This is a genomic window from Ruegeria sp. BHSB064, from assembly GCF_059613205.1.
In genome coordinates, this window is record NZ_JBXWSB010000031.1 from 1 (window position 1) to 44,104 (window position 44,104).

Sequence of the window (44,104 nt, forward strand, 5' to 3'; positions counted from 1 at the left end):
CATTTCGTCCAGCAGGTCGCAGAAGCGCGTGACGTTGGCGTCGTCCAGCGGCGCGTCGACCTCGTCCAACACACAGATCGGTGCGGGATTGGCCAGGAACACACCAAAGATCAACGCGGTCGCGGTAAGGGTCTGTTCGCCGCCAGATAACAGGCTGAGGGTCGACAGTTTCTTGCCCGGCGGCTGGCACATGATCTCAAGACCGGCATCCAGCGGATCGTCGCTTTCGACCATGACAAGATTGGCCTCTCCACCCCCAAACAGGTGCTTGAACAACATAGCGAAGTTCGAGTTCACCTGTTCAAAAGCGGTCAACAACCGTTCGCGTCCTTCGCGGTTAAGGCTGGCGATGCCGCTGCGCAGGGCCTTGATCGCCTCTTCCAGATCAGCTTTTTCGCTGCTGAGCGTATCGAATTCTTCCTGAACTTCTTTGCTGTCTTCTTCCGCCCGCAGGTTCACTGCACCCATGGCATCACGCTGGCGCTTGTGGCGGTTCACCTCGGATTCCAGAACATCCGCAGCAGGTATCTGGTCGGGGTTCATGTCCAGCTGATTCAACAACTGGTTCGGGGTCAGCTGCTGATCCTCGGCGATCCGTTCTGCCGCAGCGACCACACTTTCCTTTGCCGCGTCACAGCGCGCTTCAGCCGCCGCGCGGCTTTCGCGCGCTTCCGAAGCCAGGCGCTCAGCCTCACGTTCAGCCAGAACAATCTCACGCTGCTGGGTTTCAGCCTCGGCCAGCTTGTCCGCAGCCTCTGCCCGGCGCGCTTCGGCGGCTTCGATCAATTCGTTCAGCTCTTCCCGCGCTTCGGCGATCTCACCGGGGGCGGCCATGGCCTCGGTCAGCTCCTCTTCCGAACTTTCCTTGCGCTCGGCCAGTTCCGAGATCCGTTTTTCTGCGGTCTCCAATCTATGCCGCCACCCGCTGAGGTCCTTTGTGACCTCCTGCGAGCGGCGGGTGCGCGCGTCCCCCTCACGACGCAGCTCATCATGGGTCGAACGGTGGGTCAGCATCGTGATCCGCGCCGCCTCGACAGTTTGTTTGATGTCCTCGACCTCAGCACGCGCATTATCGAGATCGCCCAAGCCATTCAGTGCGCCTTCGGCTTCGCGCAGTTGCGCGCGGGCCGCCATAGCGTCTTCTTTGTGGCGATCTACGGCAAGGGTCAAAGTCTCCAGCTTGCCCTGCGCCAGATTGCGGTCCGCTTCTGCCCGGCTGAGCAGTCGCGCGGTTTCCGCCATGCGCTGATCCGCGGCACGGCGAGCTTCTCGTGCGCGGCGGTCAGCCTCGGTCACATCCGCCAATTGCCGCGACAGAGCCTCATGCGCGGCACGGGCACCATCTGCTTGCGCTTCGGTGCGTGTCAGTTCCTGCTTCAACGCTTCCAGCTTGTTGAGCTGCTCTAACCGCAGTGCAGCTGCGCTTGGCGCATCTTCGGCCCATGCGCGGAAGCCGTCCCAGCGCCACAAATCACCGGAACGTGACACCAACCGTTGACCCGGTTTCAGCGCTGTTTGCAAACGCGCGCCCTGATCGGCATCCACAAGACCGATCTGCGCAATTCGACGGCTGAGACGATCCGGACCCGAGACGTGCAGCGCCAGCGGTTCGACCCCATCCGGCAAGGGCTGATCGCTGTCATAACCCGCAACCTGCACCCAGCCAGAGGGGCCGTCGCCTTCGACCAGCGGTGCGCGCAGATCATCGGCCAAGGCCGCGCCCAGAGCCTTTTCAAAGCCCGGCGCGACACGCAACAGATCCAGAACTTGGCCACCTTCGGCGGTGTCGCGTTCTACCAGCTTGGCCAACGCCGTGGTTTCGGCCCGGATTGCACCCAGTTCACCTTCGGCCTCGGAACGCTGCGCGCGTGCTTCGGCCTCGCGGGCTTGCGTTTCATTGCGCAGCTCATCCGCAGCTGCCAGAGCATCTTCGGCGGCTTCAGCGGCTTCGCGGGCTTCTTCCTCACCTTCCTGGGCGGCTTCAAACGCCTCGCTGGCGCGGGTCACGGCGGTTTTTGCCTCATCAACTGCCAGCCGCGCCTTTTCCTCTTCACCCTCAGACCGGGTCAATGTCTTGCGGCTGTCTTCGACCAAACGCTGGGCCGACTGGTGTCGTGCGACAAGGCGGGCCATATCTTCGGTCTGTTGTGACAGATGGTCTTCGCGGTTTTGCAGGATCGAGGCTGCCTCACGCGCGATTTCTGCCGCCTCGGCCACTTTCTCGTCATGACCTTCAGCTGCTTTTGCCAGCTCGCGCGCTTCCCATTCCAGACGCTCGATCATCTGCCCTGCATCGCGGTTCAGACCGGTTTCACGCTCAATGTCGTGGCCAAGCTGCTGAATACGGTTTGTCAGCGTCTCAATGGTTTGCCGTGCGCGGGTTTCCTGATCGGAAAGTTGATCGCGCTGCACCTGCTGACGTTGCAGAATCGCAGCTGCGATTGCCTCTTCTTCACGAAGTGGCGGCAAAGTTTCTTCGATTTCAGCCCGTTTTGTAGCGGCGGCACGCGCCTCGGCCTCGGCACGGGAAGCTTCGGTAATACGTTCGCGCAGCTTGTCTTCAGCCTGCTGGCGGGCCATATCAGCCTCTTTCCAGCGCCGATAAAGCAGCATCCCTTCGGCCTGACGCAGTTGTTCGCCAATCTCGCGGTATCGCGCGGCCTGACGGGCCTGACGCGCCAACTGAGCCAATTGCCCACCAAGTTGTTCCAGAACGTCATCGACGCGGGTCAGGTTCGCCTCGGTGCCTTTCAGCTTCAGCTCGGCTTCGTGCCGACGCTGATACAGGCCCGAGATCCCGGCAGCTTCTTCCAGAATGCGGCGGCGCGCGCGCGGTTTGGCGTTGATCAGTTCGGCAATGCGGTTCTGCCCGACCAGAGCAGGCGAATGCGCGCCGGTCGAGGCGTCCGCGAACAGCATCTGCACATCACGCGCGCGCACATCTTTGCCATTGGTCTTGTAGGCGCTGCCGACATCGCGGGTGATGCGACGCACGATTTCCAACTGATCACTGTCGTTGAACCCCGATGGCGCAAGACGTTCCGAGTTGTCCATGGTCAGGACAACCTCGGCAAAATTGCGTGCAGGTCGCGTGGCCGCACCGGCAAAAATAACATCCTCCATCGCGCCACCGCGCATGGATTTCGGGCGGTTTTCACCCATCACCCAACGCAATGCCTCCAGAAGATTGGACTTGCCACAGCCATTTGGCCCCACCACACCGGTCAGCCCGTCCGCGATGATCAGATCGGTCGGATCAACAAAGCTTTTGAAGCCGGTCAGTTTGAGCTTGCTGAAACGCAATGGCAGCGTGTCCCGTGATTCCTATGAGTTGAAAGTCTGCGCAAGGGATAGGGTCCGAGTCAACGGAGTTGCGCAGGATATGGGATATCATTTTGAGTTATCCACAATATCTTGCCGAAATACCCAAGAACACGCGTATATCAATAAGGGGTGCACTCAAAGACCTGATAGCCGTAGTCATCCCCAACGTTTTCGTAGATGCCATAGTCGATGCATTCATAGTTGGGCGTTGAAACAGCAGTCAGCAGCAAACGCTCGCCCGCGTCTCGATCGCAGCCCAAAACACCAACAGTTACCGCCGCATCGCCCAGCACATCCAGAATTGGACAACCTGACACCTGAGCCATCGCAAGGGCGGCCCGGTCCCGGACCGGACCCAGCCGGGGCGCGTACTGCGCGTTGACCCGAACCGCTTCGGCCAGCTCACCGCGCACGCGCACGTCGAACACGCTGCCATTCACCGCCACGCGCGTGGCAGGCACGTCGCGGAAATGAGGGGTTCCGGCCGCACAGGCAGCCAACAACAAAGGAGCAAGACACCGGATCATGCCGCAGATTTGCAGGATTTTGGTTAACACAACCTTTCCGCGCCTCAGGCCCGCAATACTTCACCCAACCGACGAACACCCTCGCGGATTGCGGCCTCGTCAGAATTTGAAAAACTCAGGCGAATGGTATTGACACCGCTGCCATCCGGAAAGAATGCCTGACCCGGCACAAAGGCCACTTTCACGGTGTCCAAAGCACGCGCCAGCAATTCAGACCCACTGACCCCCGCAGGCAGCGTGACCCAGATGAACATGCCGCCTTCGGGTCGGGTCCATTCGACCCCTTCGGGCATATGCTGTTCCAACGCGTTCAGCATCACATCGCGACGGCTTTGATACACAGCACGCACTTTGGGAATATGGCTGTCAAAACACGCTTGCGCCACGACATGCACGGCCATCTGGTTGATAGTCGCCGAATGCAGGTCCGCCGCCTGCTTCAACAGAACCAGTTGAGAGATGATCGGTTTGGGTGCCACGACCCAGCCCATGCGCAGTCCCGGCGACAGGGTTTTTGAAAAGCTGCCGCAATAGATCGTCCGGCAGTCTTCAACACATCCTTTGCGAGCCAGTTCCAAAGACAGGATCGGTGGAATCGGATCCCCGTCATAGCGCAACGCCTGATAGGCACCGTCTTCGATTATGGCGCAATCCAACTCTTCTGCCAGGTCCAACAAAGCTTCCCTGCCTTGCCGATCCAGAGTTTCGCCGGTTGGGTTGGCAAAATCCGCCGAAAGATACGCGAATTTCACAGCCCCGTCCCCTGCTGCTGCCTTGTATTCTGCGGCCCCTTTGTTGCCGTTCAGCCGATCAAACCGGGGTTCATACGCGTTGAACGCAGCAAGCGCGCCCAGATAGGTGGGCCATCCGACCAAAGCCGTGTCGCCGGGCGACAGAAACAGCTTGCCCAGATAGTCCAGCGCCTGCTGTGACCCAGACGTGATCAGGATGTTGTCGATGTCACACGCCACTCCGATTTCATGCATATGCTGCACCAGCCATTCGCGCAGCGGGACATAACCTTCGCTGACCGAGTATTGCAGCGCTTGCGCCTGTGTCTCTGGTCCCAGCGCTGCTTGAAAGGCTTGTGCAAACGCATCGGCGGGAAACAAAGCAGGGTCGGGAATGCCGCCAGCAAAGGAAATGATCCCTGGTTGGTCGAGCAGTTTCAGCAGCTCTCGGATTTCTGATGCCTTCATCCGGGAAGCCCGGGTAGCAAACAAGGTATGTTGGGACATGAGGCTCCTCCGATCTCAGTTTCGGGCAGCCTATTGCCAGAAGATTTAAAGTCAATAATACTGACCTATTATTTCAACCGATGTGAACAGGTGTTCTTGAACGTGCCCCATGTCCGTGGTCAAATGACTTGACCAATTGCGGAACAAACATGCCCTTTCACAAAGTTGAAACCGAAAAACTGTCGCTTGCTGTTGTTCGCCAGATCGAACTTCTGATCCTGCGCGGCATCCTGCGTCCCGGCGAACGTCTCCCTTCGGAACGTGAACTGGCCGAACGGATGGGTGTGTCGCGCCCGTCCTTACGCGACGCAATATCCGAACTTCAGATGCAAGGGTTGCTGACCGCCAAGGCAGGATCTGGGATCTACGTCGCCGAGGTTCTGGGATCAGCCTTTTCCCCAGCACTGATCCGTTTGTTTGGCAGCCATGATGAAGCGGTCTTTGATTACCTGTCTTTTCGCCGCGACATGGAAGGGTTGGCAGCGGAAAGGGCTGCGCGCCAAGGATCCGAAAGCGATCTGAAAGTGGTTCAGGCAATCTTTGACAAGATGCAGGCGGCCCACGACCGGAATGCAGCGGATGACGAGGCACAACTGGATGCCGAATTCCACATGGCCATCATCGAAGCCAGTCATAACGTCATCATGTTGCATATGATGCGCTCGATGTATGATCTTTTGGTGCAGGGTGTGTTCTACAACCGTCAGACGATGTTCCAACAGCGCGCCACGCGCGAAGCGATTCTGGACCAGCATCGGGCGATCAATGACGCGTTACAGGCGCGCAATCCTTTGGCCGCACGCACCGCAATTGAACAACACCTTGATTTTGTCGAACGCTGCATGGCCGATCAAAGGAAGACGGATCGCAACGAAGCCATTGCGCAGCAACGATTGCAACATGAAACCGGGCGGGCCTGAGCGCCGCCTTCATTTGCCAGTCGAATGTGGAAAACGCCGCGACTAAGCGGCCCCTGTTGCAGCGGGGATCAGGTGGCGCGGAAAAGGTTTTCCACTGCCTTCTCCCAAATGACGATCAAGGGCCACTGTTGTCAGGGCCGGGTCAATGAACAGCCTTGCGCCGCGGTCCCGAAGCCGTTTGTGAAACATCACATGTTCACAGACCCGCTGCCCCTTTTCGTCGCGGCACGAATAGCGCAAGCCACGCAGCGCGCGGGTCTTGTACAACCCAGCGCCCCCAAAGGCACTGTCGACCGGAATAAGCGGGGTTTCGGCCGGTATATGAAACTGGCGGTCATAAACCGCTGACTTCAGCAACGCCCGGCGCCATTTGCGACGCCCGAAAAATGGCCTGCGCGTGCTCTGAATACGCTGCCAGACGTCTTCATCACACCAGCCGGGGCAACGCAGAGCATAAATGTCGTAATATGCAGGTTTGGAATTGGCAAAGACACCTTCCCACAAAGGGGCAACCCTTTTTGCGGCTGTCAGAACCGCCTGAACGTCTAAGCGCGTATTTGGACCATTCAGATCCAGCACCAGGGTCAATTCGTGGTCATCGTCTTTTTCTTCCAGCCTGTTGAGCACGGCGTTTCTGGCTGCTGTGATGCGCTCAATCCGGTCAGGAAATCTTGAAACAAGCGCGTCCAGCTGAATGATATCGACATGCTGGTTTCGCGCAGCGTAATCGACCAGCACACGGTCTGTATCGTCGGCATTGTCATTGGTCGCGATGGTGACCGAGTACCGGTGCAACTGGGCGGACAGGGCTTCAATCCCGCTGATCGTATCGATCAGCGCCACGCCACCATTTCTGACCACGCCAACAATATTCATCGAAACTGCGTCGCCCGACACCGTCTGTCTTTCCCTGTATTATCACGCTAGCTGCAAAGCTTTCCTGTCGACCAGTTCCCCAACGGGTCGCAGGATTCGGAGTGTGCTTCAAAACAAGCAGAACTCACCAGAAAACAAAAGACCCGAAAGCGAAACGCTCTCGGGTCAACTGTAACATTTGTCTGGCGGGTCAACCGTCAGTGCAACTTGGTGCCTACATCGGCAATCGACGCGTCGATCAGTTTGTTGGCCTGAGCTGCGGTCATTTGCTTGGCCAGAACCGAACCCGCCGCAGCAACTGCAACCGAAACGGCTTGGTCGCGCACTTCTTTCACAGCAGACGCTTCAGCCGAAGCAATCTGGTCCTGAGCGGCAGCCAGACGGCGCTCAATCGACTTTTCCAGATCAACCTTCGCCTGTTCAGCGGCCAGAGCCGCGTCTTCCTTGGCCGCTGCAACGATGGCATCAGCCTGCCCCTGAACTTCGCGCTGCTTGCGCTCGTACGAGGCCAGCAAGCTGCGTGCTTCTTCATGCAGGGCGCGCGCTTCGTCGAGTTCGGACTTGATGCCTTCTGCACGGTTGTCCAACGCGCCACCGATCATGCCGGGGACCTTGAAGTAGAACAGGACCGCAATGAAGACGATGAAGCCCAGAAGGACGACAAAGTCTGTGTTGCCAAGCGAGAAGAACGGGCCTTTGGCCGCAAAGGCCGGGCTGGCCGCACCAAATGTCAGGATAAGAGCAAGAGTGTTCCGCATGTCACTTATCCTTTCGTCTGTGCATCTACGGCACCGGCAATGGCATCCGCATCCGCTTCGCCGCCAAGTGCTGTGACCAGTTCGGCAGCCGTGTCCTTGGCAACCACTTGAATGCTTTCCAGCGCACCGGCACGGATTTCGGCAATTGCCTTTTCCGATTCAGCCGCTTTTGCAGCGATTTCCGCGTCTGCTTTTGCAATCGCGTCATCCAGACCAGCCTGAATTTCGGCGCGGGCTTCCGCTGCGATACGCTGTGCCTCAGAACGGGCATCGGCCAGCGCCTTGTTGTAGGCCTCTTCAGCCTCGACCGCCTTGGCCTTCAGATCTTCGGCCGCAGCCAGGTCGTTGGTAATGGTCCCCTGACGTTCAGCCAGGATTGCCGCGATGCGGGGCAGAGCCACGCGGGACAGGACCAGAAAGATGACGACCAGCGTAATGACCAGCCAGAAAATCTGGTTGGGGAACCAATCGAAGCAGAGCTGCGGCATACCAATGGCAGAGCCATAAGCATCGACGCACGAGCCAGCTACTTCTTTCGTAATGGGTTCAGTCGCCATGATGTCCTCCGTCGGAACGTTGTCTTTACAACAGGTGGGCCGCTATGGCTTGGGCCCACCTGCGCGTAAGGATCAGGTTCCGCAGATTAGACGGCGAACATCAGCAGCAGCGAGACCAGGAATGCGAAGATCCCCAGGGCTTCTGCAAATGCGATACCGATGAACAGGGTTGCGGTCTGCGAAGCAGCCGCCGAAGGGTTGCGCAGGGCGCCGGCCAGGAAGTTGCCTGCAACGTTGCCCACCCCGATTGCGGCTGCGCCGGAACCGATTGCTGCCAGGCCTGCGCCGATGTGTGCGAGATCGCCTTCCATGATGTATCTCCTTACGAATTGGAAGTTTCGATGTTGGGTATCGGACCTTAGTGCGAAGGATGCAGCGCATCTTTCAGGTAAACACAGGTCAGAATGGTGAAAACGTAGGCCTGAATGAAGGACACAAGGACCTCAAGACCATACATTGCGGTGATCGCCAGAACGGACACGGGCGAGATGACGGCAATCGCGGCAAAGCCTGCAAAAACCTTGATAACCGCGTGGCCTGCCATGACGTTACCGGCAAGACGAATAGAGTGGCTGACAGGGCGTACGAAGTACGAGATCAGCTCGATGATCGCCAGGATCGGGCGCAGCGCCAGCGGTGCGCTGGACACCCAGAACAAGCCCAGAAAGCCCGCGCCATTCTTGACGAAGCCCAGAATGGTCACTGCCAGGAACACAGCCAGCGCCAGCGGGATGGTCACGGCAAAATGCGATGTGGTGGTGAACGACGTCGGGATCAGGCCCAGGAAGTTTGCGCAAACGATAAACATGAACAGGGTCATGACATACGGGAAGAACTTAACGCCTTCCTTGCCGCAGATGTCTTCCAGCATCTTGTAGATGAAGCCGTAGGTCAGTTCCGCGACGGACTGCATCCGGGTGGGGACAATCGCGCGCTTGGACGTGGGCAGCACCAGCAGGGCAATTACCGCAAGGATCGCAAAGAACAGCCACAGGGTCACGTTGGTGACTGTGAACATACCGACAGCACCGTCGCCGAACAGCGGCTTGACGATGAACTGATCCATCGGGTGGAATACCAGGCTGCTGCCTTCTGCTGCGGTGGTCTCAGTTGCCACGGTCAGTCCCTCTCGTCCTTCTCGGCAGCTGTTGCCGCCGTTTGTTTCTCTTGAACCTCTTTCGCGCTGCGGAGCATAACCTTCACGCCCGCGACAAGGCCCAGCAATGTGAACAGCACCAGAAAAATCGGGATCGTCCCGAGCAGGCTGTCCAGCCCGTATCCGATGCCAAACCCGATCCCCAGACCGGATACCATTTCGATGACCATCCTCCAGGCAAGCTCGCCCCCGGACACGTCAGCATCTGCACGGGGCTTTGGCGCTTTGGCCTTTTTTGCCGCTTCGATCTTGGCCTCCAGCTGCGCCATACGCTGCTTTTGGTCATCATCGGTCACGGGCGTTTCCCTCGTACAGTCTTGGGCATGGTGCTAAGGCTCAGCGGGCGCAGAGTCAACGTCCTTGAATGCCCGAATTGACGCACGTTAACATATTGTCTTTAATAAACTTTATCGACGCGGACACGATGTCGGAGAGTCACCAGAACCTTCCGAAGCCTCAAAATGCATTGAATCTGCATATTCAACCAAACAGTTGATTATTCCCGCTGGATGGGTTGGCCACGCAGGTTTGCGCTTTCGTCCAGCAACCACGCGCGGAAGGTCTGCACCGATCTGCGACGCACCGCACCAGCGCCCAATACCAAGCGGAAACTGCCCTCGCGGAACCCAATAGGAAAACACCGGATCAAGCGACCAGCTTGCAGATCACTCAGGACGCAGTCTTCTGACCCCAGAAAAACGCCCAGCCCACTAACGGCTGCCGTCAGCGAAAGATCCGTCTCCATCCGCCAACCGTTTATGCGGGACTCTGGTATTTCAAACCCCGCCAATTCTGCCCAACGCGGCCAGACTTCGCCGATCCGGTCGCGATACAAACGATAATTCAGCACCTGTTCGGGGCTGTCCCAGCCCTCGGGTCTCAGATCCGGCGTGGCGTAGGTGTAAAGTGGCTCATCACTGATCAGGTCGGACGGAATATCCAGCACACCCCGATGCGCAAACCGGATCGCCAGATCTGCGTCATGTCGTTCGACATCCGCCAGCGCTCGCGAGGCTTCCAGCCTGAGTTCGACCCCTGGGAAGGCTGAATAAAACCCCGACAGCCGGGGGATAAGGTATTTCATGGCGAACAGCGGCTCACAACTGATGGTGAGTGTGCCTTCGGGCCTTTGACGAACGATCTCAGTGGCCTCGGCGATCTCATCAAGCGCACTCATCACCCGCAACAGCAAGCCGCGCCCTTCCAGGGTCAGTTCGACTCCGCGGGGCAAATCCCGAAACAACGAGACGCCAAGCCGGTCCTCCAACCCACGCACATGGCGGCTGATGGCAGAATGGCTGACGTTCAACTCTTCCGCTGCACGGCTGAAGCTCTCGTGCCGTCCGGCCGCTTCAAAGGCTTTCAGCGCGTTCAACGGAGGTAATAGTCGGGCCATCCCTAATATGTGCTTTTTTAGCACATAATAAGTCAAGTAATTGATTTTGATTGGCCGTTCGATTTGACGCATTTTTCCGTAAATACAGCGATAAAGGTGTCCTCATGGAAAAAGTTCAAACAAGTTTCTCCGTTATTTCATATCTGTTTTTCAAACATATACTGCGAAGCTGCCGCCCGGCTTCGCGCTCTCGGAAAAACGCAACACCTTTGCCGCCAAACGCGCGCATGGCCCGCGACATCGGCCTGACCGCAAGCGAAGCAGAGCAGTTAAACCTGCGCTTCCCCACCGACACCTATCGCCATCCGATGCTGTAACGCCCTTTCCGCCCCTGCCCCAAGCGGTTATGACAGGGTAATGACTGATCCGCTCGACACTGTGTTTGCTGCCCTCGCCGACCCCACGCGCCGTGCTATTCTGGCAATGCTGCTAGAGGACGACATGGCCGTGACAGATGTCGCCGAACCTTTTGAGATGTCATTGGCGGCGATCTCAAAACACTTGGTCATCCTGACCAAAGCCGGATTGATTTCTCAGGAAAAACGCGGACGGGTGAAATGGTGCAAGCTGGAGCCCGACGCCCTGCGTGCCGCTTCGGTTTGGATGCAGGGGTTCGGACAATTCGAACCTGTCAATCTGGACGCGTTCGAACGGTTCCTGGAAGTTGAGCTTCCGACGTCGGACGACGCTTAACGCACCACAAAAACCGACATGCTGGCATGTTTGGCCAGATAACCCGCGTGGCTAGAAAAGATATAGTCCGTAATCCGCGGAGCATGGGTTCCCACGATGATCAGATCAGCGCCCAGCTCTTCTGCGGCCTGGGTCAGGTCGCTGTCCACTTCGGCGGCGACGTCAACAGAATGAATTTTGCGAGTGGCAACCTCAGCACCGCTTTCGGTGGCGAGCGTTTCAGTAAACTTCGCAAGATCCTTGTCGATCTCGGCTTCGGTTGTTGTGGATTCACCCAAATGGGCGCCGGTGACGCTGACCAGAGTGATTTTCGCACCTTGCCATTTCGCAACTTGCGCCGCGATATCAGCAGCTTTACGGACTTCGGGCGGCAGGTGCCGATCTATCGGCAGCATGATATGCTTGAACATAATCTCCTCCTCTCACCTAAATCTCAGTGTATTGGAGGGACCTGCCCCGAACCTTGATCTGGCTCAACAAATTCTGCATTTGGAATGCATTTGGCTCAGACACGCTTTTTTAGCGGCGGCAGAACACTATTCTGCGGTCCTTCGCACCGGCATTGCACGCGGCGCTTCCTCTTTCAGCAGCATCAGCAAAGCGATGACCGTCAGCGCAACACCGCCCAGTATCAAGCCAGTGGGTACAGCTTTGCCCAAAGCAATTTCCCAAAGAATAACCCAACTTGGCACCAAGTAGGTATAAGCCATGACCTTCGCTGACGGCAGCCTCAAAGACGAGAACTGCACCAAAACAAAGCTGGCAGCCGTTGCAAAGAAAGAGATGTAAAGCAAACCAATCCAAACGATGGCCGGCAGCGCACTCCAGTCAGTTGCACTCAGATCAGACCAACCAAACACGGTCAGCAGCAAGCATCCGGCGATCAAAGTGCCAAAGGTGAACACCACAGCCGGTTCTCCACGATTCAGTTTGCGAACCATCGGTGTATAGATTGCGTGAGCGACGCACCCCCAGAAATAGATGATCTCACCACGCCCTATCTCAAAGGCGCGGAACATCTGCCAATCGGCCCGAAAGATCACCCACAGTGCACCCACGGCACCGATGGTCAAAGCCAGCGCCATACGCGGTGTGGTGATCTGTCTTAACAGAACCCATCCCGCGACCGCTGAAACAACCGGTGTCAGAGTGAACACCGCAGCGGCGCTGACCGGTGGGGCAGTTTGCAATCCATAGAACATCAGGACGAAATAGGTGGCAAACAGCCCGCCCAGTACTAGGTAACGCCACGGGGCTTGCGCGGCGCTGCGCGGCACACCGGTTGTGGCCAGAGCTGCCACACCAATCACCACAGCAGCAATCGCAAATCGGACTGCATTAAGCGCGGCAGGCGCAATTTCGTTCGCGATCATGGATCCCAACGAAAAACTGCCCGCAACAAGGGCTGAGAAGGTCAGCATGGCCAGATGACCACGCGCCTGAGGGCTCATGGCTGCCAGCCTTTGGCTTCTTCTTTGAGAAAACTGAGGAACGCCTGCACCTTGGTGGTGCGGTGTAAATCCACGTGAGTCACGAGCCACAGGTTTCCGAACCATTCCGGAAGCGGGTCCATCACTTCGACCAGGTTGTCGTGGCGGGCCGCTTCCCAGCGGGCCATGAAACCTATGCCCGCCCCGGCAAGGACTGCCTCGCGCATACAGAAGTTGTTTGTACAGCGGAAGGTTATGCGATCGGCGGGAGCAGTCGCGCGAAGCCAACGGGTGAACGGCGCGCGGCTGCTTTCGTCGTCTGAACTGACGAACTGATGGTTGCCGAAATCTTCGATACCTGACGGTTTACCAAAGCGTTCAACATATGCGGTGCTGGCGTAAAGGCCGACTTCTTCTTGTCGAAACGGTTGTACCACGTTGTCCGGCTGATCCGGCGCTGATCCTGCGCGGATCGCCACATGCGCCTCGCCGTATTCCAGACGGAAAAGCCGGTCGCCGGTCAGGTAACGCACGATAAGATCCGGGTGCATCTTTTGAAAGGCCGTGAGCGTGGGCACAACCAACGGCGCAAGTGATCCAAGCGACGTCACCACCAATTCGCCTGAAACGTCATCGCCCCGTCCCTTCATACGACCAACAAGCTGGTTGAACTGATCTTCGGTGGCCTGCGCGACGCGCAACAGATCGTCGCCCGCCTCGGTCGGCGTGTATCCGCGTGCGTGACGCTGGAACAGTTTTACACCCAGCCGTGCCTCGATCGCATCAATGTGGCGGATCACGGTGGCGTGGTGAACGCCAAGAACCTCGGCCGCGCCGCTGACCGTCCCCATACGCGCCACCTGATAGGCGGTCCTCACTTCGTCCCAATTGTCCATGGCAATAACGTCACTGTGCAATTTCCAACAATAACTGTTGATGTATCCGAGTTTTGTTCGCAAACGCAATATTCATATTGGGGACAGGACAAGATTTCCCTGACCCAAAGGACCTGAACAATGACTAAAACCATCCTTCACATCGACTCATCTGCCCGCCGGGTAGACTCGACCACACGCGATCTGTCCGGCCGTGTGGTCCGGCAGTTGGGTGCAGAGCGCATCATCCGCCGCGATCTGGCCACGCCCCTGCCGCTTTTGACCGAGGACTGGATCGCCGCCAACTTCACCCCGGCCGATCAGCGCGACGACATACAGCGTGACCGGCTGGCCCTGTCCGACGAATTGGTGTCCGAACTGCAAGACGCCGACACCATCGTGATTGGGCTTCCGATCTACAACTTTTCGGTTCCTGCCGCATTCAAAGCCTGGGTAGACTTGGTTGCCCGCGCGGGTTTGACTTTTTCCTATACTGAAAACGGCCCCAAGGGTTTGCTGGAAGGCAAACGCGCCATTCTGGCGATTGCCTCTGGTGGTGTCCCCGTCGGGTCCGAGGCGGATTTTGCCACCAACTATGCCCGCCACGTTCTGGGCTTTATCGGCATCCATGACGTAGAGGTTATCGCTGCGGATCAGATGGCGGTGAACCCCGAAGCTGCATTGGAAAGCGCCCGCAAGGCCGTTGCCGAACTCGCAGCCTGATTGGCTCTGGTCAAAAAGAATAGAAACGTCCAGTCTGCCGTTCATGCAAATGAGCAGGCTGGGCGTTACTCATGAAGAAAATCGGCATTCTGGGCGGTGTGGGCTGGGCTTCGACCGTTGATTATTACCGGGCCATTGCAGAAGGCGCAGGACGCTACTTTGCGCAACTGGGCCACGGCTCTCCTTTGCCAGTCCCGCCCATGACCATCGAATCCGTCACTCAGGCCAGGACACGCGCCCTGCGCGGCGTCGCCGGTGATGAGGCAAGCTGGGCGGAATTTGACAGCGTGTTCCGTGATGCTCTGCTGACTTTGGAACGCGCAGGCTGCGATTTCGGGATCATCGCCTCAAATACTCCGCACGCGCGGCTGCACGCAATCCGGCAAGGCGTTTCCATGCCTGTTCTCAGTATCTTTGACGCGACCGCCGAAGCCACGGCAAGCACCGGCGCATCCAAAGCTCTGGTCTTGGGAACTGCCGTGACGATGCAAGCGACAAACTATGCAGATCGGTTGGCCGCCGAGGGTATCACGGCAAATGATCGCCTGCCCGAGCCTGAGATAGCCGAGATGCAGGCCATGATCGACAGCGACTTTTATGGCGGCGCGTCTGTTACTGCGCGTACGCGATTGCTTGCCTTTTGCAACAAACACGCAGCCAAAGGAACGGCAATTCTGTTGGCCTGTACCGAGCTGCCATTGGCGTTTCCGGCCCACCTTGATGATCCGGTTTTCGAGGCGGACGGGCACCTGTTCGTCAACCCGTCAGCCGCACATGTCTCTGCCGCGCTGAAAGAGGCGCTCGGGTGATCAGGACAGCCAGTTAACCTCGCATCCGATGCGATCAAAGAAAGCCATCACGTCGGCCTGCTTCAGGGCCACTGTGCGGTCATTGACCAGCGGATGCATGTAGATCACTTCGGCTTGCCTGGCGGCCGAGTCCATAAAGAACCGGACATTGTTTTGCACCCCGTTGATCATCGCCAGCGGACTGACCGCCCCGGGGCGAATGCCGAGATTCTGCATCAGCCGGTCTGCCGACCCGAAAGACAGGTTTCCAACACCCAGATCCGCACCCAGCGCCTTGAGATCGATTTCGCGGTTCTGCTCGAGCGTTACTAAATAGTTACGCTTTTTCTTGTCGCGCAAATACAGGTTCTTAACCCGTAACGCATTTTCGCCGGGGACCATGAACTGATCTTCGACTGCTTTCGAGTCCTCAACCGTGCGCAGCGGCACATGTGTATGCAGACGATAGGCCAAACCCCAATCATCCAGCTGCGCCAGCAACGCATCGGAACTCAAAGGCAATGTGTCCTGAAAAGCAGATGAGGCGTCCATCCCGGTCTCCTTGCACTGAATTTTCTGCGCTGTGCCACAGAACGCCTCTGCCTGCAATCAGCGATCGGGAAGACCACATATTTCCATTGCCGCAGGAATTGTTTGTCGCGTGCGCGCACTTTTATTAAAGGCCCAAGCGCTGCGCTTTGCTTCAACAACGCCGGAAAGTGCTGTAGCGTTCTGCCATGAAAGTGACGCGCAACACCCCTGACCAACTGATCCTGTCAAACACGCCCTGGTTCATCGGCATCACATTGGTTCTCTTCATACTCGCCTTTGTAGGTGCTGGCCTGTTCATGGCCAGTGAAGGCGGCGAGGGCATCTGGTTTGGCCTCTTCTTTGCTGTTTTTGGGGGTGGCATGGGACTGGGTGCTTTCTGCGCGTTTGTTCGACGGGTTCAGGTCGTATTGGACCGTCGCGACAACAGCATTCTGATCCGCCGCCAATCCGTATTTGGTTATGAGGCCGTCGAGCATAAGCTATCCAGCTTATCTCATGCCGAGGTCGAAAGCACAAAGTCCAGAAACGGCAAGCGCACGTCGACGATGTATCGCCCAGTGCTGATCCTGGACGAGGGAATGAGCGCTGGCCGTCATCCCATTGTCGAGGCATATGTCAGCGGGTCAGGCGCACATCGGCTGGCTGAGGCTGTGAATGTCTGGCTGCCCGCGTCCAATCGGGGCAACCTAGGCGTCAGCGCGGGCTAGAGGTTAAATCGCGTTCCAACCACAGGCGTTCTTCAGGTGAAACCAGCTCGGACATGCGGGCGTCGTATCTGGCCATGTCATCAGACGTCAATTTGCCTTCCCACTTGTTGCTGGTGCCCGAAGAAAAGAACTGCGTGAAGTCGTGAAACCCGCTGGTGAAACCGGGAGTTTGCTCCAGACGCTGCGCATTGTTCTTCATAGACCCGAAACTGCCCGCCTCGGCGATGTCATCGATCAGCTGCGGGCTGATCTCGATATCCATGATGTTGGCTAGGCGCGCGACTTGTCCGGGCAAATCGCGGCTGAGTTCGGCGTAGTGCAGGAAATGAATATTGGGCAATTCACGGAAAGCCCAAAAAGACCTGAAGTGGTGAACAAAGGATCTGAGGGTCAAGTCATCCGTACCTTTTGAAGAAGCGGGTCGATCCAGAAACATGGAAAAGGCTTCTGACAAATCGTCGGGAAACAGGTAATCCAGCCAATCGGCCTTCATATTCTCGACATGACTGCGCATTGAGAAATGCACGTCGACAGGATGGCGGTGCACAACCAGATACTGCGCATCAGGCGAGAAGGTAATGCCGTCCAGCGGCGTATGTGTCTTGATGCAACGCCGATGGCTTTGTGCGTTCAGCGTTTTTGCCTGCTCTTCCCTGTCGCGAAAGCCGCAATCCAGCCATGGCGATATCTTGTTGTCGTATACACCGGGGTCGGCGGTCTGCGTGATCAGCATTCGCACCAGAGTCTGCGTCCACGTGGTGCCGCATTTTGGCGGCGTGCATACGAAGACGTCGTCAGACCGTATCTCGAAACCGGACCAGATATCGGTGTTGGTCACCTCGCCAACATAATCCGTTGTCTTTTGCGGAAGATTGTCCCTCATCGCCCCTTCCCCCCGAGTTTGTTTCGATCAGAGTACCCTACACCGGCAGCCTTCACACAGCTTATCTTGACTCACCCGGCCCCAGGGCGTAAACGACCGCCAAACATCCGGAAGCCTTTCGATCTTCCGGTCCCTTGAGTCGTTCAGGGATCGCCCCCCACCAGCGAGTTTCGCCCGTGGGGGCAATGCCATTTGGCATTACCCCCACGTCTAATTCAGTGGGAGGGGGCAATTGTGTATTCAACCGGTGTTTCTTACTTAAGAAGCGCCTATTCAAAACCGGCATAGGAGGCCGAAGGCATGTTTGAAAATCTATCCGAACGCCTCTCTGGCGTCTTTGACCGGCTGACCAAACAGGGCGCCCTGTCAGAAGAAGACGTCAAGACCGCGCTGCGTGAAGTGCGTGTGGCTCTGCTTGAGGCCGACGTCTCGCTGCCCGTTGCCCGCGCGTTCGTCAAGAAGGTGCAGGAACAGGCGACCGGCCAGGCCGTCACCAAATCGATCACCCCCGGCCAGCAGGTCGTCAAGATCGTGCATGACGCGCTGGTCGATACCCTGCGCGGCGAGGAAGACCCCGGCAAGCTGAAGATCGACAACCCGCCTGCCCCGATCCTGATGGTCGGTCTGCAAGGCTCGGGTAAGACGACCACCACCGGTAAGCTGGCGAAACGCCTGAAAGAAAAAGAGGGCAAGAAGGTCCTGATGGCCTCGCTCGACGTCTATCGCCCGGCGGCGATGGATCAGCTGGCCGTTCTGGGCACGCAGGTTGGCGTCGATACCCTGCCCATCGTGCCGGGCCAGAAACCTGTCGATATTGCCAAGCGCGCCAAGCAACAGGCGACACTGGGCGGCTATGACGTCTACATGCTCGACACCGCAGGCCGTCTGCATATCGACGAAGTCCTGATGGACGAGGTGGAACAGGTCCGCAACGTAGTCGACCCGCGCGAGACCCTGCTGGTCGTCGACGGTCTGACCGGTCAGGTCGCTGTTGAAGTCGCCGAAGAGTTCGACGCCAAGGTCGGCATCTCGGGCGTGGTTCTGACCCGGATGGACGGTGACGGCCGTGGCGGTGCGGCACTGTCGATGCGCGCGGTCACTGGCAAGCCGATCCGCTTTGTCGGTCTGGGCGAAAAGATGGACGCGCTCGAAACTTTCGAACCCGACCGGATCGCCGGTCGAATTCTGGGCATGGGCGACATCGTTGCCCTGGTCGAAAAGGCCCAGGAAACGATGGAGATGGAACAGACCGAGCGCATGATGAAGCGCATGGTCAAAGGTCAGTTCAACATGAACGACCTGAAGATGCAGCTGGAGCAGATGATCCAGATGGGCGGCATGCAGGGCATGATGGGCATGATGCCCGGCATGGGAAAGATGGCCAAGCAGATGGATCAGGCCGGTCTGGACGACAAGATCCTGCGCCAGCAGATCGCGATGATCCAGTCGATGACCAAACGCGAGCGCGCCAACCCTCAGCTGTTGCAAGCAAGCCGCAAGAAACGGATTGCCGCCGGTTCGGGGATGGAGGTCAGCGACCTCAACAAGCTGCTCAAGATGCACCGGCAGATGTCGGACATGATGAAAAAGATGGGCAAGATGGGCAAAGGCAAGATGCTGAAACAGGCCATGAAAGGCATGTTCGGCAAAGGCGGCCCCTCGCCCGAGGATATGGCTGCGGGCATGGACCCCAAGGCGCTGGAACAGGCGGCCAAGGCGATGGGCGGCAAAATGCCCGGCGGCCTGCCCGGACTGGGTGGCGGTATGGGTCTGCCTCAGGGCCTCAGCGGGTTCGGCAAGAAAAAGTAAATGACACCCCTTTCGACATATCCTTGGGAGGCTCCGGCCACCGGTCCCGCAGCCGCGCTGTCCGCGCGGCTGGGTGCGCTGGTGCCGCGCATCGAGACCGCGCGTTTAGTGCTGCGCGCGCCCGAGTTGCGGGATTTCGAGGAATATGCCGGGATACTGATGTCGGACCGCGCGCGTTTTATGGATGGCCCGTTTGATCGCAATGGCGCCTGGCAGGATTTCACTCAGTACGTCGCTGGATGGATGCTGCGCGGTGCAGGCGTGTGGACTATCGAGAACAGGGCCTCGGGAACCGTCATGGGGTTTGTTTCGGTCGGCATGGAGTTCGGCGATCAGGAGCACGAACTGGGCTATATGCTGACCGCCGCAGCCGAGGGCCAAGGCATCGCGACAGAAGCGGTGGCAGCAGCACGCAGCTTTGCGCTCGATACTCAGGACCTGCCTTCACTGGTTAGCTATGTCGATCCCGACAATGCCCGGTCCGCCGATGTCGCGCGGCGCGCAGGTGCAAAGCGGGACGCGAAAGCTGAACGCGTTTTTGACGAACCCGTGCACGTTTACCGTTACCTCTCATCGGATAGTGATGGCGGGATGGAGGCATACGCATGACTTCGTTCACCATCCCCACCATCGAGACCGAGCGCCTGATCCTGCGCGCTCCACATCTGGACGACCTGCCTGCGATGACTGCGTTCTTTGCGACTGAGCGCAGCCATATGGTCGGCGGACCCAAGGATGAGCTTGGCAGTTGGGACTCGCTGGCAAAACGCCTTGGTCATTGGGCTCTGATGGGCTTTGGCCTGTGGCATCTGACCGAAAAAGCCAGCGGCGCATTTGTTGGATGGGCCGGGATGATCGACGCCCCCGGCTGGGCCGAGCCCGAGCTGGGCTGGACCCTTATGGTCGAGGCCGAAGGCAAAGGGCTGGGCCTGGAGGCCGCAGCGGCCGCGCGTGACTACGCGGCAGGGCATCAAGGTCTGAACGGGGTGATCAGCTATATCGCCCATTCCAACGACCGCTCGCGCGCACTGGCCAAACGGCTTGGGGCCACCTACGAGCGCGACGGTGAGCTTTTGGGCAAGAAAGCCCAGATCTGGCGTCACCCGCAGATTGACCTGACCACCGAAAGGACCGGCCAATGACCAACCCCGTGACACAGGCTGCCACGCTGTTGAAAGAGCATCGCGAAAGCATCGACCGACTGGATGCGATCCTTGTCTATACGTTGGGTGAGCGGTTCAAGCACACGCAGGCCGTTGGCAAGCTCAAGGCCGAACACGACCTTCCCCCGTCCGATCCGTCGCGCGAAGCGGCGCAGATCGCACGGCTCGAAGACCTGGCGAAAGAGGCCGATCTGGACCCCGACTTCGCCAAGGCTTTCCTGAATTTCATCATTCAGGAAGTCATCCGACACCACCGGAAACACCAAGAATGAACCTCCCGTTCAACAAACACCAGAACTAAACCGGTTTCCAACCGGATATGCCATTCAAAGGAGATACCACCATGGCAATGAAAATTCGTCTCGCCCGCGGCGGCTCGAAAAAGCGTCCCTTCTATCGCATCGTGGCTGCTGACAGCCGTATGCCCCGCGATGGTCGTTTCATCGAGAAACTGGGCACCTATAACCCGCTGCTGCCGAAAGACAGCGAAGAGCGCGTGAAGATGGACATGGAGCGCATCCAGTACTGGCTGGATCAGGGCGCCCAGCCCACCGACCGTATCGCACGTATGCTGGAAGCAGCCGGCACCCGTGAAAAAGCCGAGCGCAACAACCCCAACAAGGGTACGCCGGGCAAGAAAGCTCAGGAACGCGCGGAAGAGAAAGCGGCCAAGGCTGCTGAAGCTGCCGAAGCGGCTGCTGCACCGGCTGAAGAAGCGGCTGCAGAAGAATAAGCAGGAAAGCGCGTGCGGGATCAGACTTTCACCGACGATTTTCGCACGCAGTTTGATCTGTTGATGCGGCTCCGGCGTGATGTGCGCCGGTTCCGCACCGACACCGTGGACGAGGCAGTGCTGGCGCGCTGCCTCGACGCATTTCAACTGGCCCCTTCGGTCGGGCTCAGCGAACCCTGGCGCGTGATCCGCGTCGAAAGCGAAGCGGCGCGATCCGCTGCATTAAAGAATTTTCAAACCGCCAACGATGATGCGCTGGCGGGGTATTCCGGCGACAAGGCGCAGCTTTACAGCCGACTGAAACTGTCCGGGATGCAAGAGGCCCCCGTGCAACTGGCTGTATTCTGCGATGACAGTACCGACAAGGGCTTGGGGCTGGGCGCGGGCACGATGCCCGAGATGCGGCGTTACTCTGTTGTCTCGGCAATCACCCTGTTCTGGCTGGCCTTGCGGGCCGAGGGGTTGGGGCTGGGCTGGGTGTCGATCCTGGATCCCGACCAAATGATACGCGATCTGAGCGTGCCGGAAGACTGGCGACTGATTGGATACTTCTGCGTTGGATGGCCTGAACAGGTATCAGACACACCAGAACTGGAACAGGTTGGCTGGGAAAACCGCGCCCAAACCCTGACGATCGAAACACGGTAAGGCCCCATGTTCGGATTGATTCGACTTCCCATTTTGCTGCTGATCGCCTTTATTGTCGGCGTGTTCTTTGAACGCAGCAATCAACGCGAAGCCTGCGAAGGCCTTGGCGAATGGAGAAACGGGATTTGTTTGACAACAGGCGCTTCCAATGAGTGATCTGATCTGCGTCGGCAGCGTTGCAGGATCTTACGGTGTACGCGGCGAAGTGCGCCTGAAAAGCTTTTGCGCCATTCCCGAAGATATCGAACACTACTCTCCGTTGACAGATGAGACCGGCGAACAACGCTATCCGGTTGTTCTGACACGCGCGATCAAAAACGGGTTTGCGGCACGTCTGGGCGGGGTTGAAACCAAGGAAGAGGCCGATGCGCTAAACGGCCTGCGCCTGTTTGCGCGGCGCGATCAGCTGCCCTCGCTTCCCGATGATGAGTTTTATCACACCGATCTGATCGGTCTGGATGTCTATGACACCGGCGGCACGCTGCTGGGCAAGGTTAAGTCCGTACAGAACCATGGCGCTGCGGACCTGCTGGAACTGCATGGGCCGGGCCTGAAATCTACCGTTCTGCTTCCGTTTACGCTGCAAGTGGTGCCCACAGTGGATCTTGAGCAAGGCCGTATCGTGGCTGACCCGCCCGAAGGCTTGATCTGATGCGGCGCATTTTGCTGCATCTGGGCCTGCACAAGACAGGCATGACCGCAGCACAGTCGTTTCTGTATGAAAACCGTGAATTGATCTGGCCCCGCTTTGCATTGGTTCTACCCTACAAAACCCGCAAGTCCGGGCTGAGCGAGGCGGCTACGCGCCATTCAATCTATCGGCTGGACGCGACGCTGGCCGGATTTGGCGGACAAGTTCAAACCTTTTTGGACGGTTTGGATTTTGGCGAACGCCGGGGCCTGATCCTGAGCGAAGAAAACTTCCTGGGCCTGCGCCCCAGCAGAAACCGCGAGGAAGGTTATGGTGCCGCACCAGAACTGGCCGAGACGCTGGTCAGTGTGCTGCGCCGACGATTTCTTGGCGATCAGATCGACATCACTGTCTACCTTTCTCTGCGCCAACGCGATGCATGGCTGCGCAGTCTGTGGGCTCACGATTTGCAACAATCTCGGATTGTGCAGGATCTGGACGGCTTCTGCTCTGATTTGGCGCATCTGCCGGCGTTGCAGGATACTGCCGACAGAATAAGGGATCGGCTGCCATCCGTAACCGTAGAGACGGCTTTTATGGAAAAGATGCAGGACAATCATTTTGGAGCAGGTGCGCCGTTTGCAAGTTTTCTGGATTTGCCGCCCGAGAAAGCTGCGCAGCTTCGGGGTCCTGCACGCGTAAGCCCCAGCTTTTTTGACGAGGTGTTGCAGGAAATGCTGACGCTGAACCGTTCATCACTGGACGAAGCGGCTTTGATCACCCAGAAGAAGGCTCTGATTCAAACTGCCCAGACCGAACTGGCCCGCCAGACATGACAGACAAACCCAGCAAATCCCACGGCCGCAAAGCGATCCGGCCGACTTTGAAACCGCGTGAACTTTTGACTCCGACACCGGATTTGCACGGGGTCTGGAAAGCTAAGATCATCACGTTGTTTCCAACAGCCTTTCCCGGAGTGCTGGGCGAAAGCCTGACGGGCAAAGCATTGCAAGAAGGCTTGTGGCAGCTCGAGACGGTGGACCTGCGGCAGTTCGGCGTTGGCAAGCACCGCAACGTCGATGACACGCCAGCTGGTGGCGGTGCTGGCATGGTGCTGCGCGCGGATGTTCTGGGTGAAGCTATTGAAGATACGATGGCGGGTGTGCACGGCAATTGGCCGCTGATTTACCTTAGCCCGCGCGGGCGACGCATGGACCAGCGCATGATGCAGAACCTCGCGCGATGCGACGGCATGACCTTGTTGTGCGGCCGGTTCGAAGGTGTGGACGAGCGTGTTTTGGAGCACTACGGGGTACAGGAAGTATCGCTGGGTGACTTTGTAATGACCGGCGGTGAAATCGCGGCACAAGCCCTGATCGATGCAACCGTTCGTCTGATCCCCGGCGTTCTGGGCAATCAGGCTTCTACCGAGGAAGAGAGCTTTTCCTCGGGCCTGCTGGAACACCCGCAATACACACGTCCGGCAGACTGGAAAGGGCGCCCAATCCCTGAGATTTTGATGTCAGGTCACCATGGCCGCATTGCGGAATGGCGTCACAAAATGGCGGAAGACATCACCCGCGATCGACGTCCCGACATCTGGGCAGAGTATGTAAAATCCAAGCCCGGAAAGCTGGATTGAAGGACAGGGATGTGGCGGCGATGCCGCAGACTAATTCTTTGTCAGATTGCCATTTGAAGTTGAACACACCTCAATTTATTCACCTTCTAGGTCCATAGGATTCGTGGGCAATTAAGATTGAAGTGAGACTGACTACATTATGAAAAAGCTATTACTTGGCGCGGTGTTGGCGGCTTCGGCCTGCACCACAAAGCCACTTGGGATGTCTGTTCCCACACAAGCAGGTCATAATCTATACTCTGCGCGGGTTGCGGTGGATTCCTGCTCGCAAGAAGCAGATGAAGGCGGAAATGCCGCTGTCATCGGGGGGTATGCGACCAACATTCTCCTTTGGGGAATCATTATCGGACCAGCTGTAACCGCTCCGATCCAGGACGAGCTGCGCGTACAGGGTGAGATTGATCAGGTGGATCGATGCCTGCGCGAACGCGGGTTTGAGCGTCGCGAACTCAACGCGGGTGAAACCTTTTGGCTGCGCAACGCATATGGCGAAGAACGCGAGCGGCGATTGGACCATCTGGTCAGCGGCGGTACGATTGAAACCTACGGAACGCCGAAACTCTAAGGCTTTGCCTTCCATCTGGCCCAGCTTTCCGGCGAGCCGTTAAAGGCATTGATGTCCACCCTGCCCTGAACCCCTGGGACCAGCCCGGTGCCCGTGTACTGCCAGAACCGCCAGACGGTGCGCGGGTAAACCTCGCGCGGGTGGCCGGCAACCGAACGCAACCAAAACTCGGTCTTGGGCAGGCGGCCTATGTCAGTATCCTCAAAGAAATCTACCGTGGTGTAGATGATAGGACGACGACCATAATGTCGTTCCAGAATGTCCAGGAACCGTTGCGCCTCGGCCCGAACGGTATTGCCGTCGGGCCGCAACGTGCAGGTTTTTGAATGGGGCGTCCATTCCATGTCCAGCACATGCGGCAGGTCTGCGCCTTTCGGAACATTGCGGATGAACCAACGGGCCTGTTCGCGGGCCGAACGACAGAAATAATAATAGTGATAGGCCCCCCAAGGCACACCGGCGGCTTGCGCGCCGCGCCGGTGGTTATCGAACATCGGATCGGCCACGTCCCCACCTTCGGTTGCTTTCATGAATACAAAACTCACGCCGGAGGCTTTGGCCCTTCGCCAGTCTATAGCCCCCTGCCAGCGAGAGACATCCAGACCGTGGACAGGATATAGACCCGGATGACGACCCTCCCATTCATGCGGATCGGCGTCACCGAAATCGGGGTAAATCACAGACGGTGCTGTCCGGTCCACGCCTGGCACAGGCTCCACCGCCTGAGGCTTCGGGCCGTTGCGTCCGCATGACATAAGCAAAGCAGCCGAAACTGCCAGCACAAATGCAATTCGCATCCTTGAAGTCCTGTCTTAAATTCTGCTCTTTCAATTTGCCTCAGAATGCCCGATCCGGGGGGTAAGGCAACGCTGCAATTTACGACTGGCGGATTCCCACCAGTATTGCCCGGCAATTCGATGCGATTTGCTCTTGATCCCTGTGCGCAATCCCCTTAAACGACCGCAATCCGGTGCCGCAACCTGCGACTCCGGTGTTTTGGTTTGCATCATGGCGTGACGCCCCGCTTTCTTCGGCAGGGACGTGTCAGATCAAACCAGACCCAAGGAACAGTCGATCTGACCTCTGGCGGGCTGCGTGCAGGACCCGATGAAGACCAAGAGCTCTCAGGCCGTGCCCAAACTTCGTGGACCAACCACGAGCAGATAGGAGTACCTGCGATGGACCTGATCGCACAGCTTGAGGCGGAACAGATTGCCGCCCTGGGGAAAGACATCCCCGACTTCAAAGCCGGTGACACCATCCGTGTCGGCTATAAGGTGACCGAAGGGTCGCGCACCCGTGTGCAGAACTACGAAGGCGTCTGCATCGCGCGTAAAAACGGCGAAGGCATCGCCGGATCGTTCACCGTTCGCAAAATTTCGTTTGGCGAAGGCGTGGAGCGTGTGTTCCCGCTGTATTCGACCAACATCGACAGCATCACCGTTGTCCGCCGTGGCCGCGTCCGTCGCGCCAAACTGTACTACCTGCGCACCCGTCGCGGTAAATCCGCACGTATCGCAGAGGTTACCAACTACAAGCCCAAGGCTGGCGCCGAGGCGTAAGGAGCGGAAAGATGAAAAAAGACATCCATCCCGATTATCACGTCATCAACGTCAAAATGACCGATGGCACCGTGGTTCAGATGAAATCCACCTGGGGCGCCGAGGGCGACCAGCTGGCTCTGGAAATCGACCCCTCTTCGCACCCGGCATGGACCGGTGGCTCGTCGCGCCTGATGGACGCTGGCGGCCGTGTGTCGAAGTTCAAAAAGAAATACGAAGGTCTGGGCTTCTAAGCTCGACCCGCATCAAATGCGAAAGGCCGCCCAATTCGGCGGCCTTTTTCTTTGCTACTGCAAGCAAGGATCTATCCGAACACATAAAAGCAAAGCTTGTTGCCGTCCGGATCGCGCACATAAGCACCATAGAACCGATCTGGCACGCGCTGCCCGGGTTCGCCTTCGTCAGTCGCGCCAAGGCTGATCGCCTTGTTGTACAGTGTCGAAACAGCCTCTTTGGTGTCGGCAGGAAAAGATATCATATTGCCGTTTCCAGACGCGCAGTCATTGCCGTCATAAGGTTCGCAAACGGCCAGCATCGGAGCCGCCGGATTATTGCCAATAAATACGATACGACCCGCGTCGATTAAAACTTTGGCGCCTTTGTCCTCGAACAGTGAGGTATAGAACGACTTGGCGGCGTCCAGGTTGGAAACACCTATGGTTACATATCCGATCATATACGAACCCTTTTGAATGCTGCATGATTTCCAGCAAATAGTCTGTTAGGGCTCGCCGGGTTACAAGTCACGAAACTGACATCACCCCAAGGTCAGATCCAGTAAGACAGCGCCACTGGCAGCACCAGTATTGTCGCCAATGTCGAGACCAGAATAAAGCCTGCAACGTCCGGCCCGTATTCAGGGACATGCTGATCGATGAAAAGGTAAGTCGCCACTGACGACGGCATAAGGCAACACAGGATGACCGCGCCGCGTTCCGGTCCCGTAAACCCGAACAGCCAAATCAAAGCGCTGGCGATAGCAACAGCCATGACTAAGTGCATCAGCGTCAGTAAGATCGCCCGCCCCAGGCTTTTCACCTGTAGTGTCGCCAATGTATGACCCAGAGTCAGCAGCATCAGCGGAATCGACAGACCTCCGAGAATATCAAAAGATTTTGCAATCGGCTGCGGCAGACTGGTTCCTGTTGCCATTAGGATCAGTGAAAGCGCCACAGCATAGATAATCGGTGAAGAGGCCAGCTTCCGGGGCGAGAACTCTCCGGCAGGGATCCACATCCCGACAGTAAAGATGCTGATCAGCACAACCACGACAAACGCCATCGTATAGGCCATACCCGCATCCCCCAAAGCCAGCAGGGTGATCGGGAGACCTATGTTGCCAACATTTCCATGCATCAACGGCGTCAGAAACGCCCTGACCGGCAGGCGCAGGGCCTTTAGGGCGATAAACCCCAACACGCCGAACCCCGCCACCGCCAAAGCGGCTGCGGTCATCATGTCCAAAAAGGTCCCCACCGCCAACTTGGTCGTCGACAGGTGCGAGATGATCAGAGTTGGGTAGCCCACCTTTGAGACGATCCCACCTATCACCTTGTTGTCGAAGGGGGCGTGAATCAGCGCAAGGCCATAGCCGATCCCGGCGCAGATCAGAACCGGCAAGACCACGTTCAAAACGTTTAGGAACAGGTGCTCCAAGCCACATTCTCCCTGCTGAACCGGTATGCGGACTGTGAATCAGGGCCAATGCTTTGGCAAGCGCCCTTCTGTAACCTGCGCGCCGCGTTGAGTTTTCCAAATTAGGGTCTGATATTGCCCCAAACCGCCGCTTGAGGTTCTTTCCTTCCAACGCGACACAACATATAGTGGGTGCCAACAACGTGTAGCGAAGCACGGCGGGACTTGGGAATACAAGCATGGCACATATCATCGTGGTCGGGAACGAAAAGGGTGGCGCAGGCAAATCGACCGTGTCGATGCATGTGGCAACCGCGCTGGCCCGATTGGGACACAAGGTCAGCACGCTGGATCTGGACCTGCGGCAACGTAGTCTTGGGCGGTATTTCGAGAACCGCAACAACTTTCTCAAAAGCTCGGACCTGACCCTGCCCAGCCCGCGCCATCACGACCTGCCCGAGATCGACGCTGCCACACTGAAACCGGGTGAAAACATCTATGACCACCGCCTGTCCGCCGCCGTATCGCAGCTGGAAAGTGACAGCGATTTCATCCTGATCGATTGCCCGGGCTCTCACACCCGGCTCAGCCAGGTGGCGCATTCGCTGGCCGACACGCTGATCACGCCATTGAACGACAGTTTCATCGACTTTGACCTGTTGGCGCGGATCGACTCCAAGGGTGAGAAAATCCTGGGTCCGTCGGTCTATTCCGAAATGGTGTGGAACGCGCGTCAGCTGCGGGCACAAGCCGGGCTGAAACCCATCGACTGGGTTGTGGTTCGCAACCGGGTCGGTACGCAGCGGATGGTCAACAAGGAAAAGATGCAGCGCGCGATCGAGATGCTGTCGCAGCGCATCGGTTTTCGCGTCGCTTCGGGCTTTTCCGAACGGGTCATCTTCCGCGAGTTGTTTCCCCGCGGCCTGACCCTGCTGGACCTCAAGGATATCGGCGTCAAGCAGCTGAACATCTCGAACATCGCCGCCCGTCAGGAACTGCGCGACATGATGAAAGAGCTGAACCTGCCGGGTGTGGAGATTGATTTCTGATTCCCCACCCTCTCAGCCGCCATGCGGACGAAGCTGATATTCGAGTTTCAGCTTTCGCATACGAAGCGAACTTTCAATTGTAACATTTGAGAGCCCGCTTCGTTGCTTGAAGCGCCCGGTTTAACTGAGGTGATGCACCTCTTGAAGGCCGTAGACCGGCGTCGGGATGCCTTCCATTCGGGCCTTTATCTGAAGCGACAAAAACTGCGAATAGTGCCGGGACTGATGCAGGTTCCCGCCATGCATCCACAGGTTTGGAACCTGGGTTGGCTTCCACATATTGCGTTCCTCTCCTTCCCATGGTCCCGGATCCTTGGTCGTGTCAGACCCCAGACCCCAGCATTTCCCAAGCTGATCTGCCATCTGCTGGCCCATCAGGTCAGCAACCCAGCCGTTCATCGAGTTGTATCCGGTCGCATAGACGACAAGGTCAGCATCAAGATGCGTCCCGTCATCGAGGATTACTCCTGTTTCATCAAGCGCTGTCACCTGACCGCGTTTCAGCTTGATTTCACCATCTATGATCAATTGGCTGGCACCGACGTCGATATAATACCCTGATCCCCGACGCAGGTATTTCATGAACAATCCGCTGTCGTCATCGCCCCAATCCAGCCAGAACCCGGCCTTTTCCAGACCTTCATAGAACTCTTTGTCCTGTTCTTTCATCGCGGCATAGGCTGGAATCTGGAATTCATGCAAAATCCGGTAGGGCAGCGAAGCAAAGATCAGATCGGCCTTTTCGGTTGTCATGCCCGACCGAACAGCGCGTTCAGAATACAGATCGCCCAGTGCGATCTCCATCAGGGTGTCCGACCGAACGATATGGGTCGAGGAGCGCTGTACCATAGTCACGTCGGCATTGTTCTCCCAAAGCGCTGCACAGATATCATGCGCCGAGTTATTGGACCCAACAACCACAACCTTCTTGCCTGCCCATCTGTCCGGCCCGTCGTGTTCTGAGGAATGAACCTGCTCACCCTTGAACACATCCATGCCCGGAAAATCAGGCATGCGTTTCTTGCCGGACATCCCCGTCGCCATGATCAGTTGCTTGGGCCGCAGCACAACCGTTTCGCCGTCCCGGTCCACCGTTATGGTCCATTCCCCCTTGTCTTCGTCGAAGGTGGCGGATTTGGCCGTCGTACGCGTCCAATAGTTCAGCTCCATCACTTTCGTATACATCTCCAGCCAGTCGCCGATCTTGTCCTTGGGCGAGAAAACAGGCCAGTTTTCCGGGAATTTGATATAAGGCAGATGGTCGTACCAAACCGGATCATGCAGGCAGAGCGATTTGTAGCGATTGCGCCAGCTGTCGCCGGGGCGCTCATTCCGTTCAACGATGATCGTCGGGACACCAAGCTGGCGCAGACGCGCGCCCATGGCGATCCCACCCTGACCACCGCCGATGATGACGCAGTAGGGCTGTGTCTTGTAGCCCAGTTCAGCCTCTTCCTGCGCGCGTTCTTCGGCCCATGTGGTCCGGTGTTTGCCAGCCCCATGCTTGGCGCCCAGCGGACGGTTGAACCCTTTGGGCTCCTCATGTCCTTTCAGCTCGACCATCGTGGTCAGCAAGGTCCAAATCTTGCCATCCTTGAGGCGGATCAGCCCGTAGCCACGCGCAACTTCGGTCTCGAATTCGATCCAGGCGGTGATCACACCCCCATCCTCTGTGGGCACCTCACCTTCGGCTATTTTCCAACCGCTTGGCTTGGTTGTTGCCAGCTGGTGCGAGAGCATATCTGCCACCTGCGCCTTGCCCTCGACCGTTTTGATGTTCCAGGTAAAGCTGACCAGATCGCGCCAATAGCAATCGTCCTGGAACATATCGGATGCGGCATCGATATCGCCTTTGGACAAAGCCGCACCGAAATCATCCAGAAATCCCTGCACCTGATCCGAGAGTGTTGTGTCGAGCATGTTGTCCTCCCTATCTCCACAGAGCAGAAGGCTGGCAAATCGGCGGCCCATCGGGCAAGTAATTTTGCCGGCTCAGCGTTATGCGCGACTAAAAAACACCACCGCTTGTTGCGCGCGCAACAAGGGCGCAACACGACCATACATCCGTTTATGACGGCGGTCTAAGCCCGGCCTTTCGCACACGACGCAGGATAGTCGACCGGTTCACGCCAAGCCGCCGTGCCGCCTGAGACATGTTCCAATCGCAAGCGCGCAAAAGTGCTTCCAGATCATCTGAGTCCTGTTCTTGCGTGTGGGCAAGCACCGGTGCCGGTAAATCCGTTAAGTCGACGATGTTGTCCTGACACAAGGCGACTGTACTGTGCAACAGATGTTCCAATTCACGAATGTTCCCGCGCCAAAGCCGTGATTTCAGATCGGCACGTGCAGCCGTGGACAAGCGAATTTCTTGGCTGGCAAACCGTCTGAGCAGACGATCAATCAGCCAATCCAGATCCGCCCGGTGGCGCAAGGGCGGAAGGGACAATGTGATACCGGCAATCCGGTGCAACAAGTCTTCGCGCAAACTGCCCTGCAACGCAGCCGGCGACTGCCGACACGAGGCGATGATCCTGAGATCGGCACGCTTCATCAACACCGCCAAAAGGGAAGCCTGCGCAGGCCCGCTAAGGTCTTCAACACCGCGCAGGAACAGTGTCCCGGGCTCAAGCGCATGACAGAAATCGAAAGCCTCAGTGTCACAGCAGATGACAATATGAAAGTCCCGCGTTGCAGAGTCGGCCATGTGAATGGCCCGCGCCAGCTTTGTCTTGCCAACTCCGCTTTCACCGGTCAGCAAAAGTGGCAGGCTTGTTGGCGCAAGACGTGCTGCCTTGTTCAACAACTGCTGAAGATCTGCATCCGGCCCTGCAAAACTGCCAAGGGCACCGGGTAAAACCTGCTCTCGCTTGCGCAATGCAGCGGTCATCTGGGGCGTCTGGGGGGCAACGGCATGACCATAAAGTGCGCGCCCGTCTTTGAGGTGCAGAACGCGATCTTCGGACGGTCGGCCACGCATGAACTCCGGCATCTCGTCGACGCTGATCTCGAACCAATCCTGTAGTTGTGACCCGACCAACTGACCCGAACCGCTGAGGTCCAATGCGTTTCGCGCCCCGGACGTCATTCCAATAATTTTGCCGCTGCCATCCACCGCCACCGCCGCTTCGGGGTCGACCTCAAGAAACTCGGGGCTGGATGAAAAGCGCAAAACCCAGTCCCTGCGGGTTGACGCCATCAGGTTCGCCATCTCGACCCGGCGGGCGGAATTTGTCACCAGTGTCATGGCCAGATTCTGCGAAGCCTTGGGTGAGGGGCCGCGCAACAGGGACACATCCAGAACAGCTGCAAGCCCACCCTTGGTGTCAAAAATGGGTGCTGCCGTACAGGACAGCGGTGTATGCGTGATCGAAAAATGATCACCTTGATGTATCGTCACCGGCTGGCCGGTAACAATACACGACCCCACACCGTTCGTCCCTGCCAGGTCTTCCGTCCATTTGAAGCCCAGGTGAAGACCGGCACTTCTGAGCTCATCCTCGAAGTTCCGATCGCCAAAGAAGTCGACACATACACCGTCCGCATCCGCAAGCAGCAGGACGTAATTTTGCCCCGCCACCTGTGCAAACAACGATTGCAGCCCCGAGCGCGCTGTTGCGATCAGACGTTCTGATTGCTCCAGATGTTCACGGAACTGGGTGTCAGGTACGATATGCGCGGGCTCTTGCCGCAAGGGATCCATACCATAGGTTTCGACACAGCGTTGCCAGCTATCTGCGACCAGACGGTCGCGCCCTGTATCGAACCCGTTTAAGACACGGTCAATCTCTTCTGTGTGTTGGCGATCCAACAGCTTCCCGTCCTGCAACTCCTTCTTCAAAATAGCAGGAGAAAAGATTCGCGCCTATGTTCGAGTTTCGTCTCGCAAACAGTCGCCACATCTTTCGTCTGATTGACCTTCGTGGAACGCGCCGCTTCAGTTGAATCAGACTCAATCCGGGCATTGGTTGACGTCTTCATAAGATCGACACCCCGGGCAAACACGCCGCGCACGTCCTCATGAACCAAGACGTTCCGCTAGGTCTTTCATCTTCGGAACAGCCCCAGTTTCAATCCGCTACTGATTGTCCATCAGGGCTGTACACCGTAAACAGCTCTTTCGGCTCGTTCACACCGCGCAGCATATAGCGACCGACCGAAACAAGCTCTTGCGCGCAGGGTTGCGCGGCGCGGGCGACGTCGTCCGAGATCAGAATCCTCTGACCCAAAGACCGGTGCATCCCCGCAATACGGGCGGCCTGGTTGACGGCCGGGCCAATGACTGTGAAATCCAACCGCGTGTGGGATCCGATATTGCCATAGAGAATTTCGCCTGAATGCAGGGCCAGCGTGTAATTGGCCACTGGCTGACCTTGCTCCTGTCGTTGCGTGTTCAATTCATCCATGCGCGACTGCAACAGAGGCACGGCGCTCAGCGCGGCGCGGGCATCTTCGTCGATTTCGCCAAGATCGAACATGGCCATCAGCCCGTCGCCCATGAATTTCAGGATGTTTCCACCCCGGTCATGCACTACGCCCACGGCCACCGCCAGATAGTCGTTCAGCATGTCGATGATCTCATGCCCTGGAAGGTCCTCAGACAGTGTGGTGAAACCCTCGAGGTCGAAATTCCAAATCACCGCATCGATCTGCTGCAAAGACCCGCGCTGGATTTCGCCTGACAGAACCCGACGACCAGCATCCCGACCCAGATAAACCCGCATCAGATCCTTGGTCAGGTTCTGGTTCTTGGCGGACTTGAGCGCCAGTCCCAAATGCGGCAGCACGGTGTGAATTTGGTTCAGATCGCTGTCGTCAAAGCCGGTCGGCGCGTCACTGGTCCAGGACATCAGAACGCCATCGCTGACCTTCTTTGCTCCGCTTGGACGCAACTGCTTGGCTCCTTCATAGGACAGGCCCGTGGCGTAATAATCGGTCGCTCCGATCTCCCGCAGATCATTGAGCAATGGAAAGCGACTGGGTTCATTGTGGTCGACCAGTTTGACCCGGATTTCATCCAGATCCTCATGCAACAGGGTATAAAGCGGACTTTGCTGCCAAACCTCGCTGGGTTCATCGGTATTTTCAAACCGCTCGGATTCACCACCTGTGCCGTTGTACCAACTGTAACCGGTGCCGCCGTAGACTGGGTGCAAAGTGGACTGAGCCGCGTGAAACCGCATCAACGGAATGCCCATATCGACCAGCCGGGTGCAAAAGCCTTCCAGCAATTCTTCCTGCCCGGCGCCTTCAAGCCCTTTATTGACCAACCAATCGATCAGATCGTGCGTGGGAACCGACGAAGAATCTAACGAAGTCATATTTGTGTCCGTATCAAGCATGGGTCCAATTTGGGGATCATGCACATCAATTGCCAGTGGTCAGTCCAAACCAGCCAATCTTTGCAGCATTTTACGCAGCAGAGCGGCTTCTTCCGCATCAAACAGGCCCGACAATTTCGCATCATAGTCTGCGGCGACGCCATGCAGGTCACGATACACGGTTTGCCCAGCCGGTGTTAGTGTCAGCCATTCCGCCCGCCGATCCGCTTCGTCGCGCGTGCGTTTCAAATACCGACGCTGTTCCAGCTTGGCGACCGCACGGCTGATTTTGGTCTTGTGCATTCTGGCACGTTCGCAAATCTCCTTCGCGGTCATCTCGCCAAACAGCCCGAGATGAAACAGCACCCTCCATTCGGTTCTGAGCATCCCGTAACGGCCTTTGTAGACGTTCTGAAATTCCAATGACGCCTGTTCCGCCGCCTGGTTCAACAGGAAAGGCAGAAAATTCTGCAGATCAAACTCATCATTTTTTTTGGATTCTACGTGTGACATGCTTGTTAGTTACAAAATCAACTATTACCCGACAAGCAGCAAACGGAGGAAACCATCATGAATCGTCCGAGTGATCCGCATATGCTGACACAGGCTGCAACGCCGGTCGGCACACATGCCGGCTATATGCCCGGCTTTGGAAACGACTTTGAGACCGAGGCCCTGCCCGACGCCCTGCCACAAGGGATGAACAGCCCGCAGCGGTGCAACTATGGCCTTTACGGAGAGCAGCTGAGCGGCACAGCTTTTACCGCGAACCCACCCGAGCGCACCTGGTGTTATCGCATTCGCCCGTCGGTGAAGCATTCACATCGTTACGAAAAAATCGATCTGCCCTATTGGAAATCTGCCCCGTGCATCGACCCGGATGTGATCAGCCTGGGTCAGTATCGCTGGGATCCAGTCCCACATTCTGATGAAGGTCTGAACTGGATGACCGGGATGCGGACCATGACCACGGCGGGGGATGTGAACACGCAAGTGGGCATGGCCAGCCACATCTATCTGGTCACCGAATCCATGGTGGATGACTATTTCTTCTCAGCCGATTCCGAGCTGTTGGTTGTTCCGCAAGAAGGACGTCTGCGTTTTGCGACCGAGCTGGGAATCATCGATCTGGAACCCAAAGAGATCGCGATCATTCCGCGTGGTCTGCTGTACCGGGTCGAGGTTCTGGAAGGCCCAGCGCGCGGCTTTGTCTGCGAAAACTACGGGCAGAAGTTCGAAATGCCGGGCCGTGGCCCGATTGGCGCAAATTGCATGGCCAACCCGCGCGACTTCAAGGCACCAGTGGCCGCGTTTGAAGATCGCGAAACCCCGTCGACCGTAACGATCAAATGGTGCGGCCAGTTCCACACCACCAAGATCGGGCACAGCCCGCTGGATGTGGTCGCATGGCACGGCAACTATGCACCCTACAAATATGACTTGCGCAATTATTGCCCGGTTGGCGCGATCCTGTTCGACCATCCCGACCCGTCGATCTTTACGGTTCTGACGGCACCGTCTGGCCAGCCTGGCACGGCCAATATCGACTTTGTTCTTTTCCGCGAACGCTGGATGGTGATGGAGGACACGTTCCGCCCACCGTGGTACCACAAAAACATCATGTCGGAGCTGATGGGCAACATTTACGGCCAGTATGATGCGAAACCGCAGGGCTTCGTACCCGGTGGCACAAGCCTGCACAACATGATGATCCCGCATGGCCCCGACAGGGAAGCCTTTGACAAGGCATCATACTCCAACCTGGGACCGGACAAGCTGGACAAGACGATGTCGTTCATGTTCGAAACCCGCTTCCCGCAGCATCTGACGCCATTTGCCGCCACCGAAGCGCCGTTGCAGGATGACTATATCGACTGCTGGACATCGCTTGAGAAAAAGTTCGACGGAACGCCGGGTAAGAAATGAGCTTGGATATCTGGTTCACCTATGTGGCAACCGTCCTGCTGTTGATGAGCACGCCGGGGCCCAGCCAGTTGCTGATGTTGTCAAACTCGGCCGCCAACGGGCTTCGGCGCGGGCTGTTCACAGCTGCCGGGGATCTGACGGCAAACTTCCTGCAGATGTTGGCGGCGGGGCTGGGCCTGGCCGCCCTGATTGCCACATCCGCAACCGCGCTGACAGTCATCAAATGGCTTGGTGTGGCCTATCTGGTTTATCTCGGGGTCAAACAGATCCTCAAGGCGCGCGTTTCTGATGCGCATACCGCGCCCAAGGCCAGCCGCAAATCGCTTTGGATGCAGGGGTTTATTACATCTGCCGCCAATCCCAAAGCCGTGGTCTTTTTTGCAGCGCTGTTCCCGTTGTTCATTGACGGAGCACTGCCCTTCTGGCCGCAATTTGCCATTCTGTCTGCCACCTATCTGGTCATAGACGGGATGTTCCTGACCGCATATGGCGGCAGCGCAAGCTGGTTGGCCCGCCGTTTGCAAGGTCCGGCAAAGCTGTGGCTTGACCGCATTGGCGGCAGCTTCATGATCCTGGCTGCTATCTTGTTGGGGCTGAAATCCCTTCGCCCTTCAACTTAACCAACAAAACAGGGACATCGTATGCCTCTAATGATATCCTGGGTGACGTCGGCCAATGACGCGACACATCCGTTCCCACTGAACAATCTGCCTTATGGCGTCTTTTCAACCGAGGGTGATGAGGCCCGGTGCGGCGTGGCCATTGGGGACATGATCCTCGACATAACTGCCGCCGAAGCCGAAGGCTTGATCAATCTGGGCGATGAGCCTTTGTTTGACGTGCCGTTCTGGAACCCGCTGATGGAGGAAGGCCCCGCTGTCTGGGCCGCCCTGCGGGAACGGCTGATCAGCCTTTTGGCCGAGGGCTCGGACGAGCAAAGCAAGGTTGAACCATTGCTTGTCCAACAAGACGATGCCGAGATGCACCTGCCCTTTGCGGTCAGCGAATACACCGATTTCTACGCAGGCCGGAACCACGCCTTCAACGTGGGAACGATGTTCCGCGGTCCGGAAAACGCGTTGCCGCCGAACTGGCTGCACATTCCCATTGGCTACAATGGTCGCGCGTCGTCTGTCGTAGTATCGGGCACGGATATTCGCCGCCCCTGGGGGCAGCTGAAATCCCCCGATCAGGACCTGCCCGCCTTCCTGCCCAGCCGCCGTTTTGACATCGAGCTTGAGATGGGCGCGATTGTCGGCACTCCTTCGGATGGACCGATCAGCGTACAGGAAGCGGACGACAATATCTTTGGCTACGTCTTGCTGAACGATTGGTCGGCGCGGGACATCCAGGCCTGGGAATACCAGCCATTGGGCCCGTTTCAGGCGAAGGCCACCGCAACTTCGATCAGTCCCTGGATCGTCACTAAGGCAGCGCTAGAGCCCTTTCGCTGTGACACGCCAGCCCGTGAATTCGAGTTGCTGGATCACCTGAAAGACTGCGGCCCGATGCTCTATGACATTGATCTGTCGATCACCATGGCACCTGCCGGGCAGCCTGCCACGACAATTGCACAGACCAACTATAACCAGATGTACTACTCCGCCGCGCAACAACTGGCCCATCACACCACGTCCGGCTGTCCGATGAATGCGGGCGACCTGCTGGGATCGGGCACTATTTCCGGACCAACCAAACCCGAACGCGGTTCGTTGCTGGAACTCAGCTGGGGCGGTAAGGAACCTCTGACGCTGGACAGCGGTGAGACCCGCAGCTTCATCGAAGACGGCGACACACTGACCCTGACCGGCACGGCCAAAGGCGACGGCTATACAATCGGCTTTGGCAATTGTGTTGGCACCGTTCTGCCTGCCCTCTCTTCCCCTTTCGAACGATGACGCACTGACTTCATCTTTTTCCAAATACTCCCGCCGGAGGCCTCCAAATGCGGCCTCCCGCGCAACTGCAAAAGGACAAAACCAAGATGGTCAAAGCATTCGCGTCCCAGGGGGACATGTCGGAGAAAAAGATCAGTTTCACCGAAGTGGGCGAAGGGCTCTATGCCTTCACCGCCGAAGGTGACCCGAACTCGGGCGTCATTATTGGCGATGACAGCGTGATGATCGTTGAGGCACAGGCGACACCGCGTCTGGCCAACAAGGTAATCGAATGCGTCCGCTCGGTCACGGACAAACCGATCACCCACGTGGCCCTGACGCACTACCACGCCGTTCGCGTGCTGGGTGCAAGCGCGTTTGGCGCTCAGCAAATCCTGATGTCAGACATGGCGCGCGCCATGGTCGTGGAACGCGGGCAAGAGGATTGGGACAGCGAATTCCAACGCTTCCCACGCCTGTTCGAAGGGCACGAAAGCATCCCCGGCCTGACATGGCCCACCACCACGTTCAGCGACACGATGACCGTCTATCTGGGCAATCGTCGCGTGGATCTGATGCATCTGGGCCGTGCGCACACTGCCGGTGATATCGTGATCCATGTGCCGGATCAGAATGTGATGTTCACAGGCGACATCGTTGAATATCACTCGGCCTGCTATTGTGGTGACGGGCATTTCAGCGAATGGGGCGACACACTGGACGAAATCAAGTGGTTTGATGTTGACGCCATCGCGCCCGGACGCGGCGACGCGCTGGTCGGCAAGGACATGGTCAATGCTGCCATTGAAAACACCCGCGATTTCGTCAGCAGCACCTACCGCCCAGCGGCCAAAGTGGCGGCGCGAGGAGGTTCTTTGAAAGAAGCCTGGGACGCCGTACGCGCCGAGTGTGACCCGAAATTCGCTGACTACGCGATCTACGAACACTGCCTGCCGTTCAACGTAGCGCGCGCCTATGACGAGGCACGCGGCATCGACACGCCGCGCATCTGGACCGCTCAGCGCGACCTTGAAATGTGGGAAGCCCTGCAAGGCTGAGAAAAACGACCCGGTTTGATCCAGATCGTTTTTTGCGGCGGGATTCGATGAAACCATAAGCCGAGGCCTCCGGCGCCTGTCGCCGGGGGACAGGATATGAAGCACATTGGTGCATCTGCTTGGGGGGAGCCCATGAACAAGATCTTTGAAACACCGCTTTACGGCTATGAACGCAGCCCGGATCAGGACAGCCCCACGCCCGTCAGGCGCAAGGTCATCGTGATTGGTGCCGGTCCGGTTGGTTTGGCCGCTGCCATTGATCTGGCCCAGCACGGTGTCGAAGTTGTGGTTCTGGACGAAAATGACAAAGTCAGTTTCGGCAGTCGCGCCATTTGTTTTTCTCAGCGCACTTTGGAAATTGCCGACCGCCTGGGATGTGGACGCCGCTTGGTCGACAAAGGCGTGCTGTGGGATCGCGGCAAAGTCTTCTTCGATGATCGTCAGGTCTATGATTTCAACCTGCAACCGGATGAAGGCTATGCCAATCCGGCTTTCATCAATCTGCAGCAATACCACTTTGAAAACTACTTTGTGGAACGTGTGCGCGAGTTGCAGGCCCAAGGTGCTCCGATTGAAATTCGCGGACGCAACAAGGTCGAGGCCATTGGCACGCACGAAGATCACGTGCGACTGGAGGTGGAAACACCGGAAGGCCCTTATACAGTTGAGGCCGAATGGCTGATCGCTTGCGACGGAGCCACCTCACCCACGCGCAGGATGCTGGGTATCGATTTCGAAGGGCGAGTTTTCGAGGACAATTTCCTGATCGCCGATGTGATCATGGATGCAGATTTCCCCTCAGAGCGCTGGTTCTGGTTCGATCCGCCATTCAATCGGGGTCAATCCGCGCTGTTGCACAAACAGCCCGACAATGTCTGGCGCATCGACCTGCAACTGGGCTGGGACATCGACAAGGAACGTGAAAAGCGCCCCGAGAATGTCATCCCGCGCCTCAAGGCAATGTTGGGCGAAGACGTCGAGTTCCAGCTGGAATGGGTCTCGATCTATACTTTCCAGTGTCGCCGCATGGAAAGTTTCCGCAAAGGGCGCGTCCTGTTTGCAGGCGACAGCGCGCATCAGGTTAGCCCCTTTGGCGCGCGCGGGGCAAATTCGGGCCTTCAAGATACCGACAACCTGTGCTGGAAACTGAAGCTGGTGCTTGAGGGCAAAGCCCCTGAAAGCCTGCTGGACAGCTACAATTCCGAACGTGTGCAAGGAGCGGACGAGAACATCCAGAAATCCAGCCGGTCAACCGATTTCATCACTCCAAAATCCGAGATGTCGCGGGTTCTGCGCGATGCGGTTCTGGATCTGAGTGAACAGTATGAGTTCGCCCGACCGCTGGTGAACTCGGGCCGGTTAAGCCAGCCCTGCACCTATGACGGGTCCTCGTTGAACTCGGCTGATGCGCTGAACGGCCCGGCCTGCACGCGCCCAGGATCGGCCTGCCCGGATGCCCCGCTGGGCGACGAATTCCTGCTGCCCAAGCTGGCGGGCAAATTTACCTTGCTGACCATTGATGCCGATGCCCCAGACGCTCTGGAAGAGGATGGGGTTGAGGTCACCCGGCTGGCGCTGTCGGTCAAAGACGACCTGACGCTGGCTCTCAAACGTCGTTACCTGGGTGATGCAACCAGTGCAGTGTATCTGATCCGCCCGGATCAGCATGTAGCAGCGCGGCGCGACAGCTACGAAGAAAACAGTTTCCGGCATGCGATCCGCAGAGCCTGTGGCAAGGAGTAAGCGCAATGTCTGATCTGATCCTGACCCCCAATTTCGACAACGCCGACGATTTTTACGCCACCCTTCTGGCGGCGCATGAAGGGCTTGAGAAAGTCGACAGCGACGCACTGAACGCCCGGCTTGTACTGGTATTGGCCAATCACATCGGCGACGGCACAGTTCTGTCCGATGCCATTCGCGCGGCTGCGTTGTCGGACAGTTAACGGGTTCCCACGTGAGCAGTGTTGTCCTCTATGACTACTGGCGGTCCTCGGCCAGCTATCGGGTGCGGATTGCCCTAAATCTGGCAGCCATTGAATACGACGCGGTCGTTGTCGATCTGGTAGGCGGCGAACACAAAGGCGCTGAGCATTTGTCGCGCAATCCGCAAGGGTTTGTGCCGGTTCTGGATATTGACGGGCAACGACTGACACAGTCTTTGGCCATCCTCGACTATCTGGACCGTACGCGCCAACTCAACTTACTGCCCGACGACGCGGTCGAGCGTGCGCGTGTGCAGGCACTTGCATATGCGATTGCGGTGGATATTCACCCGGTCTGCAACCTGTCTGTCGCACGTCACGCGACCTCGCTCAGCACTGACGCCGCCGACATGCCCGGAGATTGGATGCGGCACTTCATCCGGCCCGGCTTGCAAGCTTTTGAGACCATGTTGGGCACGTTTGAACAGACCCCTTATTGTATCGGTTCGCAGCCCGGCCTCGCTGACATCTGCCTGATCCCTCAAGTCTACAATGCACGCCGCTGGCAGGTGGATCTGTCGGACATGCCACGTGTTCTGGGGGTTGAAGCCGCCTGCGCCGATCACCCGGCCTTTATCGCGGCGCACCCCGACGCGCATGCACCCCGATAACCCTGCACAGACCCTGTGTGCCTGTGCGCCTAGGCGTTTGTCCCGTTTGACCTTAGCTTTGATCCAACAAAGCAATGAGGTCCAAATGCCCGAGATCACCGGCTACCACGCCCATGTTTATTTCGATGCCGACACGCAGGATACGGCGCTACAGGTCTGTGAAGAGGCCGCTCGGCTATTCCCTGTTCAGATGGGGCGCATGCATGCCCGCAATGTCGGCCCCCACCCGCGTTGGAGCTGCCAGTTGGGGTTTGCCGCTGACGCATTCGATCAGGTCATTCCCTGGTTGATGCTGAACCGGCAGGGCCTAACGGTGTTCACCCATCCCGAAACCGGTGAACATCTGGAAGATCATCGAGATCGAGCGATCTGGATGGGTGAGATGCTGGATTTGAACCTGTCGATCTTCGACAAGCTTTAACCCAACGCCCTTGCCTGATCCCGCAGCACAAATTTCTGCACCTTGCCCGTCGACGTCTTCGGCAAGGTGCCGAAAACCACGGTCTTTGGCGCTTTGAAATGGGCCATGTTGTCCCGGCAAAAGGCAATCAGCTCTGCTTCGGTCGCGCTGGCATCGGGCTTCAGCTCGACAAAGGCACAAGGCGTTTCACCCCATTTTTCATCTGGACGCGCGACCACAGCTGCCTCCATCACAGCCGGGTGTTTGTAAAGGATACCCTCGACCTCAACGGACGAGATATTCTCACCGCCTGAAATGATGATGTCCTTGGACCGATCCTTGAGCGCGATGTAGCCGTCGGGGTGCATAACACCCAGATCGCCGGAGGCAAACCAACCACCCTTAAAGGCGCCGTCCGTGGCGTCCGGGTTCTTAAGGTATCCTTTCATCACCACGTTGCCCTGCATGAATATCTCACCCATGGTTTCGCCATCAGCAGGCACGGGTTCCATCGTATCGGGATCGGCGACCATCAGGCCGGACAGCGCTGTGTACCGCACACCCTGCCGTACTTTCAAAGCGGCGCGATCTTCTGGCCCTTTCTCATTCCACTCGTCTTTCCAGGCACAAACGACCGATGGTCCATAAGTCTCGGTCAGGCCATAGACATGGGTGACCTCTACGCCCATCGCCTCCATCGCTTCGATCACGGCGGCAGGCGGTGGGGCACCTGCAGTCATCACCTTGATCTGGTGATCAAAGTCTTTCAGTTCATCCGGTGCATGGGCCAGCATGTTCAAAACAATCGGAGCACCGCAGAAATGGGTGACTTTCTCATCGCGGAACGCTGCATAGATCGGCTCGGCCCGAACCACGCGCAGACAAACAGAGACGCCCGCATTCGCCGCCATGGCCCACGGAAAACACCAGCCATTGCAATGAAACATCGGCAATGTCCACAAATAGACGGAATGTTTGGGCATGTCCCAATCCAACAAGTCCGACTGCGCATTCAGGGTCGCGCCCCGGTGATGATAAACAACCCCTTTCGGATTGCCCGTGGTACCCGAGGTGTAATTCAGGGAAATCGCATCCCATTCATCCTCTGGCAGGGACCAGTTGAACTCTGGGTCGCCTTCATTCAGCAGGGCGTCGTATGTCAGGCTGCCCAGTGTCTCACCGCCGTCAAAGCTGGGGTCTTCGATATCGATAATCAAAATGTCACGCTCGACCTGCGTCAGCGCCTCTTTCACAACACCTGAAAATTCCGGGTCGACCAACAGTGCCTTGGCTTCAGCGTGATTTAGAATGAAAGCGACGATTGGTGCATCAAGTCGCGTGTTGATGGCGTTCAGAACAGCGCCTGCCATTGGCACGCCAAAATGAGCCTCATACATCTCGGGAATATTCGCCGCGATAATAGAAACGGTGTCGCCCTTGCCGATGCCACGCGCGGTCAGCGCACCCGCCAGTTGTCGGCACCGGGCATAGGTTTCAGCCCAGCAATACCGGCGGCCCCCATACACCACCGAAGGGTAATCCGGATAGACCTGCGCCGTTCGCTCAAGGAACGTCAGCGGCGACAAAGGCGTGTAGTTGGCCCGGCTTTTGTCCAAATGACGCTCGTAGATGTTTGTGGCTGTCATCTGCTGATCCTCCCAAATCACAGTTCGCGCGACTTGAGCATAATCTTGGTGCTCTGACAAATCCGTAGTAATACGATAGCCTCACTTTCTGGCAATATGGGATGGCGCGATCTGGCCCTACTTACAACAGGCCTTTCGCGGTGATCTGAAGCATCTTAAACACAGGCGGGGGTATGGCCTGACCAGAAGCCCCTGAAGCGCATCTCAGTGAAAGGACTTGTCATGGACGGCACGTTCAACGAAAACGATCTTTCCCGCGTGGTCGAGGCCGACCGCGCCCATATCTGGCACCACCTGATTCAGCATAAACCCTTTGAAACCAATGATCCGCGCATCATTGTCGAAGGTAAAGGCATGCGCGTCTGGGACCAGAAGGGCAAAGAACATCTGGATGCTGTTTCCGGTGGGGTGTGGACTGTGAACGTCGGCTATGGCCGCGAATC

The 44,104-nt window shown here is 57.6% G+C and carries 50 protein-coding genes and 1 pseudogene; 28 read left to right on the top strand and 23 right to left on the bottom strand.

Translation table 11 applies throughout. The annotated features are described in order from the left end of the window. The 3 genes from AC2FNU_RS09730 to AC2FNU_RS09740 form a co-directional block, all read right to left on the bottom strand. The coding region (locus tag AC2FNU_RS09730) for a chromosome segregation SMC family protein (RefSeq protein WP_496787711.1) at positions 1-3,303 on the bottom strand (3,303 nt) is incomplete at its 3' end. A 140-nt stretch (positions 3,304-3,443) separates the two neighbouring features. Then, complete coding sequence (locus tag AC2FNU_RS09735) at positions 3,444-3,881, bottom strand: hypothetical protein (RefSeq protein WP_496787713.1); 438 nt, start codon at positions 3,879-3,881, stop codon at positions 3,444-3,446. 14 nt (positions 3,882-3,895) lie between these two features. Next, entirely contained in the window at positions 3,896-5,089 is a 1,194-nt protein-coding gene (locus AC2FNU_RS09740; protein ID WP_496787715.1) for an aminotransferase-like domain-containing protein, read from the bottom strand. 149 nt (positions 5,090-5,238) lie between these two features. On the opposite strand from AC2FNU_RS09740, the gene AC2FNU_RS09745 reads away from it, so the two are divergent. After that, the gene (locus AC2FNU_RS09745; RefSeq protein WP_496787717.1) at positions 5,239-6,009 is read left to right on the top strand and encodes a FadR/GntR family transcriptional regulator; all 771 of its coding nucleotides are present in this window, start codon (positions 5,239-5,241) and stop codon (positions 6,007-6,009) included. Between the two features lie 42 nt (positions 6,010-6,051). Here AC2FNU_RS09745 and AC2FNU_RS09750 read toward each other — a convergent pair whose 3' ends face one another. From AC2FNU_RS09750 to AC2FNU_RS09780, 7 genes are all read right to left on the bottom strand, one after another. Continuing rightward, complete coding sequence (locus AC2FNU_RS09750; RefSeq protein WP_496787719.1) at positions 6,052-6,906, bottom strand: hypothetical protein; 855 nt, start codon at positions 6,904-6,906, stop codon at positions 6,052-6,054. Positions 6,907-7,082: 176 nt separating this feature from the next. Further along, on the bottom strand, positions 7,083-7,643 hold the full coding sequence (locus AC2FNU_RS09755; protein WP_171096173.1) for a F0F1 ATP synthase subunit B: 561 nt from the start codon (positions 7,641-7,643) through the stop codon (positions 7,083-7,085). A 5-nt stretch (positions 7,644-7,648) separates the two neighbouring features. Then, positions 7,649-8,200 carry a F0F1 ATP synthase subunit B' gene (locus AC2FNU_RS09760; protein WP_496787721.1) on the bottom strand — a complete coding sequence of 184 codons (552 nt, stop codon included), beginning with the start codon at positions 8,198-8,200 and terminating at the stop codon, positions 7,649-7,651. 86 nt (positions 8,201-8,286) lie between these two features. Further along, on the bottom strand, positions 8,287-8,511 hold the full coding sequence (locus tag AC2FNU_RS09765) for a F0F1 ATP synthase subunit C (protein WP_005981269.1): 225 nt from the start codon (positions 8,509-8,511) through the stop codon (positions 8,287-8,289). 47 nt (positions 8,512-8,558) lie between these two features. Then, a complete protein-coding gene (locus AC2FNU_RS09770; RefSeq protein WP_480801966.1) occupies positions 8,559-9,317 on the bottom strand; it encodes a F0F1 ATP synthase subunit A in 759 nt (252 codons plus the stop codon). Between the two features lie 2 nt (positions 9,318-9,319). Next, positions 9,320-9,652 (bottom strand): AtpZ/AtpI family protein, encoded by a 333-nt coding sequence (locus tag AC2FNU_RS09775; RefSeq protein WP_152457046.1) that lies wholly within the window; start codon positions 9,650-9,652, stop codon positions 9,320-9,322. 200 nt (positions 9,653-9,852) lie between these two features. Beyond that, positions 9,853-10,752 (bottom strand): LysR substrate-binding domain-containing protein, encoded by a 900-nt coding sequence (locus AC2FNU_RS09780; protein WP_496787724.1) that lies wholly within the window; start codon positions 10,750-10,752, stop codon positions 9,853-9,855. Positions 10,753-11,109: 357 nt separating this feature from the next. On the opposite strand from AC2FNU_RS09780, the gene AC2FNU_RS09785 reads away from it, so the two are divergent. After that, positions 11,110-11,445: an ArsR/SmtB family transcription factor gene (locus AC2FNU_RS09785; RefSeq protein ID WP_171096181.1), complete on the top strand. Its 336-nt coding sequence runs from the start codon at positions 11,110-11,112 to the stop codon at positions 11,443-11,445. Here AC2FNU_RS09785 and AC2FNU_RS09790 read toward each other — a convergent pair. The 3 genes from AC2FNU_RS09790 to AC2FNU_RS09800 form a co-directional block, all read right to left on the bottom strand. Beyond that, positions 11,442-11,855: a universal stress protein gene (locus AC2FNU_RS09790; protein ID WP_496787726.1), complete on the bottom strand. Its 414-nt coding sequence runs from the start codon at positions 11,853-11,855 to the stop codon at positions 11,442-11,444. The two genes, AC2FNU_RS09785 and AC2FNU_RS09790, sit on opposite strands and share 4 nt — an antisense overlap. A 126-nt stretch (positions 11,856-11,981) precedes the next feature. Continuing rightward, a complete protein-coding gene (locus tag AC2FNU_RS09795) occupies positions 11,982-12,896 on the bottom strand; it encodes a DMT family transporter (protein WP_496787728.1) in 915 nt (304 codons plus the stop codon). Continuing rightward, positions 12,893-13,771 carry a LysR family transcriptional regulator gene (locus AC2FNU_RS09800; protein WP_496787730.1) on the bottom strand — a complete coding sequence of 293 codons (879 nt, stop codon included), beginning with the start codon at positions 13,769-13,771 and terminating at the stop codon, positions 12,893-12,895. Before AC2FNU_RS09800 ends, AC2FNU_RS09795 begins: the two co-directional genes overlap by 4 nt. Before the next feature lie 120 nt (positions 13,772-13,891). Between AC2FNU_RS09800 and AC2FNU_RS09805 the strand changes: the two genes are divergently transcribed. Then, a complete protein-coding gene (locus AC2FNU_RS09805; protein ID WP_496787732.1) occupies positions 13,892-14,473 on the top strand; it encodes an FMN-dependent NADH-azoreductase in 582 nt (193 codons plus the stop codon). A gap of 71 nt (positions 14,474-14,544) precedes the next feature. Next, complete coding sequence (locus tag AC2FNU_RS09810; protein WP_496787734.1) at positions 14,545-15,282, top strand: aspartate/glutamate racemase family protein; 738 nt, start codon at positions 14,545-14,547, stop codon at positions 15,280-15,282. Here the strand turns inward: AC2FNU_RS09810 and AC2FNU_RS09815 are convergent, their stop codons facing one another. Further along, positions 15,283-15,813, bottom strand: coding sequence for a prolyl-tRNA synthetase associated domain-containing protein (locus AC2FNU_RS09815; protein ID WP_496787736.1), 531 nt, complete (start codon positions 15,811-15,813; stop codon positions 15,283-15,285). 185 nt (positions 15,814-15,998) lie between these two features. Between AC2FNU_RS09815 and AC2FNU_RS09820 the strand changes: the two genes are divergently transcribed. Continuing rightward, positions 15,999-16,520, top strand: a complete 522-nt coding sequence (locus AC2FNU_RS09820; protein WP_496787738.1) for a hypothetical protein — start codon at positions 15,999-16,001, stop codon at positions 16,518-16,520. On the opposite strand, the gene AC2FNU_RS09825 is transcribed toward AC2FNU_RS09820, so the two are convergent. After that, positions 16,507-17,403: a sulfotransferase domain-containing protein gene (locus AC2FNU_RS09825; RefSeq protein ID WP_496787739.1), complete on the bottom strand. Its 897-nt coding sequence runs from the start codon at positions 17,401-17,403 to the stop codon at positions 16,507-16,509. The genes AC2FNU_RS09820 and AC2FNU_RS09825 overlap by 14 nt on opposite strands. 300 nt (positions 17,404-17,703) lie before the next feature. On the opposite strand from AC2FNU_RS09825, the gene ffh reads away from it, so the two are divergent. The 11 genes from ffh (at position 17,704) to AC2FNU_RS09880 (ending at position 24,594) form a co-directional block, all read left to right on the top strand. Beyond that, entirely contained in the window at positions 17,704-19,212 is a 1,509-nt protein-coding gene (gene ffh, locus AC2FNU_RS09830; protein ID WP_480801953.1) for a signal recognition particle protein, read from the top strand. Beyond that, entirely contained in the window at positions 19,213-19,821 is a 609-nt protein-coding gene (locus AC2FNU_RS09835; protein ID WP_496787741.1) for a GNAT family N-acetyltransferase, read from the top strand. Further along, on the top strand, positions 19,818-20,354 hold the full coding sequence (locus AC2FNU_RS09840; RefSeq protein WP_496787743.1) for a GNAT family N-acetyltransferase: 537 nt from the start codon (positions 19,818-19,820) through the stop codon (positions 20,352-20,354). Before AC2FNU_RS09835 ends, AC2FNU_RS09840 begins: the two co-directional genes overlap by 4 nt. Then, positions 20,351-20,647 carry a chorismate mutase gene (locus tag AC2FNU_RS09845; protein WP_480801950.1) on the top strand — a complete coding sequence of 99 codons (297 nt, stop codon included), beginning with the start codon at positions 20,351-20,353 and terminating at the stop codon, positions 20,645-20,647. Before AC2FNU_RS09840 ends, AC2FNU_RS09845 begins: the two co-directional genes overlap by 4 nt. Before the next feature lie 71 nt (positions 20,648-20,718). After that, positions 20,719-21,108, top strand: coding sequence for a 30S ribosomal protein S16 (gene rpsP, locus AC2FNU_RS09850; RefSeq protein WP_496787745.1), 390 nt, complete (start codon positions 20,719-20,721; stop codon positions 21,106-21,108). Positions 21,109-21,120: 12 nt separating this feature from the next. Then, positions 21,121-21,756, top strand: coding sequence for a 5,6-dimethylbenzimidazole synthase (gene bluB / locus AC2FNU_RS09855; protein WP_496787747.1), 636 nt, complete (start codon positions 21,121-21,123; stop codon positions 21,754-21,756). Between the two features lie 6 nt (positions 21,757-21,762). After that, the gene (locus AC2FNU_RS09860; RefSeq protein WP_496726785.1) at positions 21,763-21,912 is read left to right on the top strand and encodes a hypothetical protein; all 150 of its coding nucleotides are present in this window, start codon (positions 21,763-21,765) and stop codon (positions 21,910-21,912) included. Then, the gene (gene rimM, locus AC2FNU_RS09865) at positions 21,905-22,408 is read left to right on the top strand and encodes a ribosome maturation factor RimM (protein WP_496787748.1); all 504 of its coding nucleotides are present in this window, start codon (positions 21,905-21,907) and stop codon (positions 22,406-22,408) included. The genes AC2FNU_RS09860 and rimM overlap by 8 nt, the downstream gene beginning before the upstream one ends. Beyond that, entirely contained in the window at positions 22,408-23,223 is an 816-nt protein-coding gene (locus AC2FNU_RS09870) for a hypothetical protein (RefSeq protein WP_496787750.1), read from the top strand. Before rimM ends, AC2FNU_RS09870 begins: the two co-directional genes overlap by 1 nt. Further along, on the top strand, positions 23,220-24,029 hold the full coding sequence (trmD, locus tag AC2FNU_RS09875) for a tRNA (guanosine(37)-N1)-methyltransferase TrmD (RefSeq protein WP_496787754.1): 810 nt from the start codon (positions 23,220-23,222) through the stop codon (positions 24,027-24,029). Before AC2FNU_RS09870 ends, trmD begins: the two co-directional genes overlap by 4 nt. Before the next feature lie 139 nt (positions 24,030-24,168). Further along, positions 24,169-24,594, top strand: coding sequence for a hypothetical protein (locus AC2FNU_RS09880; protein WP_496787756.1), 426 nt, complete (start codon positions 24,169-24,171; stop codon positions 24,592-24,594). Here the strand turns inward: AC2FNU_RS09880 and AC2FNU_RS09885 are convergent. Continuing rightward, positions 24,591-25,391 (bottom strand): glycoside hydrolase family 25 protein, encoded by an 801-nt coding sequence (locus AC2FNU_RS09885; RefSeq protein WP_496787757.1) that lies wholly within the window; start codon positions 25,389-25,391, stop codon positions 24,591-24,593. The genes AC2FNU_RS09880 and AC2FNU_RS09885 overlap by 4 nt on opposite strands. Before the next feature lie 381 nt (positions 25,392-25,772). Between AC2FNU_RS09885 and rplS the strand changes: the two genes are divergently transcribed. Then, positions 25,773-26,156: a 50S ribosomal protein L19 gene (gene rplS, locus AC2FNU_RS09890; RefSeq protein WP_170575547.1), complete on the top strand. Its 384-nt coding sequence runs from the start codon at positions 25,773-25,775 to the stop codon at positions 26,154-26,156. A gap of 11 nt (positions 26,157-26,167) precedes the next feature. Further along, complete coding sequence (gene rpmE, locus AC2FNU_RS09895) at positions 26,168-26,389, top strand: 50S ribosomal protein L31 (protein ID WP_170428949.1); 222 nt, start codon at positions 26,168-26,170, stop codon at positions 26,387-26,389. 71 nt (positions 26,390-26,460) lie between these two features. On the opposite strand, the gene AC2FNU_RS09900 is transcribed toward rpmE, so the two are convergent. Both AC2FNU_RS09900 and AC2FNU_RS09905 read right to left on the bottom strand, forming a co-directional pair. After that, entirely contained in the window at positions 26,461-26,832 is a 372-nt protein-coding gene (locus AC2FNU_RS09900; protein ID WP_480801943.1) for a VOC family protein, read from the bottom strand. A 92-nt stretch (positions 26,833-26,924) separates the two neighbouring features. Continuing rightward, positions 26,925-27,812 carry an AEC family transporter gene (locus AC2FNU_RS09905; RefSeq protein WP_496787760.1) on the bottom strand — a complete coding sequence of 296 codons (888 nt, stop codon included), beginning with the start codon at positions 27,810-27,812 and terminating at the stop codon, positions 26,925-26,927. 218 nt (positions 27,813-28,030) lie between these two features. Between AC2FNU_RS09905 and AC2FNU_RS09910 the strand changes: the two genes are divergently transcribed. Next, positions 28,031-28,840, top strand: a complete 810-nt coding sequence (locus AC2FNU_RS09910; protein ID WP_152457022.1) for a division plane positioning ATPase MipZ — start codon at positions 28,031-28,033, stop codon at positions 28,838-28,840. Positions 28,841-28,960: 120 nt separating this feature from the next. Here AC2FNU_RS09910 and AC2FNU_RS09915 read toward each other — a convergent pair whose 3' ends face one another. The 4 genes from AC2FNU_RS09915 to AC2FNU_RS09930 form a co-directional block, all read right to left on the bottom strand. Beyond that, positions 28,961-30,760: an NAD(P)-binding domain-containing protein gene (locus tag AC2FNU_RS09915; RefSeq protein WP_496787763.1), complete on the bottom strand. Its 1,800-nt coding sequence runs from the start codon at positions 30,758-30,760 to the stop codon at positions 28,961-28,963. 148 nt (positions 30,761-30,908) lie between these two features. After that, the gene (locus AC2FNU_RS09920; RefSeq protein ID WP_496787767.1) at positions 30,909-32,678 is read right to left on the bottom strand and encodes a sigma-54-dependent Fis family transcriptional regulator; all 1,770 of its coding nucleotides are present in this window, start codon (positions 32,676-32,678) and stop codon (positions 30,909-30,911) included. Between the two features lie 229 nt (positions 32,679-32,907). After that, a complete protein-coding gene (locus tag AC2FNU_RS09925) occupies positions 32,908-34,158 on the bottom strand; it encodes an adenylate/guanylate cyclase domain-containing protein (RefSeq protein WP_496787770.1) in 1,251 nt (416 codons plus the stop codon). Between the two features lie 60 nt (positions 34,159-34,218). Then, positions 34,219-34,671: a MarR family winged helix-turn-helix transcriptional regulator gene (locus AC2FNU_RS09930; protein WP_496787773.1), complete on the bottom strand. Its 453-nt coding sequence runs from the start codon at positions 34,669-34,671 to the stop codon at positions 34,219-34,221. A 57-nt stretch (positions 34,672-34,728) separates the two neighbouring features. Here AC2FNU_RS09930 and hmgA point away from each other — a divergent pair, with 57 nt between their 5' ends. The 8 genes from hmgA to AC2FNU_RS09970 all read left to right on the top strand — a co-directional run bounded on the left by hmgA (position 34,729) and on the right by AC2FNU_RS09970 (position 42,036). Further along, positions 34,729-36,084, top strand: coding sequence for a homogentisate 1,2-dioxygenase (gene hmgA, locus AC2FNU_RS09935; protein ID WP_496787776.1), 1,356 nt, complete (start codon positions 34,729-34,731; stop codon positions 36,082-36,084). Then, positions 36,081-36,704 carry a LysE family translocator gene (locus AC2FNU_RS09940; RefSeq protein WP_496787780.1) on the top strand — a complete coding sequence of 208 codons (624 nt, stop codon included), beginning with the start codon at positions 36,081-36,083 and terminating at the stop codon, positions 36,702-36,704. Before hmgA ends, AC2FNU_RS09940 begins: the two co-directional genes overlap by 4 nt. Before the next feature lie 21 nt (positions 36,705-36,725). Next, positions 36,726-37,982 (top strand): fumarylacetoacetase, encoded by a 1,257-nt coding sequence (fahA, locus tag AC2FNU_RS09945; RefSeq protein ID WP_496787782.1) that lies wholly within the window; start codon positions 36,726-36,728, stop codon positions 37,980-37,982. A gap of 86 nt (positions 37,983-38,068) precedes the next feature. Then, the gene (locus AC2FNU_RS09950; protein WP_496787784.1) at positions 38,069-39,019 is read left to right on the top strand and encodes an MBL fold metallo-hydrolase; all 951 of its coding nucleotides are present in this window, start codon (positions 38,069-38,071) and stop codon (positions 39,017-39,019) included. A gap of 132 nt (positions 39,020-39,151) precedes the next feature. Continuing rightward, entirely contained in the window at positions 39,152-40,762 is a 1,611-nt protein-coding gene (locus AC2FNU_RS09955) for an FAD-dependent oxidoreductase (protein ID WP_496787787.1), read from the top strand. A 5-nt stretch (positions 40,763-40,767) separates the two neighbouring features. Continuing rightward, complete coding sequence (locus AC2FNU_RS09960; protein ID WP_496787790.1) at positions 40,768-40,965, top strand: DUF2783 domain-containing protein; 198 nt, start codon at positions 40,768-40,770, stop codon at positions 40,963-40,965. A gap of 11 nt (positions 40,966-40,976) precedes the next feature. Beyond that, on the top strand, positions 40,977-41,615 hold the full coding sequence (gene maiA / locus AC2FNU_RS09965) for a maleylacetoacetate isomerase (protein ID WP_496787793.1): 639 nt from the start codon (positions 40,977-40,979) through the stop codon (positions 41,613-41,615). A gap of 85 nt (positions 41,616-41,700) precedes the next feature. Then, entirely contained in the window at positions 41,701-42,036 is a 336-nt protein-coding gene (locus tag AC2FNU_RS09970) for a DOPA 4,5-dioxygenase family protein (protein WP_496787795.1), read from the top strand. On the opposite strand, the gene AC2FNU_RS09975 is transcribed toward AC2FNU_RS09970, so the two are convergent. Further along, the gene (locus AC2FNU_RS09975) at positions 42,033-43,661 is read right to left on the bottom strand and encodes an acyl-CoA synthetase (protein ID WP_496787798.1); all 1,629 of its coding nucleotides are present in this window, start codon (positions 43,659-43,661) and stop codon (positions 42,033-42,035) included. The genes AC2FNU_RS09970 and AC2FNU_RS09975 overlap by 4 nt on opposite strands. 222 nt (positions 43,662-43,883) lie before the next feature. Here AC2FNU_RS09975 and AC2FNU_RS09980 point away from each other — a divergent pair. Continuing rightward, positions 43,884-44,104, top strand: a pseudogene (locus tag AC2FNU_RS09980) (aspartate aminotransferase family protein); the annotation flags it as partial.

Excerpts from the sequence above, each read along its gene's own strand:
- AC2FNU_RS09755 (WP_171096173.1), bottom strand. The coding sequence starts at position 7,643 with ATGCGGAACACTCTTGCTCTTATCCTGACATTTGGTGCGGCCAGCCCG.
- AC2FNU_RS09925 (WP_496787770.1), bottom strand. The coding sequence starts at position 34,158 with ATGACTTCGTTAGATTCTTCGTCGGTTCCCACGCACGATCTGATCGAT.
- AC2FNU_RS09950 (WP_496787784.1), top strand. The coding sequence starts at position 38,069 with ATGGTCAAAGCATTCGCGTCCCAGGGGGACATGTCGGAGAAAAAGATC.
- ffh (WP_480801953.1), top strand. The coding sequence starts at position 17,704 with ATGTTTGAAAATCTATCCGAACGCCTCTCTGGCGTCTTTGACCGGCTG.
- AC2FNU_RS09860 (WP_496726785.1), top strand. The coding sequence starts at position 21,763 with ATGTTCGGATTGATTCGACTTCCCATTTTGCTGCTGATCGCCTTTATT.
- hmgA (WP_496787776.1), top strand. The coding sequence starts at position 34,729 with ATGAATCGTCCGAGTGATCCGCATATGCTGACACAGGCTGCAACGCCG.
- rpmE (WP_170428949.1), top strand. The coding sequence starts at position 26,168 with ATGAAAAAAGACATCCATCCCGATTATCACGTCATCAACGTCAAAATG.
- AC2FNU_RS09790 (WP_496787726.1), bottom strand. The coding sequence starts at position 11,855 with ATGTTCAAGCATATCATGCTGCCGATAGATCGGCACCTGCCGCCCGAA.
- AC2FNU_RS09810 (WP_496787734.1), top strand. The coding sequence starts at position 14,545 with ATGAAGAAAATCGGCATTCTGGGCGGTGTGGGCTGGGCTTCGACCGTT.
- AC2FNU_RS09885 (WP_496787757.1), bottom strand. The coding sequence starts at position 25,391 with ATGCGAATTGCATTTGTGCTGGCAGTTTCGGCTGCTTTGCTTATGTCA.
- AC2FNU_RS09840 (WP_496787743.1), top strand. The coding sequence starts at position 19,818 with ATGACTTCGTTCACCATCCCCACCATCGAGACCGAGCGCCTGATCCTG.
- AC2FNU_RS09825 (WP_496787739.1), bottom strand. The coding sequence starts at position 17,403 with ATGAGGGACAATCTTCCGCAAAAGACAACGGATTATGTTGGCGAGGTG.
- AC2FNU_RS09760 (WP_496787721.1), bottom strand. The coding sequence starts at position 8,200 with ATGGCGACTGAACCCATTACGAAAGAAGTAGCTGGCTCGTGCGTCGAT.
- AC2FNU_RS09870 (WP_496787750.1), top strand. The coding sequence starts at position 22,408 with ATGCGGCGCATTTTGCTGCATCTGGGCCTGCACAAGACAGGCATGACC.
- AC2FNU_RS09915 (WP_496787763.1), bottom strand. The coding sequence starts at position 30,760 with ATGCTCGACACAACACTCTCGGATCAGGTGCAGGGATTTCTGGATGAT.
- AC2FNU_RS09880 (WP_496787756.1), top strand. The coding sequence starts at position 24,169 with ATGAAAAAGCTATTACTTGGCGCGGTGTTGGCGGCTTCGGCCTGCACC.
- trmD (WP_496787754.1), top strand. The coding sequence starts at position 23,220 with ATGACAGACAAACCCAGCAAATCCCACGGCCGCAAAGCGATCCGGCCG.
- AC2FNU_RS09805 (WP_496787732.1), top strand. The coding sequence starts at position 13,892 with ATGACTAAAACCATCCTTCACATCGACTCATCTGCCCGCCGGGTAGAC.
- rplS (WP_170575547.1), top strand. The coding sequence starts at position 25,773 with ATGGACCTGATCGCACAGCTTGAGGCGGAACAGATTGCCGCCCTGGGG.
- AC2FNU_RS09785 (WP_171096181.1), top strand. The coding sequence starts at position 11,110 with ATGACTGATCCGCTCGACACTGTGTTTGCTGCCCTCGCCGACCCCACG.
- AC2FNU_RS09940 (WP_496787780.1), top strand. The coding sequence starts at position 36,081 with ATGAGCTTGGATATCTGGTTCACCTATGTGGCAACCGTCCTGCTGTTG.
- AC2FNU_RS09975 (WP_496787798.1), bottom strand. The coding sequence starts at position 43,661 with ATGACAGCCACAAACATCTACGAGCGTCATTTGGACAAAAGCCGGGCC.
- AC2FNU_RS09740 (WP_496787715.1), bottom strand. The coding sequence starts at position 5,089 with ATGTCCCAACATACCTTGTTTGCTACCCGGGCTTCCCGGATGAAGGCA.
- AC2FNU_RS09820 (WP_496787738.1), top strand. The coding sequence starts at position 15,999 with ATGAAAGTGACGCGCAACACCCCTGACCAACTGATCCTGTCAAACACG.
- AC2FNU_RS09765 (WP_005981269.1), bottom strand. The coding sequence starts at position 8,511 with ATGGAAGGCGATCTCGCACACATCGGCGCAGGCCTGGCAGCAATCGGT.
- AC2FNU_RS09780 (WP_496787724.1), bottom strand. The coding sequence starts at position 10,752 with ATGGCCCGACTATTACCTCCGTTGAACGCGCTGAAAGCCTTTGAAGCG.
- AC2FNU_RS09900 (WP_480801943.1), bottom strand. The coding sequence starts at position 26,832 with ATGATCGGATATGTAACCATAGGTGTTTCCAACCTGGACGCCGCCAAG.
- AC2FNU_RS09930 (WP_496787773.1), bottom strand. The coding sequence starts at position 34,671 with ATGTCACACGTAGAATCCAAAAAAAATGATGAGTTTGATCTGCAGAAT.
- AC2FNU_RS09970 (WP_496787795.1), top strand. The coding sequence starts at position 41,701 with ATGCCCGAGATCACCGGCTACCACGCCCATGTTTATTTCGATGCCGAC.
- fahA (WP_496787782.1), top strand. The coding sequence starts at position 36,726 with ATGCCTCTAATGATATCCTGGGTGACGTCGGCCAATGACGCGACACAT.
- rpsP (WP_496787745.1), top strand. The coding sequence starts at position 20,719 with ATGGCAATGAAAATTCGTCTCGCCCGCGGCGGCTCGAAAAAGCGTCCC.
- AC2FNU_RS09745 (WP_496787717.1), top strand. The coding sequence starts at position 5,239 with ATGCCCTTTCACAAAGTTGAAACCGAAAAACTGTCGCTTGCTGTTGTT.
- AC2FNU_RS09960 (WP_496787790.1), top strand. The coding sequence starts at position 40,768 with ATGTCTGATCTGATCCTGACCCCCAATTTCGACAACGCCGACGATTTT.
- rimM (WP_496787748.1), top strand. The coding sequence starts at position 21,905 with ATGAGTGATCTGATCTGCGTCGGCAGCGTTGCAGGATCTTACGGTGTA.
- AC2FNU_RS09800 (WP_496787730.1), bottom strand. The coding sequence starts at position 13,771 with ATGGACAATTGGGACGAAGTGAGGACCGCCTATCAGGTGGCGCGTATG.
- AC2FNU_RS09845 (WP_480801950.1), top strand. The coding sequence starts at position 20,351 with ATGACCAACCCCGTGACACAGGCTGCCACGCTGTTGAAAGAGCATCGC.
- AC2FNU_RS09955 (WP_496787787.1), top strand. The coding sequence starts at position 39,152 with ATGAACAAGATCTTTGAAACACCGCTTTACGGCTATGAACGCAGCCCG.
- AC2FNU_RS09795 (WP_496787728.1), bottom strand. The coding sequence starts at position 12,896 with ATGAGCCCTCAGGCGCGTGGTCATCTGGCCATGCTGACCTTCTCAGCC.
- AC2FNU_RS09815 (WP_496787736.1), bottom strand. The coding sequence starts at position 15,813 with ATGGACGCCTCATCTGCTTTTCAGGACACATTGCCTTTGAGTTCCGAT.
- AC2FNU_RS09910 (WP_152457022.1), top strand. The coding sequence starts at position 28,031 with ATGGCACATATCATCGTGGTCGGGAACGAAAAGGGTGGCGCAGGCAAA.
- AC2FNU_RS09835 (WP_496787741.1), top strand. The coding sequence starts at position 19,213 with ATGACACCCCTTTCGACATATCCTTGGGAGGCTCCGGCCACCGGTCCC.